Genomic DNA, 57,054 nt, shown 5'->3' with positions numbered 1-57,054 from the left:
CACTGGCCAGTGTGGCATCACGAGCGCTGAAGCGTCCTATCAAAGTGTCGCTGACCCGACCGCAGACCTTTACTGGTCTGGGCGGACGTCCCGCCACCTCGCAGCAGCTGGAACTGGGTGCCTCGCGTGACGGCAAAATCCAGGCGATTATCCAGCGCAGCTTCAGTGAAACCTCATTAATCGATGTATTTGCTGAGAACTGCAGCAAAGTCACCGCCCGCATGTATGCGGTGGGCAACGTCTCCGCCCAGCATCAGGTCAGGCCGATCAATACCGTGACGCCAGGCTGGATGCGTGCGCCAGGCGAAAATCCCAGCGCCTTTGGTCTTGAAGTGGCGATGGATGAGATGGCCTATGCCCTGAATATCGATCCCCTGGAACTGCGTCTGCGCAACTGGGCGGACAAAGATTATCAGCTCGATCTGCCGTGGAGTTCGCGTCGCCTGAAAGAAGCCTATCAGAAAGGGGCTGAGGCCTTTGGCTGGGATAAGCGCATTATGACGCCGCGGTCGATGCGCGAAGGGCGTGAATTGATTGGCTGGGGCATGGCCTCTGGCACCTATCCGGTCAACAAACTGCCTGCTGAGGCAAAAATCATCCTGACCCCACAGGGTAAATTTGTGGTGCAGTGCGCCGGTGCGGATATCGGCACCGGGACCTATACCATCCTGGCGCAGACCGCTGCCGACATTCTTGGCGTCGCCTCCACCACCATTGAGGTTCAGCTGGGTGATACTGAGCTGCCGCGTGCCGGTGTCGCAGGTGGATCGCAGCTTGCGGGCAACGTGACCGCGGCGGTGAACGATACCGCCAGACGAATGCGCGACCAGCTGCTGAAACTCGCCAGCGAGCTGCCACAGTCGCCACTGAATGGCACTCCGGCATCTCAGCTCACGCTGAAAGGCGACGGGGTTCAGCATAATCTGCGCAGCGGTCTGGCGGTCTCATTTGCCCGGCTGGCAAGCCTGGCACCGGCGGAGAGTCTGACGGTGAAAGGCGGCACTTTCCCGGACGATCTGTCACAGAGCGAGCGCGACAAGATGGTGCGCAACCTTAATGACATGAGCCGCCCTGAAAAATTCTCGGCCCACAGCTGGAGCGCGCAGTTTGTGGAAGTGCGGGTCGATGAAGATTTCGGCACTATCCGGGTCAAACGGATGGTGGCGGCGCTCGACAGCGGTCGTCTCTACAACCCTAAACTGGCGCGCAGCCAGTGGATTGGCGGCATGATCATGGGCGTCGGTCAGGCGCTGATGGAAGAGGGCATCGTCGATCCACGCAATGGTCGGGTGATCAACAACAACCTGGCGGACTATCTGGTGCCGGTTAACGGTGACATCCCGAGCATTACCACCATCAACGTTGGCGAGCCCGATTTTGAGGCGACCACCATGGGCGGTAAAGCCGTGGGTGAGCTGGGTATCGTGGGCGTGGCGGCAGCGATCAGTAATGCGGTGTTCCATGCCACCGGTAAGCGGGTGCGCGACTTACCTATTACTCTCGATAAGATTATCTGAGCCTGTTCCTGACCTGCTGCCAGCAGGTCGATGTGAGGATATGCGGGCGCGGGCTGAAACCTGCGCCCGTTTTTCACGCTTCGCGGAGAAAAAGTGTGAAGATAGCGTTGATTGTGCTGGCCGCCGGGCTGAGTCGCCGTTTTCGCCAGCAGACGGGTGAGCATAAGCTGCTGGCCGATCTGGATGGCAAACCGGTGCTGCAACGCACGCTGGAGCAGGCCGCTGCCAGTGGTCTTGACCTGTTTGTGATCACGCGCCCGGACGCCGCTGCGCTTAAGGCGCTCTGCTCGCAGGCTACCCTGGTGCTGTGTGACAGCGGCGGGCTGGGCGAATCAATCGCCGCAGGTGTCAAAGCCAGCCGTGACTATGACGGCTGGCTGATTGCGCTGGGCGATATGCCGTTTGTCACGCCTGAAAGTTACCGCGCCGTCAGCGCCGCGCTGGCGGACGCGCCGATCGTCAGGCCGTGGATTGACGGCAGGCCGGGCCATCCGGTGGGCTTTCAGCACCACTACTACCCGATGCTGAGCACGCTACAGGGCGATGCCGGGCCGCAGGCAGCGGTGAAGTCATTCGCCGTCCGGCTGCCGCTTCAGGATCGCGGCTGTTTGTGTGATATCGATCTCCCTGCTGATCTGCAGTTAATAAAGGAATTTTCATGATTACGCTGGATCAACGTGTGATTAATGCGGCACTGAGCAGCTGCCAGGCGGGTCAGCAGGTCTGGCTCTGCACGGTGCTGCGCACTTATGGATCTTCGCCGCGCGCGCCTGGCACCCTGATGACGGTCAACGAAACGGGTGCTTACTGCGGATCGCTGTCGGGCGGCTGCATTGAAGAGGATTTTCTGGCGCAACTGGCGGCAGGAGCCTATCGCGCCAGCAGTCAGCGGGTGCGGTACGGTGAAGGCGGAATGCGTCCTGACGTCAGCCTGCCGTGCGGCGGCAGCCTGGAGATCGTCATTGAGTTTCTGCCGCCCGATGATGCCACGCTGGCGCTGCTGACGGCCATGCAGCGCGCGCTGAGCGGACAGCAGCCGATGGTGAAAATGATACGACCCGGCGAACGTGCGCAGTGGGAAGTGCTCGCCCCTGACAGGGTGTTGCCTGCGCTGGATGCCAGTGAGCAGCAGATGTTACTGCCGGTTGGCGCGATACCGGAACTGCTGATCGCGGGCTACTCGACTGTGGCATATGAGTGCATCCGGCTCGGGCAGATGCTGGGTTTTCATGTGCGGGTCTGTGAGCACCGACCGGAGATGCTGACGGAGCTGGAGAGCCACTTCAGCGCTGCGGACAACGTGACGCTGGTGTCACAGCATCCGGCGCGCTGGCTGGAGCTGAACGGGGCGCATGCAGCGGTGGCGATTGTGGCACTGACCCACGATCCTCGCATTGACGACCTGACGATGATGGAGGCGATCGCAACACCCGCGTTCTATATCGGCATCATGGGCTCGGCGAAAAACAGCGAGAAAAGACGGGCGCGACTGCAACAGATCGCCGGAATGGATCGTGCCGAACTGGACCGCATCCATGCGCCCATCGGCCTGCCTATTGGCAGCAAAACCCCGGCGGAGATTGCGCTGTCGGTGATGGCCGATATCGTCCGGGTGAAAAATCGCGGGCTATCAGCCGCCTGATCCCGGCGTCGCCTCGGGCGCGAGCCGATAGAGGTAGCTGCCCGAATAGGGGATCGGCAGGAAATCACGGAACAGCTGCCGCAATGTCTGTTCAGGATCGACATCGCGGAACAGTTGCGGGTAGAGCGTGGTGGCGAAGAACTCTGTCGCTACCACGTGCCACGGACTGAGGTAAAAGTTGTGCCAGATTGCCCCGGCATGACCGTCCCGCAATGCCGTCAGCTGCTTCAGCGCATTCTGCTGACCGGTCAGCGCCAGCAGGCTCTGCCGGGTCTGCGCTGTTGTGACGGCGGGGCCGAGTTTTAAGGCTCCCGCTTCATCGGCGCTGCCGGTGCCGGTGGCGAAGTAATAGTCTGGCTGTGCAGCAATCACACTCTCCTCACTCAGCCGCCCGAATACGCCTTTGATCTGCTGACTGGCGATGTTGTCGCCCCCGGCAAAGCGCAGCAGCTCACCCAGGTTGCCATTCACCGATGTCACGCAGCATTCACTGCGCCGCCCGAGATGCAGCTGCAAAAGAACTTTAGGTTTAGCACCGTGATAGTCCGCCAGTCGGCTCTCAATGCGTTGCATGTGGCTGCGGTAAAAGCGATTGAAGTCAGCAGCCCGCTGCGGCTGATTCAGCACCTCGCCCAACAGCGTCATGCTGCGCTCGGTATTTTTCAACAGCTCAACCCGCAGATCGATCTTCACCACCGGGATATGCGCCGCGCTAAGCATCTTCTCCAGCACTGCTCCGCTTTCACTGCCGCGCGCCAGTTGCGGCAGGATCACCAGGTCCGGTTTCAGTGCGATCACTTGTTCGGGATTCATGTCATTGACGCCATCCAGACCCAGTACCGGAATGTCCTCCATCTGCGGAAACTTACTTGCAAAAATCTGCCACGTCTGGGGATCATACTTTTTCAGATCCTGTGGCCAGCCAGCGATATGCTGCAGCGGATTGCCGGGCATCAGCAGCGCGACGCTGTAGAGCATCCGGCTTTCACCCAGCACAATACGCTGCGGATGGTCGGGTATCTCTACTTCGCGGCCGGTGATATCGGTCAGCGTGCGGGCGTGTGCGCCAGGGCTGACCAGTATCACGCTCAGCATTAATAACGCACAGCGCAGCGATTTAAAATTCAACACGGGCCTGTACCATCAGGTTGCGGGTTTCACCTTCACGGACGCGCAGGTTGCCGCCGCTTGAACTGTAATAGTGCTGGTTAAACAGGTTATTGATGTTCAGACGCAGCTGCGTTTTTTCACCGAACAGGCGGTTGTTCCATGCCACGAAACTGTCTGCCACCACATAGTCGGGCAGGGTGAAACTGTTATCGGGATCGCCCGCACGGCTGCCGACATAGCGTGCACCGCCGCCGAGCCGGAACGAGCCGGGCAGGCTGCTGATTTGCATCTCATGACTGAGATAGAGCGCACCGGCATGACGCGGCGCATTCTGCAGACGATTACCATTGTTATCCGGATTAACCCGGTCATTTACGATCTCTGCCTGATCATAGCTGTAGTTCGCACTCAAATCCCAGCCGGGTGCAATTTCGCCGTTCAGCTCAAACTCAGCGCCGGTCGATCGGGCTTTATCAATGGCCCGCGTGCTGCCATTAATATTTAGCGACATCGCTTTTTCGTCTATCCGATAGAGCGCGACGGTGGCGAACAGTTTCGGCGAGAGTTGCCATTTACTGCCAACCTCCCAGCTGGTGCCCTGTTCCGGTTTGCCGACATTGCCATCATCATCCACGTCGGTTGACGGGGTGAACGACTTACTGACGCTGGTGTAGAAAGAGAGATCAGGTGTGAATTTGTAGATCACCCCCGCCTGCGGCAGAAACTTATTACCCTCATCATTCAGGGTTTCCACCTGCGGATTAAAGCCGCGCGAGGCGCGCTGTTCATAATGCTGATAACGACCGCCCAGCACCACAATCCAGTCGGGTGACACAGAAATACTGTCTTTGGCGTAGAGCGATCGGCTATGAATGCGGTTCAGGTTATTGGCTGCTGCGCTATTTTCCGTGCTGGCGTCCGTGACCGGTGACAGCAGGTCATATTCAGGCGTGTAATAGTTGAACTGGCGGTTGACCTTGCCCTGATACTGATGGGCGCGATAAGTCTGGTTCATCTCATAGTCGGTGCCCACCACCAGCGCGTGCTGCATACCCAGAATTTCGGGATTACCCAGCAGATCCCAGCTCAGATATTTGGTTTTGTGGTTAAACCCGCGATTGGCATCGGCGCGACGTGTGACCACGCCGCTGCTGGCGTTCACCGCCGTCACGCGCACTTCATTGTTGTCATAGCGCCGCTGGTTCCAGCCCAGGGTTAACCGGGTGCGCCACTCATCATTAAACTGCCAGTCATAATGAGCATTCAGGGTTTTGTTATGGCCCCAGGCGTGATTGGCTTTGTCATCCAGCCGATCTTTATAACCGATGTCGATCGGCTTGCCGTCGATAAAGGCCGTGCCGCGATCGTAGGGAATGTCATAGCGGTAGTCGGCATAGCTGATCAGAAAACTTGCCTGCTCGCCATACCATTGCAGAGAGGGTGCCAGCAGTGTGTGCTCTTCACTGCCAAAGTTGCGCCAGTAATCCTGATTCTGCTTTTCGGCGATCAGCCGGAAGGCGAAGCCGTTGCCCAGCGGGCCGGTGACATCCAGCGTGCCCGCACCGCCACCTTCACTGGCGTAACGTCCGCTGACGCTGGAGTGCCAGCTGTATTGCGGCTTTTTGCTGACCACATTGATAATGCCGCCCGGATTCTGAATGCCATACAGCAGCGAGGAGGAGCCTTTCAGCACCTCAACCCGCTCGGTCGTGGCATCGAAATTCAATCCCTGACTGCTGCGGATGCCATCCCGGTAGATGGAGCCATCGGCGTTGCTGCCAAATCCGCGTCGTACAAAGCCATCTTCGGTGCCAGCCAGCGTGTTCGCTTCGGTCACACCGCTGACGAAGCGCATCGCATCTGCCAGTGAGCTTGCCTGGTAATCGTCCAGTTGCTGCTGTGTCACCACGCTGACCGACTGCGCCTCATCGATCCGCGCGGTCGGCATTTTACTGGCAACGCTACTCTGGCTGGCGCTGTAATTTCCCTCTGAACTTGCATCCGCGGTCACGGTCATATCCGGGGCGCTGTCGGTTGCTGCATTGACCTGTGGCAGCATGATGCTGCTGCAGATCGCCACGACCAGAGCGGGGTGCCGGGCCGGATATCGTGAGTCTTTGTTTATCATTTTTCTTTTGGTGTCTGTAACTGGCAGTTTCTGAAGCAAATACGCCCTGCATGACGGTCTGTCACTCAGGGCTTCCCTGGAGGTGGTCTGCAATATGCAGCGCTTTAAGCAGAGGAGAATCGCATCAGGGGTCAGACATCATTTCGTCTCCCGGACGACAATACTTCTCATCTGTAATTGAGAATCATTCAAACATCCGATATTGTAGTAGTAAACATAATTTGAATAGAATTGACTACATTTTTTCCGTGTCGTTTATCGCTGCAAAAATGTTGGCTGGCAGTTTTATTTAATTGAAAATAATGAATATATTTTCATGGGGAGGTGAGGTTTTTGGTTAAATCCACATCTTCTTCAGGTGAAATATAAAACAGCATGACGTTTTTACTACATCTCCCGGCCCTGATACTATCTATTTAGCCAGACTAGCAATGAGTCTTTCACACATTTAACCCCAGTTGCAGGTGCAGCATGAAACAGAGCAGGCCCGTTAAAAACAGAGTGGATGTGGTGGCAGAACGTCTTCGCGCCCGTGAAAAGCAGCTTTCACCCCGCCTGCTGGCTGTGGCGCGCTATATCGATCAACAGCGGGAAACGGTGCTGGAGAGCACCGCGATGGAGATCGCTGTGGTGAATCACACCTCTGATGCCACTGTAATCCGCGCGATTCAGGCGCTGGGCTTTAGCGGGCTGCGCGACCTCAAACAGACACTAAAGGCCTGGTTTGGTCCTTCGCTGACCTCTGAAGATAAGATGATTACCACCGTCAGTGAGGTGACCAGTGATGTGAACAGCGCCATCGACTTTGTGCTGGAGGGCCACCGTCACGCCTGTGAGGTGCTGTCGCAGCCGCAGAATCGGGTGGCGGTAGCGGATAGCGTGGCGCTGCTGGGCGAAGCGCGGCAGGTCGCTATTTTCGGCATCAACGCCTCTGGTATTCTGGCGGACTACAGCGTGCGGCTGCTGAACCGTATCGGTCTGTCCGCCTTTTCCCTTAACCGTGCCGGAATTGCGCTGGCAGAGCAGATGCTGGCGCTACAGCGTGGCGACGTGTTGATCATGATGGCGCAACAGTCGGCGCACCGGGAAGGGACAACCGTGGTGCGTGAAGCGAAGCGGCTGGATATTCCGATTATTCTGCTGACCAACGCCACCGACTCCTTTTTCGCCCGCGAGGCGGATGTCGTAATCAATGTGCCGCGCGGCGGCGAGAAGGGACGCATTCCCCTGCACGGCACGATTATGGTCTGTCTGGAGATGCTGATCCTGTCGGTTGCCTCAACGCTGCCACAGCGCACTGTTAAGACGATGAAACGTTTACAGGATCTTAATCGCGGGCTGAAGCCCGCCAGCAAAAAGTAGCCCGTGTAACGACGCCGTGGTGGGTTCACGGTATTTCACCTGAACCAGCACGGCTGATCTTTAAGTCAAATTTCTCCGCTTTGCGAGCGCGATCCCGTATTTTCTGCCACCCCTTTCCTCAGCCGTCTACGCTTACAGCTTGCTGCGCCAGCCGGTGCGGTTCTTACTCATACTGACTTTCATTTGATTTGTGCGGAGCTGCTGATGAAACCCCTTCACGCGCAATACCTTTTCTGCTGTGCCACCCTGAGCCTGCTGTCGCCGCTCCCTGCGATGGCCTGGAGCGACCTCACCGTCTTTGGCGATAGCCTGAGTGATGGCGGGAACGTCGGGCGCTTTACCTATGATGGCGCGACCCATCCGCTCTATGACGAGATCGTAGCGCAGTCGCTGGGTGATAACCTGCGCCCTTCATCGCAGGGTGGAAGCAACTATGCCGAAGGTGGCGCAGTTGCGGTACCTGCGATTAATCCCCTGTTTAACACTCAGGATCAGCTTGATAGCTACCTTGCGGCGCGAGGCGGACGGGCTGATTCGGATGGTCTCTATATTCACTGGATTGGCGGCAATGATTTAGCGGCGGCGGCTCTTGCCCCCCTCGCTGCCCGGCAGATAGTGGATAACAGCGCCAGTGCAGCGGCCTCACAGGTCATCCGGTTGCTGGATGCCGGAGCCGGAACGGTGATTGTTCCGACGGTGCCTAATGTAGGTGCAACGCCCGCCCTGCTGCAGGCGATTCTGCAGGTGCCTGGTCCAGCGGCACAACCTGCCACGGCGGCGCTGTTTCAGTCGCTGAGCACCACCACTACGCCTGACCGTGCCGCAAGAGAGCAGGCGATTGAAACCGCGCTTGGCGAGGCGGCCGGACAAATCTCTTCAATTCCGCTGATTCGGGATGCCATTGCGCAGCAGCTGATTGCCGCCTGGCAGTTACTGAGTCAGGAGGCGGCGACACTCACCGACCGTTACAACCAGGCTGAAGAGCAGGGGCTGGTGACCGCACGCGGGAACATCGCGCGGGTGGATATCAATGGCCTGTTTAATGAGGTAATCGATAATCCGGGCTTGTATGGACTCACGAATACGGCCGGAATGGCCTGTCCACCCGGTGTCTCGGCGATGGACTGCACCTCATCGACGACAGGATTTTCGCAGTCACAGCAGTATCTGTTTGCAGACAGACTGCATCCCAGCCCGGCGGTCCATGCGCTGATCGCCGATTACATTCAGTCGGTGCTGAATGCGCCGCTGCAGATAGCTGCACTGAGTCAGGCACCGTCGATGCTGGTGGGCGATGCGCGCAATACGCTGGATGGACATCTGCAGCAGCAGCGTCAGCAGCCCGCTAACGCCGGGGAATTTACGGTCTTAGGCGGTTATGCCGGGCAGCAGCGTGATTTCCGCGGCGACAGCCTGCAGGATGGTGATGCCACCAGCGCCAGCGGCACCGTGGGTGTGGGCTATCAGCTGACCGATCACTGGCAGGCCGGTGCCATGCTCTCTACGACCTCGCAACGTCAGGATCCCTCGTCGCGCTTTGATTACCGTTTACGCGGCAATCTGGTGGCGCTCTGGAGTCAGTTGAATTATCTCGATCGGGGATGGATTAATGCGGACGCCCATTATGCGGATCTCGACTTTGATGATATTGAGCGTCAGGTCAGGCTGGGACCGGCGACCCGCACGGAAAAGGGCAACAGCAACGGTAAGGTGCTGGGGATGCGGCTGCAGACCGGCTGGGATTTGCCGCTGGGTAGCTATGTTTCTACCGGCCCGATGGCCAGCTATGCGCTCGACTACACCCAGGTCGATGGCTATAAAGAGGAGGGCAACAGCAGCACCTCAATGCGCTTTGGCGACCAGACGCTGCACTCTCAAATCGGCGCAGTGGGCTGGCGTATCGACAGCAAAGATTTACTGATCAATCCCTGGGCGCAGGTCAGTTACAACCATCAGTTTGGCGACAGCGATTCGGCTGTCACCGCCGGACTGAAATCGACCCGCACCGCCTTTACCCGCAGCAGCGATGCCAGTGATGATAACTGGATCGATTTGGCTGTGGGTGCGAGCGTGCCGCTTGGCACCTCGGTGAATGCCTTTGCGGGCGTCTCGGCGGTCACAGGCAACAGCGACATGCATCAGGTGACATGGAACGTCGGGCTTAACGCCCGCTTTTAACCGATCTGTTTTGCGTAGTGAAAAGCAAGGTGAACGTCGTCTGTCGCTATCTGTAAATGATAGCGGTGGGCGACATTGCAGCAGATCTGAGCGTTCATCGCGCCCCGGATGCAGTCGGGTATAACTCTCTTCTGCGGCGTACCTTTTTCACGCTTCGATCAAAGCCTGCGCCTCCAGCTCGCGGACCCGCGGTATCACTTCGCGGCCAAAGAATTCGACCTCTTCATGAAAGTGCAGAAATGCCAGCAGCAGCAGATCCACACCGGCCTGCTTCAGTTCGATAATCCGTTCAGCAATCTGCTGCGGTGTGCCAATCAGATTGGTTTTAAAGCCGTCGTTGTACTGCACCAGATCCTCAAACGACGATTTCGCCCAGTTTCCCTCTCCTTCGGGTGAGGCACTGCCTGCATTTTTAACCTCATGCTGAAAGCCTTTTACCGCATCCGGGTTGGCTTTGCTGATGATCTCATGAAGCACCGCCTGCGCCTGCTGTTCGCTCTCGCGGGCAATCACAAAACCGTTCAGCCCGATTCTGACCTGATGCTGATTACGCCCGGCTTTTTCACGGATATCTGCGACCTGCAGACGAACGCCGTCCGGGGTATTACCGTTGGTAAAATACCAGTCTGAAACCCTGGCGGCCATGTCGCGCGCCGCGCGTGAACTGCCACCCTGGAAAATTTCCGGGAGCGGTGACAACGGCTTGGGTTTCATCACGTAATCGCGGAAGCGATAAAAATCGCCGGCAAAGCTAAAGCTCTCTTCACGCCAGATGCCCCGCAGGCAGCGAATAAACTCTTCTGAACGCAGATAGCGCTCTTCATGATCGAGCCAGGGTTCACCAATTGCCTTGAACTCGCCCCGGAACCAGCCGCTGACAATATTAACGGCGATGCGTGGACCATAAAGATGGCTGATAGTGGCAATCTGCTTTGCCGCCAATACCGGATTCCACGGGCCGGGAAGCAGAGCGGCAATCACTTTTAATTTCGAGGTGTGGCTGAGTAAATCCTGCGAGAATGTGACCGATTCATGCTGATTATCTGCGCCATATCCGGCAGTAAAGCGAATCTGCGTCAGCGCATAATCAAAACCCGCCTGTTCAGCGATCTGCGCCAGTTTGCGGTTATATTCGGCATCCCAGCGGGTACGCTGCTCTATCTGACTGATCACCAGTCCGCCCGAGACATTCGGCACCCAGTAGGCGAACTGTAAAGGTTGGTTCAGTGACATGGTTTTCTCCTGGCATATAGCTGGATTAATGGAACAATTAATTTTCCCAAACTTTCAGATATAAAAGAAAAGACCAAGCAGTAACCGTGCCAGAGCGTAATAGATTGATGTTACTGGATTAAAAACCAATGTTGCATAAAGTGGATGTTGCAAATGCAGCAACACGGAAACAGCCCGGTTGCCAATGCAGCAGCGCTTCATGACCGCGCGTAACTGCGGCGAGGCCAGGGGCATCTGAACCCGGCGGTATTCGCAGATAGCCGCAAAGCGATGTGATAACGTAGCGGCTCTGTTCAGGAGCCGGAGGGTACTATGATTGTCAGACAGGCATCGCCCGAAGAGGCGCACCATTTATGGAACATCAGAAATCTGGCCATTCGTCATGGCTGCCAGCATGTCTATCCATCCGATGTCCTTGCCGCCTGGACGCCGGACCGGATACCCGCCAGTTTTCCCGCGATGATCCGCGTGAATCCCTTCTTCGTGATTGATGGCCCGGACGGCGTACCGGTTGCTATGGGATCGCTGGATCTCGCCGCCGCGAGCGTTGAAGCCATTTTTACCCTACCCGGCTTCACCGGACAGGGAATGGCGGGCCTGATCATCGACACCATCAAAGCGGAGGCATTGCAGCGTGGCTACCGCCGGTTGACGCTCGAGTCAACGCCGAACGCCGTGAGCTTTTATCAGCAGTATGGCTTCCGGCAGCTGGGAGAAAGTCTTTATCCGTCAAAGCTGGCGGGCTGCGCGTTGCGCTGTATGGCGATGGAAATTGACCTGTAATTGCGGACAATCATCGGGCTGGCAATTAGCGGCAAAAGTTTCCGGTGCAAAGACTTCGCAAGCCCCCGCCGGTAAGGTATAGTCCGCGTTTTTTGGAGGAATCATGCTGACTGACTCATCAACTCGTCTTAATAAATACATCAGCGAGAGCGGTATCTGCTCCCGTCGTGACGCCGATCGTTACATCGAGCAGGGCAACGTTTTCATTAACGGCAAACGCGCCACTGTAGGCGCGCAGGTATTTGCAGGCGATGTGGTGAAGGTCAATGGTCAGCTTATCGAGCCGCGCGATGAAGACGATCTGGTGCTGATTGCCCTGAATAAGCCGGTGGGGATTATCACCACTATGGAAGAGGGCGAGCGCGATAACATCAGCGATTTCGTCAATCACAGCAAGCGCGTCTTCCCGATTGGCCGACTCGACAAAGATTCTCAGGGCCTGATTTTCCTTACCAACCACGGTGATCTGGTCAACAAGATACTGCGGGCCGGTAACAACCACGAAAAAGAGTATGTCGTTACGGTTGACAAGCCGATCACCGATGAGTTTATTGCCGGAATGAGCGCAGGCGTGCCGATGCTGGGCACGGTGACCAAAAAGTGCAAAGTGAAGAAAGAAGCGCCGTTTGTCTTTCGCATCACGCTGGTTCAGGGGCTGAATCGCCAGATCCGCCGCATGTGTAAGCATTTTGGCTTTGAAGTGACCAAGCTTGAGCGCACTCGCATCATGAACGTCAATCTCAAGGGATTGCCGCTGGGGGAATGGCGCGATCTCACTGACGACGAACTCGTTGAGCTGTTTAAACTGCTGGAGAACTCCTCCTCAGAAGATAAACCTGCGAAGAAAGCTAAAGCCCCGGCGAAACCGGCCGCCGCCAAAAAACCGCAGAAGAGTGCGGCGAAACCCGCTGAAAAAGCGGATGCTAACAGTGCCTCACGCAAGCGCTTTGTCCAGCCGGGACGTAAGAAGAAAGGGCGCTAATGCTGACCCGATGCAGAGAGCGACTTTCCTGCTCTCTGCATCTGTAATCAGCGGATCATCACGGAATGATCCGGGCCGCCCGGAAGTGGGCAAACAGATCGCAGAACATCTTATCTGTTGCGCGATAACCGTGGAATCCCGCCCGTCGCAGCTTGCTGCCGTCGCCAAACATGTCGTAATCCCAGCCAAAAACAAAATCAGCGAAGGCACCATCACTGAGCGCCAGAATATCGGGCTGGATCAGCGCGTTTGCAGCGGCGATTTCCTGCCACAGCGCACGATAATCCTGAAATAGCTGCCGGAAAGACAGCGAAACCGGCGGCGCGATCTCCAGTTCAAACCACGCTGCAATGACCGGCCATAGCTCACTCCAGCGCCAGAGATCGCCATTATTGATATTAAAGGCCTGATTGCGTGCGTCTGGAGTGCGCGCGGCCCAGATCGTCGCGTCGGCCAGCAGAGTGGCATCGGTAAAATCGACCATACTGTGCCAGGTTTCCGGCGAACCGGGAAAGCGTAAGGGCAGCCGCGCCGCGCGACAGATTGAAGCGTACAGCGCCAGGCTCAGCGCCAGGTTCATGCTGTTGCCCGGCCTGTCACTGCCGACCACACCGGGCCGCAGCGCACTCCAGTGCCAGGCTTTATCCTGCTGCCGGGCGGCCAGCCAGTTCAGCTGCGCGGCGTTAAACTCAGCACCCGGTACACCAGGATCGCTTTCCCGCGCAGGAGTCTTAAAGCGTCCGAGATGGGCGCCATACACCTTGTATCCCTGCATCAGGCTGACATGCTCAAGTGGGGCGACACCCTCCATGGTCTGAACCAGATTTTGCAGCATGGCAAGATTCGGCCCGACCATTGTTCCCCAGTCAGAAGCATTCAGCCAGGCGCTGTAAAAGATATGCGTGACGTCGGTGAGTGATGCCAGCCGTTGCTGGCACTGCTGGCTATCGCGCAGATCAACCGCAATCACCTCTGTGCCGCTGACTGCATAGTCTGACCGATGCGTTAGTGCTTTGACCTGCCAGTGGTCTGCTACCAGCGCCTGACTCAGTTGCTGACCGACAATCCCGCTGGCACCCGCCACCAGCGCAACCTTCTTATCCTGCGTTGTTTTCATGATCATTGCCCTGTTAAGAAAGAAGCTGCATTCTCACCTGCGTTTATTTCTGATTAAATCCCCTGAAACGGATGTCACTTATCAGGAAAATCAATAAATGCAGAACAAACTGAATGCGATTCAGACCTTCATCCGGGTTGCGGAAGCGGGATCTTTTTCGGCGGCGGCCCGGCAAAACGGCATGAAGCAGTCGGCGGTAAGCCAGCAGATTGCCGCGCTTGAAGAGGCGCTGGGGGTCGTTTTGCTGCACCGCACCACACGCAAAATGGCGCTGACGGAGCAGGGTCAGCATTATCTGCAGCAGGTCAGGCAGCTGCTCAGCGCGATGGAAGAGCTGGAGCAGCAACTACGGCCTGAGTCGCAGCCTCTTCACGGCAAACTCTATATGCAACTACCGAGCGGCATCGGGCAGCGGCTTATGCCGCATCTGATTGCATTCCAGCAGGCGCATCCCGCACTGCGTCTGAATATTGCGCTGGATGATCGCCTGTCGGATCTCATTGGTGAAGGCGTTGATGTGGCAATCCGCCTCAGCGAATCGCCGCCCGCCACACTGGCTGCCCGTTCACTCACCACGGTTGAAACCGTGCTGGTGGCTTCCCCTGAGTGGATAGCGCGAAACGGCACGCCGCAAACTCCCAGTGACCTGCAGCACCATCCCCACATACGTTTTAGCGGCGTATCGCCCGATGCGCCGCTGCAGCTGGTGTCCGCGACTACGAGGGTGTCAGTGCCGGTGGAAAGTGCTTTTCGCTCTAACAACAGTGATGCATTGATGCAGGCCCTTGAAGCGGGGCTGGGGATCGGTGGGTTACAAACACTTATCGGCGCAGACGCGCTGGCATCCGGCCGACTGGTGCGGGTTTTACCGGACTGGCGGCTTCCCGATCGCTATCTTTATGCTGTTTTCCCCGATGCCCGCTTTATCCCGGATAAAGTGCGGAAGCTGGTCACGTTGTTAACTCAGGAGCTGGTGCGGTTGCAGGGAACAGGGCAGAAACTCATCTGATGTGGTGAAGAAAAAATCAGGTCTGATTGAAATGCACCTGACTCAGGGGTAAAGTATGCCCAGGTTGGGGATAGGGAAATACTCAGCACATGGACGCACTATTCATCGATAAAGATTAACGCGACGATTTGACCAGGCAACAGCGTGATGCCCTGGCGACCGCGCTGAATGTGATCAAAAAAGGGCTGAGACATGACTGAACGCGATATCTTCAGTGAACTGATGACGGGTATGCAGGAGCTAAAGGATCATCAGGAGGGCAAAATTACGCTTAAGAGTTATAAGGTCACTAAGCGCGCCCCTGTAACTATTGCGCCGCAGGAGTTACGCGACGTACGCGAAAAACTGAACCTCTCACAGGCCGTATTCGCCCATTATCTTCATACTGGTGAAACAACATATCAAAACTGGGAACAGGGCAGGGCCAGACCTAACGCCCAGGCTGTTTTACTGATCCGCATGGTGCAGCAGAACCCTGAAACGCTGAAGACGCTCGCGAAGCTCTGACAGGCCAGCCCGTAAGGCTGGCATCCTGTTTCATTATGTATGCCTCCGGTTTCCCCTCTCTGACGAATTTAAAACGCTAACCCCTCTCCCCAATCCGATAGTCCGTTCCACGCCACCCGCCAGATTTTAATAGGGGTCACATTCAGACCAACGACACTTTTCACCCTGATCAGGGCGTGGCAGGATAAGCGCAATCTATCAAGGAGTGTGCCTGATGTTACTGAAAGGTATGAACGATCCGCTGCTGAAAGCGTATCAGCATCCCAAATCACGGATGATGATCAGCCGTTTCAGGGGGCTGGCGGGGGATCGAAGACTCAGTGACTGGCAGGCGTTCTGTATTCTGGTCACCGGCTTTACCAATTACTGGTATGTGCATGCAGGTCACTACACCATTAATGTCACACTGACTAAAACCCGCCAGTTCGACTTCCTGCAGGACTTTCTGCATTTCACGGTTACGCTGGATGGGTTAATTGGTGATGAACATTTTCGTAGTCCGGACTTTGTGCTGCCCCATTACGATGTGCCCTACGAATTCTGCCGCTGGCGTAACAAGCGCGGCTATGATGCGTTAACCACTTATATCAGTAAGCAGGGGTTGAAATCCCATAAAGGGATATTTGTCGCCTCAGAAGGGGCTTCCCCGGAAGAGCAGGTGATGAAATGGGAAGGTGTGGTCAACGTCTATGATAAAACCTTTTTTAGCGTGACTAACTTCAGCACCACTCAGGAATTTCTGATCAAAGACATCAGTAAATCCATACAGGAAGGATTGCTGAAGCACCTGAGTTTTTACCGCGATCTGTTTCACTATATCTTCCCCACACCGGCGGAGGCGCGGTTGCAGGCGCGCGATGACAGGCGCTATCTGGCGAAAAGATAGCGCCCGTGCATCTTTCGATCAAGTCAATGGGTTCAGCCGGGTCTGCTTAAACGTTGCAAACCCGATAGTCAGCTGACCTCTCAGCGGGGTTTACCACTTCATCTCGCCGGTATTGACTTTGGCGCTGAGTTCCAGTGAAGCCGGTTCTGCCAGTTTCGGCCAGGCGGCTTTCATGGCGGTAATCACCTGCGCTGAGGTTTTATGTTGCGCCAGCGCCGCTTCAAAACTCTTCAGATAATCCAGGGTGAAATCCACCGCCTGTGAACCGGCCGGACGGGCACCGAGATAGTGACCCGGAATCACGTTCTTCGCGTTCAGGGTCTGCATTTCGGTCAGGATATGACGCCATTCAGCGCGGCTCTGAACGGTCTGAGTGTCAGCCGTCCAGACATGAATGCCCGAGGAGAGGGCGGTACCGCCCAGAATGGTGCTCGCAGACGGGATCCAGATATAAGCGGCGTATTGCTCCGGATGACGCAGCTCCAGCACCTCGCCGTCGACGCTAAAGCGGGTCTGATGGGTCACTTCAGGCACAAACACCTTATCCGGCGCGCCCTGCTTCATCTGTAGACCCCAGTATTTCAGCTTGGCGTCATGCGTCTGCTGGATATGCTTCACCACCGCCGGCGCGGCAACCACCTTCACGTCCGGCCAGGCTTTAACAATTGGCTCCAGACCAAAGTAGAAATCGGGATCGCCAGAGGTAATCACAATTTCCTTTAGCGTTTTTCCGCTCTTTTTAATCATCTCTGCCAGTTTTTCACCGTCCCGGGTGCTGAACTGGGCATCAAACAGAATCGCTTCGGTTGGCCCACTAACCAGCGTTGAGGAGACGGCAAAGATGCCCTTTTCCTGCGGATTATAGGTTTGCAGTTGCAGGGTGGCCGCGCTGGCGGAGGCCGAGGCCAGCACCAGCATCACAGGTAACAGCATAGTTTTCATTGAGGATCCTCAGAGATAAATGCCCGATTCAGGCAGGCGTAACGGGCAATGTTCAGTATCAGTGGCGCTATTCTACGCATCTGGCTATCTGTTAGAATTCCCGCAATCAGAGATGCTGAGTTTCATAATCCGAACAGGTGGAGTGGATGGACAGAGTCACGGCGGCAGCCGTTTTCAACCGGATATGTGAACTGGGGAGCCTGAGTGCCGCCTCACGATCGCTCGGGATATCCCGACCAATGGTCAGCCGTTATCTGGAGGAGATGGAAAAGTGGGCGGGAACGCGTCTGCAGCATCGCTCTTCGCGCCAGCTGACCCTTACGCCTGCCGGTGAGGCGATCCTGCAAAAAACCCGTCAGCTGGCCCTGCTCTCAGAGGCGATCCAGCAGGAAACCACCCAGGGCGTACCGGCCGGAACGCTTCGCATCGCCTGCGCCCACTTTACGGCTCTTCATCTTGTCGGGCCGGTGATCCCCGATTTTCTGGCGCGTTATCCGGCACTGCGTATCGAGCTGGAAATTAACAATCAGCCGGTAAGCCTGATTGGTGAGCGCATCGATCTCGCTATTCGCATCACCGACTCGCCAGAACCGGGAGCTATCGCACGCCGTCTTGGCGAATGTTGTTCTGTACTCTGCGCCTCACCTGAGTATCTGCAAACGCGGGGCAATCCGGAAACCCCGGACGATCTGGCTCAGCATAACTGCCTCTACTACAGTCGCTTTGCCGGACAGAGCTGGCATTTTACGGCGGCTGGCGGGGAGAAAATCGCGGTTGCCGTCAGAGGAAATTTCAGTGCGGGTATCTCCTCACTGTTGTGTGACGCGGCGATTGCGCATTGCGGGATAGCGATGGTGCCTGAGCAGGAGGCTAGCCACGCACTGGAAGCAGGGAAGCTGGTAAAATTATTGCCCGATTATGAGCCGCAACGCATAGGCATATGGGGGCTTTACCTGTCGCGTGAACACCAGTCTGCCGCATTGCGGCTGATGCTGGATGAGCTGCAAATCACAATCCAGAACCGGTGATCAGAGGGGCGAGTAACCGATCAACATGGAACCTTACTATGAGTGATAATCAAACCCTTTACTGGAACCCTATGGTGCCAGAACTGACCGTCACTGACTTTACCGCTTCGCTGCATTTTTACACCGTGGTGCTGGGTTTCAGTGTGAGAATTCAGCGCCAGCAGCCTGATTTTGCTTACCTCTGCTATGGAGAGGTGCAATTGATGATTGAGCAGTTCCATCCGCAGGGCTGGAACATAGCCGATCTGCGCTGGCCGCTGGGGCGGGGTATTAATTTCCAGATTGAAGTCGATGATGTTCAGGCTGTGCTGACGCGTTTGCAGCAGCATGGCGTTCCGCTCTTTCGGGCGCTACGGGATAACTATTACGACACCGGTGAGACCACCGCCTGTCAGCGGGAGTTTCTGGTGCAGGACCCCGATGGTTATCTGCTGCGTTTCAGCCAGTATCTGGAATAAGCTGAATGTTTTTGGCAATATTAATCAGCAGGAGAATGGCTTGAGTAAAATAGACATTCTCTTCGGATATTTTTATATTGACTGTTCAATCATGATCAATGGAAGCCTTTAATAGCAGCGTAGTGAAGTCATCTAAAGCGCGAAGAGTTACCTGCTGTTTACCACCGTCACATTAATCATGACCTTTTCCACTAACGGAAGGCGCTATGAATAGCGTGTTAACTATTGCAAAGCGTCATTAAGTCACAGGTAGCCGTGATTTGCTGCTACAAGGCCATAATAAAAAATGAATGTAAGAAAGAAAATTTATCCAGCGATGGTCTACACTCTCGTTAGCTGGCTGGATTAGGATTATTCTTAACAAAAGTTTTTTAAGGGATTTCATTGGGCTAAGCGTTCGTACATTTACATTTATTCGTTCACTCAGCACTTAATCTTTGGGAATGTGAGCCGATAACAGGTGATACATACTCAGGAGGACGCACAATGAAATCTTTTTTATCTGTCTGCATTAGCACGTTGCTGATTGCCCTGGCCGGACCGGTTATTGCGGATTCAAATTCAGGCATGCTCACCTTCAGCGGAGCCATTACTAATGGTTCATGTAATATGAATGTCGGAAAAAATCCTGTCGTGTTTGACTGTTATGATCCCGCCCGTGGTAAGGCTGTGGTCACTACTGCTGACCTGATGAATCCCGAATCGCTGACCAAATTACCTCTGGAAGTAAAAATGCACTGGTTTAATCCTGAAAAGAGCAAAGGGATACTTTACGTTACCTATCTTTAACGCTTCTCTTGAGGTTTTATTCTGAACGACAGTGCAATGCCTTAGCAGCAACGGTGACATGGAACCTAAAGATATAAACCCATAGCCAATACAGGGTTTATCATTAAGTCACTAAGAGTCAGTGAAGTATCTTTTTTGAAATTTTTAAGTCAGCATCGGGGAATTCATTTTACCGGATTGATCATCAGATAGTGTGCGCATCTTATTAAACCCCTGCATAATTAAGGGTTAACACGCGTTGCATCTGTTGATATGCAGAAAAACCCACCTTTGCTGTCAAAGGTGGGTTTAATTTATAAAAAGCTTGCGTGAAGATCAGTAAGAGTCAGAAGAGCGCTGAGTAAAATATTTCGTATTCTGACGCTTCTCCTTTTTACGACGCAGCACCAGGCTGGTGGTAATAATCAGCAGTGTCAAACCGCCGGTTGCCAGTAATTCAGCCTGATGTTTCGCATCAAACAACATGATTACCAGCACCGTGACGATAAACAGGATAGTGACCCACGTCAGGCCAGGAAATAACCACATCCGGTAACTCAGGACTTCACCCGCTTTCTCGCGCTTTTTACGCAGCACCAGGTGGGACGCAGCGATCACCAGATAGACCAGCAGTGCAATCGCTCCCGACGTGGCCAGTAAAAATTCAAACACCACGCTGGGCGCCAGATAATTGGCGATCACCGCCAGAAATGCAGCCGCGGTAGAGAGCAGCACAGCAATCCACGGCGTGCCGCTGCGATTGGTGCGTGAGGCAGCCGCCGGTGCATCTTTGCGGCGTGACAGGGAGTAGAGCATGCGCGATGAGGTATAAAGCGCAGAGTTAAGACAACTGCACACCGCCATCAGTACCACCAGATCGACAATCAGTCGGGCGTGCGGGATGTTCATCGCCTGTAACACCGTCTGCCATGAACCCTGTTCAACCAGTCCTGGCGCATTCCACGGCACCAGCGCCACTACAAAGAAAATCGACAGCAGATAGAACAGTGCAATACGCCAGATGACGGAGTTAGTTGCCTGAGTAATCTGCTTGCCGGGATTCTTCGACTCTGCGGCGGCAATCGTGACAATTTCTGTGCCCATAAAAGAGAACATGGTGGTCAGGATGGCAGCCACGACCGCGCCGATACCATTCGGCATAAATCCGTGAGTGTCATAGAGATGCGACAGGCCGCTGGTATTGCTGTCAGGCAGCAGACCAAACACTGCCGCACCTGCTACGCCCAGGAACAGGATGATGGCAACGACCTTGATCAATGCAAACCAGAACTCAAACTCACCATAATTTTTCACGCTGAGCAGATTAGTAATGGTCAGCAACAGGGTGATAGCAAACGTGAACTGCCAGATGGCGACATCGGGGAACCAGGCATGAAGAATGGTTCCCGCAGCGTTGGCTTCCAGCGGGATCACCAGCACCCAGAACCACCAGTAGAGCCAGCCGATGGTAAATCCGGCCCAGCGTCCCAGCGCTTTATCGGCGTAGGTTGAGAACGAACCTGAATCGGGTGAGGCGACGGCCATCTCGGCCAGCATCCGCATAATCAGGACCACCAGCGCACCGGCAGCGGCATAAGAGATCAACACCGCGGGGCCCGCTTCAGAAATAGCATGGCCGGAGCCAACAAATAGCCCGGCGCCAATCACGCCCGCAATTGAGAGCATACGCACGTGGCGCGGTTTCAGGTTTTGAGCCAGCGAATCTGCATTCGCACTCTGAGTCATCGTCATGTAAATGTCTCCTGTCGACGTCCGGCCTGGATGGCCGGACGAACGGGGATGAACTTGCGTTAACGCGTCAGCGAAATCAGGCCGGGACGACGGGATGTCCGGCGGGTGCGACACAGTGATCGATCACCGTGGAGAGAATGGTCAGCGCCTGGCTGAACTGCGCATCCGGAATGGTGAGCGGGTAGAGGAAGCGGATGACGTTGCCTTTGGCTCCGCAGGTCAGCAGCAGCAAGCCCTGTTCCATCGCCATCTTCTGAACCGCCTGCGCGGTGCTGGCCTGATAGAACTCCATCGCCACCATCGAACCCAGCGCACGCACTTCAGCAATGTCCGGATGTTTGCGTTGATGTTCCTGGAGTTCTGCTTCAAGCCGGGCACCGAGATCAACGGCGCGCTGGCAGAGCTGCTCCTCTTCTATTACATCCAGCACCGCATGGGCCGAGGCGATAGCCAGCGGGTTTCCGGCATAGGTTCCGCCCAGCCCACCTGGTGCAGGTGCATCCATCACCTCTGCACGACCGGCGACCGCGGAGAGCGGCATCCCGCCTGCCAGGCTTTTCGCCATGGTGATGATATCGGCCTTCACCGGGTAGTGTTCCATGGCAAACAGCTTGCCGGTACGGGCAAATCCACTCTGGACTTCATCCGCAATCAGCAGAATACCGTGACGGTCAGCCAGCTCCCGCAACTGCACCATAAACTCTGCAGGTGCCGCATGGAATCCACCTTCGCCCTGCACCGGCTCCAGCACGATCGCGGCGACATCATGGGGCGCAATGTCCTGCGTAAAAATTTCTTCAAGGCTGGTCAGTGCCGCCTCGATGCTGATCCCCTGAACCGCGCTGGGATAGCGTGCATGGAAGACTGACGGCGGCATCGGGCCGAAATCCCGCTTGTAAGGCGCCACTTTTCCGGTCATCGCCATGGTCATAAAGGTGCGGCCATGGAATGCGTTACCAAAGGTGATGATGCCGTGGCGGCGGGTATAGGCACGCGCCACTTTTACGGCATTTTCTACCGCTTCCGCCCCGGTGGTGAAGAAGGCCGTTTTCGCCGCACCGGCGATGGGAACCCGCTGATTAATACGCTCGGCCAGTGCGATGTAGCTTTCGTAAGGGGTGATCTGGAAAGCCGTATGGGTAAACTTTGTTAATTGATCGGCAATCGCCTGTTCAATGCGTGGATGGCGGTGGCCGGTGTTCAGTACCGCGATGCCGCCCGCGAAGTCAATCCAGCTATTACCCTCCTGATCCCATAAGGTGGCGTTCTCTGCCCGGGCAACGTACCAGTCGCACAGCGTACCGATACCTTTGGGGAGAGCCTGTGCTTTGCGCTGCTGCAACAGGTTATTTTTTTCGCTCATTTATTCCACCTCGTTAATATGCGTGTTTACAATTCCCGACAAACACGTTTATTTATGCCTGAGGCGTGGTGAGTTGCCAGAGCCAATTGTCAGAGGAAAGGTGGAGCCAATTGCGACTCTTATACGCAGATCATCTATTAGCGCGGTTACAGTTTTTAAGAACTGGCTCATTACATCAGCGGCTGCTGAACTGCATGCAGGCCGCGATCGCTGAAGAGGTGTTTCCGCGCGGAAGCCGTTTACCGCCAACCCGCGATCTGGCTCGCGAACTGGGCGTGTCGCGAAACACGGTTATGCATGTATATGAGAGCCTGATGGCGCAGGGCTATGTTACCGCGCGGACCGGCAGCGGCACCTGGATTGCAGAGACGCTGCCGGAAAACTCTCTGCAGAGCGATGCGATAGCCGACCTTCAGGCGGTGAAGGCGCAACGACCGGCAACGCTGTCGAAGCGTGGCGCCAGTCTGCTGGGGCACGCTACAGCATCGCCTTACCAGTGGGGCGCGTTTGTCCCCGGCGCGCCCGATGTGACCGAATTCCCCCACAAGCTGTTTAGTCAGATTCAGGCGCGTCTGAATCGCGAACCTGACGTTCACCGCCTGGTCTACAGCAGCGGCGGTGGCTGTCCCGATCTGCGCCATGCGCTGGTGGATTATCTGCGGGTGGCACGTTCAGTTCAGGCCGATGCTGACCAGATCCTGATCACCGAAGGGGTTCATCAGGCGGTTGATCTGGTGACGCGGGTGTTGTGCGATCCTGGCGATCGGGTCTGGATGGAGGAGCCTGGCTACTGGGGAACGCGCAATCTGCTGCGCATGAATGGCCTGAAGATTCGGGCGATGCCCGTGGATGAGCAGGGACTGGTGCCGGACAGCGGTCCGGCACCAAAGATGGTGTTTGTGACGCCCTCTCATCAATATCCGCTGGGTGTGCATCTGAGCCTGGCCCGTCGTCAGGCATTGCTCTCTCTGGCTCGACGCCATCAGAGCTGGATTGTGGAAGATGACTACGACAGCGAATTTCGTTTTTCCGGCCAGCCTCATCCCTCACTGCAGGGGCTGGAAGCGGATGCGCCGGTCATTTACATGGGAACGTTCAGCAAAACGCTCTATCCCGCGCTGCGCATTGGCTACATGGTGGTGCCGAAACCGCTGGCACAGCCGTTGCGCATCGCCGCGGCAGAGCTCTATCGCGGCGGACATCTGCTGATTCAGCGTGCGCTGGCGGAGTTTATCCGGCTGGGCCATTACATGGAGCATATCCGCCGGATGCGCCTGCTTTACCGCCAGCGGCGGCAGTTTCTCTGCAGGCTGATCGAGCGCTATCTGGGGCCAGCCTTTTTACCGGCATTCAATCATGAAGCGGGACTGCATCTGGTGATCCCGCTGCCAGCAGGCGCGGATGACGTGGCGATAGCCGCGGAGGCGCTAAAGCGCGGCGTCAAAGTACGGCCACTTTCGCAATATTATATGCACCCTCAGGAGGCGCGCGGATTGCTGCTGGGTTACGCCTGCGTCAATGAGCGGCAGTGTCAGGATGCGTTTGGCACACTTAAAGCCTGTCTTGCGTCCGCCGGAATGATATTCACTCCGCAGCGCTAGCGGGTTCAGGGGCGCTTGTTTTGAAGGAGGGCGGTTTTACTGCCGCCTCTGTGCTAACGCATTGACATTTAATCAGAGTCACCGAGAATACTCCTCTTTGCGCCCCGACCAGACAATACTGGAGTCTATCATCGCCTTTAAACCCTTTACTGCACCGGCCCGTGCGGCTATTAAGCGAGGCGCCGCGCTGGCTGCCGCGTTGTTGCTGGTCAGTTGCGCATCTGAGCCGCCGAAATCGCTGGTCACACCTTTTCCGCCCGTGACGAAACAGCCGCTACCGACGCCTGGCAAGCCAGCACATCCTCATGCGCAGGAACCGATGCGGGGCGTCTGGTTAGCCACGGTTTCACGTCTTGACTGGCCGCCGGTTGCCTCGGTGAATGGCACCAATCCGGCGCAGCGTATCCGCCAGCAGCAGCAATCGCTGATCGACAAGCTGGATAAGCTGAAAAGCCTGGGCATCAACACAGTGTTTTTCCAGGTTAAGCCTGATGCCACTGCGCTCTGGCCCTCAAAAATCCTCCCCTGGTCAGATATGCTGACAGGAAAAATTGGTGAAGATCCGGGCTATGATCCGCTGCAGTTTATGCTTGATGAGGCGCATAAGCGCGGTATCAAAGTCCATGCCTGGTTCAACCCTTACCGGGTGTCGGTAAACACTAAATCGTCTACCGTCAGCGAACTCAACCGCACGCTGTCACTGCATCCGGCCAGCGTTTTTGTGCTGCATCGCGACTGGATCCGCACTGCAGGCGATCGCTATGTGCTCGATCCGGGTATCCCTGAGGCGCGTGACTGGATCACCAGTATTGTGGCCGAGGTGGTGGCGCGTTATCCCATCGATGGTGTGCAGTTCGATGACTACTTCTATGCGGAATCTGCCGGTTCACTGCTCAACGATAATCAGACCTTCAGCCGCTACGGTCAGGGGTTTGCCAGCAAAGCGGACTGGCGGCGTCACAATACTCAGCAGCTGATTGAGCAGGTGTCACGTACCATCAAACAACTGAAGCCGAACGTGGAGTTTGGTGTCAGCCCGGCGGGCGTCTGGCGTAATCTGTCGCATGATCCTGCCGGTTCCGATACCCGCGGAGCGGCGGCGTATGATGAAGCTTTTGCCGATACCCGCCGCTGGGTGCAGCAGGGCTTGCTGGATTACATTGCACCTCAGCTCTACTGGCCTTTTTCCCGTCAGGCGGCCCGATACGATGTGCTGGCAAACTGGTGGGCAGAGGTCGTGAAACCGACCAAAACCCGGCTCTACATCGGCCTTGCTCTCTATAAAGTGGGCGAGCCGTCAAAAGTTGAGCCTGACTGGACACAGCAGGGCGGCGTACCGGAGCTGAAAAAGCAGCTCGACCTTAATGAATCGAACCCCAATATTGATGGCACGATTCTGTTCAGAGAGAACTATCTGAATCAGCCGCAGACTCAGCAGACGGTAAGCTATCTTAAAGGCCGCTGGGGAGGCTGAGAAACGCCGCGACAGCATGACCAGTGCGGTTAAGTTTTTCCCTGTGACTTGCTGCTATTCTTGCGCTTTATATGGGAGGAACCATGAGCGAACTGATTGATATTTTTACAAGTCACAAAAGTGAACGCAGTTTCACTGAGCAACCTGTCGATGAAGCTGTGCTGGATCGGATTATCAGTACCGCTTATCGCGCACCGACATCAGTAAACTCGCAGCAGGTTTCTGTGGTGATCACGCGTGATGCCGGACGTCGCGCACAGATCGCCGCCATTGCAGGCGGTCAGCCGTGGATTGCCAAAGCACCGGTGTTTATCACCTTTGTACTGGATATGCATAAATCAGCCGTGGGAATGGCCGCTGTCGATCAGCAGCAGATCGCCCATCAGAGCATTGAGAGTATCGTGTCGGGTTCTACTGATATCGGTATCGCGCTGGGATCGGTAATGGCGGCTGCGCGTGCCGAAGGTCTGGGGATTGTGCCCATTGGCGGTATCCGTCGCGACCCGCAGGCGATGATTTCACTGCTGGAGCTGCCGCCACTGACCTTCCCGGTAGCGGGTGTGGTAATCGGTCACGTAGACGAACCGGCTCATCAGAAACCACGTCTGCCTCTGGCGACGTTCCGCCATAACGAGACTTACCAGACGCAGGGTCTGGAGCAGCAGATTGCGGCCTACAACGATGAGATGGTTCAGCACTGGAAGACGATTGGTCGTAATGACGGTGAGAGCTGGAGCGAAAGCGTCAGCGGTTACTATAAAAACATCTACTTCCCGAATGTACTGCCAGCACTGCTGAAGCAGGGTTTTGGCACAGATAAATAGTTCGCTCTCGTTATTGAGTGAATAGAAAAAGGCCATCCGTAGCGTTTACGGGTGGCCTTTTTCATTTTGTTACTATAACGAAAGGTGACTTTCCACGGCGTAACACATAATTTCCCTTTTAACCGAAGCGCAACTGCCTCTAACACTTACCTTCCAGGGAAATAACATGTCTCAGCGTTCACTCTACGCGCTCTGTTTAATGAGCTTTTTTCTGGCCGATGTCCGCGACGGCCTGGGACCATTTCTGGGCATCTTTCTTACGGAGCGACACTGGCGACCCGACGAAATCGGTCTGGTAATGACCTGTGGCGGTATCGCCGGATTACTTGCCACGCTACCGGCAGGGATCGCCGCCGATGCGACCCGCCATAAAAAAATCATTGTGCTGCTGGGCTGTCTGGTGATTACCGTTGCCACGCTGCTGCTGTGGTACAGCAATCAGACCTGGACGGCGATGGTCTCGCAGGTTGTAGCCGGCCTGGCTGCGGCGTTTATCGGCCCGACGGTGGCGGGGATCACCTTAGGGCTCACGGGTCAGCGCGGCTTTAACCAGCAGATGGGACGCAATGAGGCGTTTAATCATGGCGGGAATACGATTGCTGCATTGCTGGCCGGTTTTTCAGCCTGGTACTGGGGCATGGGTGCCGTTTTCATTCTTATGACGGTAATGGCGGTTTTCGCTGCTTTCGCTACGCTGGCAATTCGCGGAAATGAGATCGATAACGATGTGGCGCGCGGTTATGAACCGCATGAAGAGCGTCAGCCAGCGCTGCACTTATCAATGTTGTTGCGAAACCCGGCGCTGATGATCGCCGGTTTGACGCTGCTGCTGTTTCATCTTGCCAATGCCGCGCTGCTGCCGATGCTGAGCATGCGCGTCGCCTCGGCAGGCGGCCAGGCGGCGATCAGTCCGGGCCTTTACGCGGCGGCAACGGTGGTGATTTCCCAACTGGTGATGATCCCGGTCGCGCTGTGGGTATCTAAACGCGTTGATACGCACGGCTATCGCCTGTTTATCATGATCGCCCTGATGATATTACCGCTGCGCGCGGTTCTCGCCGCCGGCTTTGCCGGGCCAATTTTTGTCATTCCGGTTCAGGTTCTGGATGGTATTGCGGCTGGGATTCTCGGTGTGGCAGTGCCAGGCTATATTGTCTCCCTGCTGCGGGGTACGGGGCATGTTAACGCCGGGCAAAGCGTTATTATGCTGATGCAGGGCGCAGGTGCCGCGCTGAGTCCCGCCATGACGGGCATGATCGCCGCACGTTATTCTTACAGCACCGCGTTTGCGGTACTCGGCGCAATTGCGCTGGCAGCGCTGATTCTATGGTGGCGCACCAGTAGCGCCCCAGCCGCCCGTCTGGCCTGATCGGACACAAAAAAGGCTGCCCATTGGGCAGCCTCTTCTGGCAAATCCGTTTGCGACCATCCGTTATTTATACAGTTCTGCGGTCATGTGAACACGGTTGTTGGTGTTCGCTTCCGTAATTTTATACTGCGCACCCTGTTCCTGAGCCTGAGCAGCAATTTTTGATTCTGCGCCATCCAGTGTGGATGAGGTGACAGAAACGCTCTCGGCAAAGCTGCCAAATGAGATCAGAGAAAGAGTTGCGAGTGCGGCGATTGAAAGTGCTTTTACGTTTTTCATGGTCATATTCCTGAGTTATGAATTGGGAGGATGTTTGCCTCCGATGGGAATAATAGTAACTCAGGTTATGATATCAATATTAACTATTAGTGCGGCAATGGTGATCGTGCTAATTGTTTATCTGGGGATCAGACAGCGACTGTGCCGTCTCTGTAATCAACGTCCTGAACCAGCGATGGGCAGGATCGTCGCGATAGCGTGCATGCCAGCCCATTTCAACCGGAAAGGTGCCCAGGTCAACCGGCGCGGGAATGATTCTGAGCCGCTGATCGCGTGAAAGGTGCTGACAGATCAAACGCGGCAGGGTCGCGCAGTAGTCCGTGACCGCAATCATTTCCGGCACGGCCAGAAAGTGGGTGACGGAGACTGCAACCTGACGACGCAGGCCGCGCTGCTCAAGCGCCTGATATAACCCAGCGCGCATACGGCCAGGTGGCAGAACGTTGACGTGCTTTAACTGCTCATATTGCTCTGCGCTGAGGTTTTCGCCCACCAGCGGATGATCGGCGCGTATCACGCAGGCCAGACCTTCATTCATCAGGTGCTGAACGACGAGATTATCGGGCGGCTCCACGATACGGCCCAGCACCATATCGGTATTACCTGAAATCACACCGGTTTCAGTGACGTCATTGCCAAAAGGAGTGAGGCGGAGTCGGATGCCGGGCGCACAGCTCCTCAGGCGGGCCACGATGGCAGGCATCATGATGAATTCGACATAGCTGTTAGGCGCAAGCGTGAAGAGCCGGGTGGCATGAAGCGGATCAAAGTCCTGCTGGCCAAGAATAACCTTGTCGATCGATGACAGCGCAGCACCGACCACCTGAGCCAGCTGTTCCGCTTTCGGCGTCGGCCGCATCCCGTAACGTTCGCGGATAAATAGCGGATCGTTGAGCGTTTCACGCAGCCGGTTTAATGCATTAGAAAGCGCCGGCTGGGTTATGCCAAGCCGTTCCGCTGCGCGGGTAACGTTGCGCTCCTCCATCATGACCAGCAAAACTGGCAGTAAATTCAGATCGTATTTCATTAAGCTATAATGCTATGTGAATAACTGAAATTGAAGAAATAAATTTCATAAATATTCGTAACCCCGCCATGATTAACGGGTCAACCCAGAAGATAGCGGCTCAGATGCTGGTTCTGACTATCCTTACACCTGAAACCGACTAACTGTTATATGGAGCGTAAATGAAAATTTTAATGGTTTTGACCTCGCATGATGAGTTGGGCACCACTGGCAAGAAGACCGGTTTCTGGCTGGAAGAGCTTGCGGCACCTTACTATGCATTTCTTGATGCGGGCGCAGAGATTACCCTGGCTTCACCGAAGGGCGGACAGCCTCCACTCGATCCAAAAAGTGATGAACCCGATTCTCAGACTGATGAGACCCGCCGCTTCCATGCCGATTCTGCTGCTCAGGCAGTACTGGCCTCGACCGTCAAGCTTGATACTGTTGATCAGGAAGCGTTTGATGCCGTTTTCTATCCAGGCGGCCATGGTCCTTTATGGGATCTGGCAAACGACAAACACTCCATTTCGCTGATTGAGCAAACCCTGCAGGCGGGCAAACCGGTTGCGCTGGTCTGTCATGCTCCAGGTGTCCTGCGTGATGTGAAAAATGCTGATGGCACGCCTCTGGTCAAAGGAAAGAAAGTTACTGGCTTCACGAACAGTGAAGAAGAGGGCGTTGGCCTGACTGAGGTGGTGCCGTTCCTGGTTGAAGATGTGCTAAAACAGAACGGGGGTCTCTACTCACGAGGCGATGACTGGCAGTCCTATACGGTTCAGGATGGCTTGCTGATTACCGGTCAGAACCCAGGTTCATCAGCCGAAACCGCGAAGGTTTTACTGGCAAGCCTGGCGAAATAAAGATCTTTACAGCATGCTGAGTTTTGAGGGCGCCTGCGGGCGCTTTTTTTATTACTACCGCTAAGTGCCAGGGCAGATAGTGACCTGCTTAATTATTCAGGTTGAATAGATTAGAGCTCAATTTTTCTTAACATTGATAATAAATTTACGGGCGTTTCAGAGCTAAATGATTGCCTGAAAAATTCACTGCAAATATAAACATGTTTTTAAAACCAGTGTTGACATCGTTTTTTATATCCGTAAAGTAGGATTCATCAGCGGCGTGCAGTTGCCCTGATAGACTGAAAACCAAAGGTGTTATGTGTTAAAGGTGCCGACAAGTGTTTGAGTTGATGTTGTCGGTGGTTCTGTTAAACATTGTTCTTTAAAACTGTTCGTTAGTTAAGATAACCCTGTTAAATGGAGTCGAAGTAAGTCTTTAAGAAGTATGTAGTATCGCGTCGCGATGATGTAAGGCCTCGTAGTTCTGAACGTTACGTTACGACAGGATACGATTGCGGTTTAAACGTCGTAATGAAAGTAAGGCAACGCATCAAAGAGTATATATCGCGATGGGGGTGTGCAGATTTATACGGGCCTGACCTGTCTTTGTCTCCTGAAAGACTATCAGGTGGTTGAAACCGCTAATAATAGTGACATTTCAGTATCGTGATCATTATTATCCGCAGGATCTGTTCATAAATAGCAGTACCGAAGTAGTACCTATCAATTAAGTCAGTTAATGGTAAACGTAAAATCTGTAGTACCTTAAAAGCCCTGGCTATTTCAGTCAGGGCTTTTATCATTTTACGTTGTCTGTCAGTTCTTTTCAGAACGTAAATATGAGTAATTAACATTATCAAAGCAGTTTTTATTGATAATATTTAAAGTGATTCACGCGCGATTTATTCTCCTGCTATTTTTTCCTCAGCTCAACACTCTTTTTCCTGAGTTCCCCAGCATCAATTTTTACCCCGCTATCGACATATTAAAGCGTGATTTTGCCTTTTTGGGCATCGGGCAGAATGCGATATAACGCCCCGTTATCCTGTCTGTTGCTTGAACAAAATCGCAAAACAGTGAGCCGCAGTCCGCTATCCCTGTTAATACACCACCGTTTCAGCCACAAACGCCAGTCGCTCACGCAGCCACTCATGCCCTTTGTGATGATGGGTTCGGTTATGCCAGGCCATGATTTTACTGAAGCCAGGGATGATCAGCGGTGCTGGCAACATGACCAGACCCGTAGTGTCGATCGCCAGTCGTTTCGGTACCACGCTTACCAAATCAGTGACGCGCAAAATTTCCGGGAGCACCTGAAAACTGCAAACTGAGAGCGTTACCCGGCGGGCCCGGCCAATCGCAGCCAAAGCCTGGTCGGTAACCCCATTAAAATTTCCGCCGGGCCACGAAACCAGCGCATGATCCTGCGCACAGAACTCATCCAGCGACAGCGTCGCACTGCCCGCCAGAGGATGATTTTCACTCAGCAGACAAACATATTCTTCATTGAACAGTTGCTGCATATGCAATGTCGTCGGCGTGGTCTCTGGCGTCAGCAACGCCACATCAACGTCCCCATGTTCAAATTGTCCTGACAGGGTCTTATCTGGCAAAGTAATGATGAAAACATAATCAACCCAAAAAAGAAAAATGCATATGTTATACTTTTCAACTTATTGAAAAATAAGATCTATGTCCAAAATATACTGAAGAAAGACTTACTCAGCATGGTGATAGATGACTGATAGATTTCTCACCTGACAACTATGCATCTATAAGTTTCCACTAGTAATTCATATGAAAGTATCTCTTTTCAGGATTCTATTGCCTTCAGGGAGCCGGGAAGGGTTTTTTAAGGAGTTTTTAATTTACCTGTCGCGAACCATTTCCGTTTTCAGATGGCAAAAAAATCAATCTGCGTCATAGTCAATATTCATCGAGTTATTGCGCTATAGCTTTCTTTTGAAATTCATCTGCGCCTGTTAAGTGCGCTATTCAAACAGAGGTTAAAATGTCTGCAGAATCTCCAGAGAATATCTCCAGCGATCTTTCACAGTTCGTCGGTACGCATTTTGTCTATACCTACGATAATGGCTGGAAATATGAGTGGTATGCGCGCAACGAAACCACCTGCGACTACCGCATTCATCAGGGACTGGTAGGTGGCCGCTGGGTGACCAACCAGAAAATGCACGCGATTCAGTTCGCCCCTGGCATCTACAAAGTAGACTGGCATGAACCCACCGGCACCTGCGTCAGCCTGCTTTTTGATCTGAATCGCACACTGGTTCACGGCACAATTTTCTTCCCGCAGTGGATTGCCGGTGAAGGTCAGCATCCGGAAAAAACTATCTGTTATCAGAATGACTTCATTGAAGATATGCACCGCTTCCGCGATGAAGGGCCGGCCTATCCGTATGTGATCATTCCAGAGTTTGCGAAAGTGACCTATATGAAGAATGAAGGTCCAGATAACGATGAAGTGATCAATCAGGCACCTGGACAGATGCCTGCTGACTACTTTGATGGTAAGTAATTAAGCCGGTCACCCGCCCCTACGGGCGGGTAGCTTCTGCCTGACGCGCCAGCGTGCGGGCGAGGATTGATGAGTAGAGTGGTTTCCCTCCCAGAAACTGCGCCAGTAGCGTAGCGCCCAGACAGGTAATAATCATCGGCAATATCAGCTGATAGTTATCGGTCATCTCCAGCACCAGTACGATACCGGTCAGCGGTGCCCTTACCGACGCCGCAAACAGTGCTCCCATCCCCGCGATAGCAAAGGTGCCCGCTTCCAGATGATAAAACGGGAACAGGTCCGACATGACCACCCCAAAGGCTGTACCGAGCAGCGTACCTAGCGCCAGCATCGGCGCAAAAATACCGCCCGGCGCACCTGAGCCAAAACAGAGCAGGGTGGTCACCAGCCTGACCAGAAAGATGATCAACAGCAGGGTGAACGGGAAGACGCCATGGACCGCCTGTGGGATCAGTTCTGAACCGCCGCCTGCGCCAGGTGCAAACAGCAGAGCCAGAATACCGCAACTGCCGCCCAGTAATGCACCGGCCAGCACCACGCGCGCCGTTTTACCGGCATAAAAGCGCGCAAAAAGGTCCTGCGTGATAAATATCAGGCGGTTAAACAGGACGCCGACCATACCGATAATCATCCCGAGCACCAGATAGAGCCACAGCGTCTGCACCGGCGCATCAGCCAGCTTGCCGACGGAGATCACCGCCTGTTCGCCGTTGAAACAGCGGAACACAATGCTGGCCATAATCACACCGGTAAACACGGCTTTAATTGAAATCAGGTTATAGCGGAATTGCGGACGCATCTCCTCGATGATAAACATGATGCCCGCCAGCGGCGCATTAAACGCTGCCGCCAGACCGGCCGCCGCGCCGGTTGCCAGCAGCGTATGACGTGCCTCATTGCTGCGCATCCCCAGAATATCAATGACCATGCGGCCAATGTTCCCGCCCAGCTGCACTGTCGGGCCTTCCCGGCCCAGCACCATACCGGCACCCAGCGTGCCCATGCCGCCAAAGAACTTCACCGGAATCACCCGCCACCAGCGCACAGGCCTCAGTTCTTCCAGCGCCCCTTCAATTTCAGGGATACCGGAGCCACCCGCTTCGGGAGCAAAGCGCCTGACGAGAAAATATCCCACCATCGCCAGCAGAGCCGAGATGGCAAAGGCGGCGGCGTAGAGCATCCAGCCCTGAAACTGCGATGGTATAAGCGTGTCAGCACGCCACTGCTGTATTGTTTCAACGGCCCGGGCAAACGCCACGCCCGCCAGGCCAACCAGCGTACCGACCAGCGCGGCACAGAACAGCATCGCCAGCGGCGTTTTATCACGATAGAGCAGGGCGCGAAACATCCGGCTGCGCGCCGCGATGGAGCGGGGAACATAAACCGGCTGCGGTGATTCTTCATTCATTGAGAGACATTCTTGTTCAACCAGACCAGCGCCCCAGTTTACTGAGTGATAAGGTGAAAACAAACGTCAGGATCAATTTCATCGGGGTAAAGGGTTAATTCGTCTGTGGTGGACAAACCACTTGCGCCATGCGTTCGCGGTAGGCTGGATCATCCTGATTTTTCAGCGCCTGAGCCGCCGCGGCCAGCGTGACCTGATTCTGCTTCTGGTTCTGCTTATCGTTAAGAAACGTCTGACGCAGTTTTTCATCGGAGATGGCTGGCGATAACTGGCACTTCTGGCGCAGATCGTCAGTTATCTGCTGCTGACGCAGCGCAAACTTCAGCGTGTCGTAGGGTGCGGCTGCCACAATCAGCGGGCTTAACAGCGGCAGAATAAACAGCGTGTTGCGGATCACGTTCATGATGGTCTCCTGACTGCTGAGGACAGGATCGGGTCTTCGGCAGTTTTCAGTTGATATTAATCGCATTGAGTGATTAGCCTGAGCACAATATCCCCGACCGACTGCGGCAACGTCGCCACGGTCGACGCAATAATCATAGCAATACTGGCGTGACAGGGAGCTGACATGCAGCCACATTCCACTGAAATTCTCACCGCTGACTGTTGTATCGTCGGCGGTGGCCCGGCCGGATTAATGCTGGGTTATCTGTTCGCCCGCGCAGGCCTGCGCGTGGTGGTGATCGAAAAGCACGCCGATTTTCTCCACGATTTTCGCGGTGACACCATCCATCCCTCGACGCTGGAAATTATGCACCAGCTCGGTCTGCTGGAATCTTTCCTGACGCTGCCGCATCAGCGTGCCGAAAAGCTGGAGGCGGAAATCGGCGGACAGAGTATTACGATGGCTGATTTCTCACGCCTGCCGGTTCAGTGCCGTTTTATCGCCTTTATGCCGCAGTGGGATTTCCTGAACTATATGGCTGAACAGAGCGCCCGGTATTCGGGCTTCAGCCTGCTGCAGTCGACCTCTTTTGAGTCGCTGAATGTTGAAAATGGCAAGGTCAGTGGTGTGATAGCTTCCCGCGGGAATCAGCAACTGCACATCCGCTGTAAACTGGTGGTCGGTGCAGATGGCCGCCATTCACGCGTACGCGAAGCGGCAGGACTGACCGGACAGGAATTCGGCGCAGCACGCGATGTCATCTGGTTCCGCTTAAGTAAACAGCCGCAGGATCCCGATCTGGGTATGGGGCATAAAGGGCCACGCCAGAACTTTATTGTTATCGACCGCGGCGACTACTGGCAGTGCGGACTGACTATTCCGAAAGGGGAGTTTGAAGCGAAACAGGCCGCCGGACTCGACGCATTTAAAGCGGAAGTTGCCGCACTGTCGCCGTTCAGGCCTGCGCGCATGGCGGAAATCGAGAGCTGGGAGGCGTTCAAACTGTTGACGATACGTATCGACCGCCTGGACAAGTGGGCGAAGCCCGGGGTTCTCTGCATTGGTGATGCGGCGCATGCCATGTCGCCGATTGGTGGGGTTGGCGTAAATCTGGCGATTCAGGATGCGGTAGCGACGGCGAATCTTTTGACCGATCCCCTGAAGCGGGGAGAACTGCAGCTGCGCGATCTGGAAAAAGTGCAGAAGCGCCGTCAGTTCCCTACCGTCGCCACACAGTTTTTGCAGATCAAAATGAGCCGCAGCAAAGCAAAAAGAAAACCTACGGGAAGCAGCAAGGTTCCCGCGATTATCCAGCGCCTGCCGTTTCTGCGTTTTGTACTGGGACGCCTGATCGGTCTGGGCTTCAGGACGGAGTCGCCGCAGGTTGCGCGCATGAAAGAAGAGCGTTAAATGATTTCGACAGCGATCAGATATCATGCGACACTGTTTCACTGTGAAAGTACTGTCAGATTGAGCCGCTATTTATCTGATAATTGGGCGCTAATTGAGCATTCCTGAGCTAAATTATTTTCGATTTTTGCGCCTGCATAGGAGAGGTTTCAGTGCATAACGAGCAAAATGGCAGCGACGTAAAACGTCTGAGTGCGATCAAGGCACTTTTGTCCCCGGATGAAGCCCGGGATAAGGTGCTGGAAAGATTCGTTAATCTCGCCAGCCAGGTGCTGGGTATTTCTGGCAGCTTCATTTCAATTATTGACGATCATAACCAATATATTAAAGCGTCCCGCAACTTCGATCTTAAGCAATCGACCCGTGATGAATCTCTTTGCCGCCACGTCATTGATGGTGAGGGACATCTGGTGGTGTATGACACCTTGCTGGATGAGCGCTTTGTCACGCACCCGTTTGTGAAAGGCGATCCGCATATTCGTTTCTACGCCGGTGTCTCGCTGCAGAACCTCGACGGCGCGGTGCTGGGCACGCTCTGCGTCACCGACACCCAGCCACATCCCTTTACGGATGAGAAACTCGCTACGCTGCGCTCACTGGCTACGCTGGTCACCTCATTTCTGGATGCCTGGAACAACGCAGGTTTTGCCGACGTCATTACGCACCTGCCGAATCGCCCACGCCTGATTCGTGATATTCAGCAACTGACTCTTGTCGCACCACAGAGCCGCTTTCGCCTGATTCTTATCGACTGCCTTGACATCATTCGCGCCTATGAGCTTTCCCGTGCGGTGGGCATTGCGCCGATGGAGAAACTGCTAAAGCAGATGGCGCAGGATGTCGCTCACCGGCTCAATCTTCCGGAGAATGAGACGCTCTATACTTTCGCCCCAGGCCGTTTTGCCATTGTTCAGCCTTACTCGGGTCGTTATACCGCACATAACATGATCGACCTGTTTAAGGGCATGAAGGCCGATCTGGCGGAAAATATCACGCTCGACCTGGATGTCTTTACCGGTGAAACAGAGTTTGTACCGGGCCAGATGGATGCCAATGAAACGGTGCGTCAGGCCGTGAGCGCGCTGCATGAGGCGGTTGATGAGAACATCAGTGCAATGTGTTTTGAAGAGAGTTACGACTCGCGGCGCACCGATGACTTTATGATCATGAACGATCTGGCTCAGGCGCTGAATAAAGACGAAGAGCTTTACCTGGCCTGGCAGCCTAAAGTGTGTCTCAAAAGCGGTAAAACGGTCGGGCTGGAGGCGCTTATCCGCTGGAATCATCCTGAGCGGGGCGAGCTTTTCCCTTCAGAATTCATTCCGTTAGCGGGTAAAACCAACCTGATTTCCGATCTGACCAACTGGGTTATCGATCACACTATTGAGCAGCTTGCGCGCTGGGATCGCGAATACGATCTGATTCCGGTTTCGATCAACGTCAGCGAACGCGACTTCGCAAAGCCCGATTTTGCCGATCGGCTGGTGGCAAAATTAGCGGCGGCTCAGTTACCCAATTCTATTCTGGGCATTGAGTGTCTGGAGAATGAACTGATCACCAAAACCAATGTGGCGATCAGCGGGCTGGAAGCGCTGAAATCACACGGCTTTGTGATCTCGCTGGATGATTTCGGCACCGGCTACAGCAACATCAGCTATCTGCAGGATATCCCGCTGGATGTGATCAAGATCGACCGATCCCTGATCTCGCGTATGAGTGAAGATGATGCATCAAAAATCATCGTCAGATGCATTATTCAGATGCTGAAAGAGCTGAACTACACCGTGCTGGCTGAGGGCGTTGAGACGGAAGCCACCCTGACGTTGCTGAAAACTTACGGTTGCGATCAAATCCAGGGCTACTTCTTTTCAAAACCGCTGCCAGCCAGCGATATTGAACACTGGCTTTATCAGAAGTGATGCCAGGAAAATGGCCCGCAGCGATCGTTGCGGGCTCTCTTATTACTCACTGCCGGTGGCGTAGCGCTCAACCGGCGTGATGCTTTTAATCAGCTTGTTATCAAACAGAAATTGCTCGTAAGCCTGATAGCGTGCGCGATCCAGTTTTGCCGGATCGGCGGCAAACAGCGGCAGGGTGGCACGCCATGCCTGATGATTCAGCGGTGTGTTCAGCTCCGGATGCGCGCGGGCAAAGGCCTGCCAGCTCTCCTCCGGGTGCGCCTGCAACTGCGCATTACCCTTCTTCAGTGCCCGCAAAAACTTTTTGATTTTCTCCGAGTGTGCCTCATCACGGTTGGCGACGATGATCAGTTCGTCATAGGCCGGAACACCATAATCCTCGACGTTGAAGACTACCGGTTTTTTACCGTGCTGTTTCATCTCCAGCGCTTCGATATTGCGATAGCCGCCGATAACCGCATCCACCTGCCCGGTCATCAGGGCGCTGGTGAGCTGGAAATTGACGTTAACCAGCTTAACCTGATCGGCTTTAACGCCATCATGGTTCAGCATGGTCGCCAGCGTCGCCTGTTCAATGCCGCTGACCGAATAGCCGATGCGTTTCCCTTTTAAATCGGCTGGTTTTTTTACCGTTTCGTCTAACGTCATCAGCGTATTCAGCGGACTGTTAATCAACGTCCCCACCCGCATCAAGGGCAATCCCTGATCGGCGAAGAAATGCAGCTGCGGCTGATAGGTTATCGCTAAGTCCGCCTGCTTTGCTGCCACCAGACGCGGCGGCAGCGCCGGATCGGAAGGCGGCACAATGTTAACCTCCAGCCCTTCTGCCGCAAACGCGCCGGTCTGCTGGGCCACCATAATTGGCGCATGATCGGGATTGATATACCAGTCGAGCACCAGAGTCAGTTTCTCCATCGCCTGAGCCTGTGTGGCTAAGGTGGCGCTGAACAGCAGGGTAAACAGAGGCATTTTTGTCATGGGTTTTCTCATTGGTTTAGTCATTAATGTGTCTCGGGTGCCTAGGTAATCAGGCGGCGCAGCAGGATGTCGAGGGTCAGCCACAGGGCCAGCGTCATCAGCACCAGAATAAACAAGGCGGCGAAACAGAGGTCGCTCTGCATCCGGGCGTTGGCATTCAGCATCACGTAGCCCAGTCCCTCGGCCGAGCCGACCCATTCACCGATGATTGCGCCTATTGGCGCGACGGCTGCCGCCATCCGCAATCCTGAGCCCAGGGCGGGCAGCGCGGCTAACAGCCGGACATGGCGCAGTTGCGCTGCAGGTGATGCGCCCAGCGTGCGAGCCAGATCGAGATAGCCGGGCGTGACGCGACGCAGGCCATCAAAAAAGGCGGAGGTCACCGGGAAGAAGATTACCAGGACGGCCATCGCGACTTTGGCGCCCATGCCGAAACCAAACCAGAGCACCAGCAGCGGCGCCAGGGCAAAAACCGGAATCGCCTGGCTGGTGATCACCAGCGGCATCATCCAGCGCTGCAGCCATGGCGAAAAGGTCATGCCCAGCGCCAGCACACTCCCCAGCAGCACGCCGAGGGCCATGCCGCTGACGATCTCGGTCAGGGTAATCAAAGTGTGATGGCCGAGATAACCTGCGTTTTGCCACAGTGCGATGGCGACCGCAGCGGGTGAGGGCAGCAGAAAGGCCGGAACCGAAGTCAGCGTGGCGAGCCACCACAGCGCAATCAGTCCGGCAAACAGCATCACTCCACGGTGAAGACCGGCAAAACCTTTGTGTAATCTCATCCCGCTATCCTGCTCAGCTGCTTCAGCAATGCGGCCTGACTCTGCAATACCTGTATGTCGTCTGCAGCCCGCGGTGGCTGGCCTGCCAGGGGCGGGCAGGTTTCAATTCCCGCAGAACCGATCACCAGCATGTGGTGACTGAGCCGACTGGCTTCAGCGGCGTCATGGGTAATCAGCAGCACGGTGTGTCCGACCAGCACTTCTGCGGCCAGCGTCTGGATCTGAGCGCGGGTGAGTGCATCCAGTGCGGAGAAGGGCTCATCCATCAGCACAACGGGCTGACGGGTGTAGAGGGTGCGGGCCAGCGCGGCGCGCTGACGCATCCCGCCGGAAAGTGTCGCGGGTCGCGCGTTCGCAGAGTGGCTCAGACCTACCCGCATCAGCAGATGCTGCGCCCAGTCGCGGTCGGCCCTTTCACCTCTCAGACGACTGGCGAGACAGACATTTTGTTCAACCGTGAGCCACGGATAGAGCAGATCCTGTTGCCCCATCCAGGCGATGCGTCCGGTCAGTGGCAGGCCGTCGCTGCCGCTGACCTGCCCGGCGGTGGGTGGCGTCAGACCAGCAATGACCCGCATCAGGCTGCTTTTTCCGACGCCGCTGGCACCCAGTAAAGCGGTAAAAGCACCGCCCGCGATCTCCAGATCAAGCTGGCTGAAGAGTGGCTGCTGGCCATAATTCAGGCTGAGCTGGCGAATTGAAATGCCTGGCGGCACCGGACTGCACGGCAGGTTCATGAGCTGATCCGCTGGGCGGCAGCATGGTTGAGACCCATCTGCCAGAAAGCGGCTTCCAGCCGGGTTGCAGTGGTGAAGATCGCCTCCAGCGGGTGAAACCGGTGTTCACCGGCGCGCTGCCGGGCCAGGGTTTCAAACAGTGAAAGTGAGGAGCGAACGCCAGCCAGATAGGCTTCGTCGCCGTAATTTTCTATCCATGCCGCGTAAGGGTTCCCCTCAAAGCGGGTTGCGGGATCATGCAGTAGTGTCAGGCCAATTTCAGCGTAACCGGCAACGCACGGCATCAGCGCGGTCAACAGCTCCAGCGCATCCCCGGCGTGACCCACGTCCAGCACGTAGCGGGTGTAGTTGAGCGTTTCCACTGCCTCGGGTTCACTCGCCATTGCCGCCTCGCTGATGCCCCATTGCTGGCAGTAAGCCTGGTGAAGTGGCAGTTCGCTGACGATGGCGTTAAGCGATGCCGTCGCGCTGCGTAAGGCTGCTGGCTCGGAAAGTTTGCTGATCAGCAGGCCCCAGGCACGAGCGAAGTGGAGCAGAAACAGAAAATCCTGGGTGAGATAGTGGCGGAAGGCGGCGGATGGCAGGGTGCCCTGACCGAGTTGCCGCACAAAATCGTGCCCGATATAGGCGTGCCATTGGCTGCCCGCCTGCAGGCGCAGACGACCATAAAAGCCGGTGTCGAAAAGCGGATGTGTCATAGGATCTCCAGTAACAGGGAGATCCGGGCATACGGTCTGGAACAGGGAATGTTGCAGGAGATGACGCAGAAAATCTGCCGACCCGTCCCTTCGCTGGCATGACCCAGATCAGGTTCAAAGGGTTCGGCTTACGCCATCTCAGCCCATTACAGGACACCCCTCGGAGACATTGGTTATACGATAATTACTGCCGGAGTACAACGGCAGAAATAAGCGTTCTGTTCCGGCGTTGCTGTCGCGCCAGTAACAGCATGACGATAGATTTTAAGTGACGTTGTCACTCAAGATCCGCACCATTACTGGCAATGACTTTTTTGTACCACCAGAAGGATTTCTTCCGCGTGCGCGCCAGCGTGCCGTTACCCAGGTCGTCGCGGTCAACATAGACAAATCCGTAGCGCTTGCTCATTTCACCCGTTGAGGCGGCAACCAGATCGATACAGCCCCAGCTGGTGTAACCCATCACTGGCACGCCATCCTCGATCGCGTCGCCCATGGCGCGGATATGTTCGCGCAGATAGCTGATGCGGTAATCATCGTTGATCTCGCCATTTGATTCGATCTCATCGCGCGCGCCCAGGCCATTCTCCACCAGAAACAGCGGCTTCTGATAGCGGTCATACATCATATTCATCGTGATGCGTAAGCCTAGCGGATCGATACCCCAGCCCCACTCACTGCGCGGTACATGGGGATTGGTCAGGGATTTCACCACATTGGCGGCGCTGCTGTTCTGCTCGTTCATTTCTGCCGAGGCGCAACGTGAGGCGTAGTAGCTGAACGAGACAAAATCGACGCTGTTTTTCAGAATGTCGGCATCGCCGTCAGCGATCTCAAGCGTCACCCCTTTTTCACGGAACACGCGCGCGGCGTAGGCCGGATAGGCTCCGCGCGCCTGCACGTCAATAAAGAACAGGTTTTCGCGATCCTTTTCCAGCGCAGCCCAGACATCTTCCGGCTTGCTCGACCAGGGATAGAAGTTGCCGCCTGCCAGCATGCAGCCGACCTGGTTCATCGGATTCACTTCATGCGCGATGCGCGTTACCAGCGCGCTGGCGACCAGTTCATGATGGGCCGCCTGATACTTTACCTGATCCTTGTTCTCACCGGGTTCGAACACCAGACCGGCGCCGGAAAACGGGCTGTGCAGCAGGATATTAATCTCATTGAAGGTCAGCCAGTATTTCACCAGGCCATCAAACGCCTCAAAGCAGCTGCGGGCATAGCGGGCAAAAAAGTCGACCATTTTGCGATTGCGCCACGAGCCATATTCAGTCACCAGATGCATCGGCACATCAAAGTGACAGAGCGTGACCAGCGGTTCGATATTATATTTCCGGCACTCCTCAAAGACCGCGCGGTAAAAGGCGATGCCTTGCGGATTGGGCGTCAGTTCATCGCCATTGGGATAGAGACGGCTCCACGCAATCGACGTGCGGAACACGCTGAACCCCATCTCCGCCATCAGCGCAATGTCTTCCGGATAGCGGTGATAAAAATCGATGGCTTCATGGCTGGGATAAAATTCATCGTCACGCAGGGTAAAACGCTTTTCCAGACCGAGTTTAACCGGCATACGGTGCGGGCCATGTGGAATCATGTCGACGGTGGTTAAGCCCTTTCCGCCTTCACGAAAGCCGCCTTCACTCTGGTTGGCGGCCAGTGCGCCGCCCCATAAAAATCCTTGCGGAAACCTTGAATCAGACATGCAATCCTCTTTTCCGGGTCAGCGTGACCCTTTCCTTTAGTGGCTATTAATCGCGTTAGCGCGTTCGGTAACGGGCGCAGGTTGCGTTGCGCTTTCGGGTGCGGTTTTGGTTTCGGGTTCGGTTTCAGGAATATCTTCAAAACCTAACAGCAGCGTCAGCACAAATGAGAGCACCACAGACAACACCATGACCGCACCGACCCAGACAATACTCATGGGATTGGTGGGATCGAAGAACTGTACGCTGGTAAACAGGCCAGGAGAGGCCATGGAGTGGCTGGCCAGCCCGCCAATGCCTGCTACCGCGCCGCAGATAAAACCACTGATCAGACAGGCGATCAGCGGTCGTTTTAAGCGGACCGCAACGCCATACAGCGCCGGTTCTGAAATGCCGGCAATAATCGCTGATGCCGCCGCTGCCAGCGCGGTCTGGCGCAGTTCACGGTTTTTGGTCCGGAACGCCACCGCCAGCGACGATCCCCCCAGCGAAAGGTTGGCACCAATCTCTGACGGCATCACCATGCCCTCTTTGCCGGTTTCGGCAATGGTCTGGATGATGGTGGGGGTGAACACCCGATGCATTCCGGTCATCACCAGTAGCGGCCAGATTGCGCCCATAATCGCGACGGAAAGCCAGCCAAGATAGCCATGCACGGTGTAGACCAGCGCGGAGATACCGCTGCCGATCCAGATGCCAATCGGACCGATCAGCACAATCGCGATGGGTGCCGCAATCAGCACAATCAGCATCGGTTTCAGGAAGTTTTTAGTGACGGCAGGGGTAATACGATCCACGCCGCGCTCGATGTGCGACAGGATCCAGGTCATCACCAGCGCCGGGATCACCGTATAGGTATATTTCACCGCGGTCACCGGGATGTAAGCAAATTCCACCGCCTGACCCTGTGCCGCTTTCGCCATCAGTTCAACAAAGTTGGGATGAACCAGTACACCGGCAATGGCGATCGCCAGCGACATGTTCGTTTTGAATTTCAGCGCCGCAGAGGCGGCCACCATGATCGGCAGGAAGAAGAATGCGCCATCGCCAATCACGTTGAGGATGACCAGCGTTGATGAGCCTTTCTCAAACACGCCCGCCATATCCAGGATCATCGCCAGCAGCTTAACCATTGACCCGCCAATAATGGCCGGAATCAGCGGCGACATGGTGCCCACCAGCGCATCAAGAATACCTGCACCGATGCCTCGCAGCGTGATTTTACGTTTTACGGGTGCAGTCGATGTCGCTGCGGGCGATCCCAGCTCCAGCACCGCCTGATAAGCCTGTGACACGTTGTTACCAATGATCACCTGGCATTGAGTGTCGTTGTGCACCACGCCCATAACGCCATTGATCGCCTTGAGCCGGGGATAGTCGACCTGGTTTTCATCTTTCAACACAAACCGCAGGCGGGTCATGCAGTGGGTTACGGCTTCGATATTGGTGAGGCCGCCTAGCGCATCGACGATGGCGCGTGACACCTCGGCATAATTTCTGGGCATGATCGCTCTTCTCTGTAGGGTAAATCGGTCAAAGTTTTTATGTTTTTGCGCCTGCGGGCAGGCAAATAGGAAACCGGTTTCACAAAATCATGAAGTGCTTTCACAGCGCCGACAAGCGCCAAAATCATCCAGATCTCTTTTTTGTGAACTCCATCACCTGATGCTGCCAGGTAACCTCATACTAAGGCGGGGTAAATATTTCCAAGATTGAGAGGCTTAGGTAGACTGCAGGACGACGCAGCAAAGGAGCATCAGCATGGCAACGATTCAGGAAGTGGCAAACAGGGCGGGCGTCTCAAAAGCGACAGTGTCACGTGTGCTCTCGGGCAATGGCTATGTCGGGAAGGAAAAGCGCGAAAAAGTACTGAAGGCGATTGCCGAAACCGGATACCGGCCCAATCTGCTGGCGCGCAACCTGGCGACAAAAACGTCTCAGACCATTGGACTGGTGATCACCAATACGCTCTACAGCGGCAGCTACTTCACTGAACTGATGGCACACTCCGCGCGCATACTGGAGCAGCAGGGCCGCCAGCTGATTCTGGCGGACGGCAAACACACCGCTGAGCAGGAAGAGGCGGCGATTCAGTTTCTGCTCGATCTGCGCTGTGACGGCATCATTATCTATCCGCGCTTCCTGACTATTGACGCGCTGGATGCGATTATCTCCCGGCACAAGCAGCCGATACTGGTGATCAACCGGCGGCTGCGCGTCAACCATAGCTACTGTATTTACAGCGATCAGCACGCCAGCAGCGCTGCGGCGGTGAGCCATCTGCTGAATCAGGGGCATCGCGAGATCGCATTTATCACCGGTTCGCTCGATTCGCCGACCGGCGTCGAGCGACTTTCCGGCTATCACGCTGCGCTGACCGCACAGGGCATTGAAGCCGATTCCCGGCGAATCGTGACCGGTAAATGGACGGCGCAGAGCGGTATGGCGGCCGTGGACATGCTGCTGGAACGCAGGGTGACATTCAGCGCGCTGGTGGCGAGTAATGATGAGATGGCGATTGGTGCCATCAAACGTCTGACTGAATGCAACATCGCGGTACCCGGGCAGGTTTCGGTGATTGGCTTCGATGATATTCCGCTGGCACCCTTCATCACACCGTCGTTATCCAGCATGAAACTGCCGGTCACCGAGATGATCGATGAGACGATTAACCGCCTGCTGACCATGCTGGATGGCGGAGACTGGCATACTCAGGCACCTTTCACGGCCAGCCTGATGCTGCGGGACTCCGTTACTAAAGGCCCCGGCCGTTCTGCTTAACCTGCGGCGATCTGTATCACCTCTATCGCCTGTTCCCTGAGCTGCGCTACCGTCGCCGCATCCAGCGTCTCATCGGTAATCACGTGCCCGACCTGATAACCGGATGAAAGCGGATAGGGGTGAATCTGACCAAACTTGGAGGCGTCGGTCAGGGCATAGCTCTCAGCGCCTTTCGCCAGCACGGCATCCACCACATCACAGCGCAGCATGTTGCGGCCAGTAAAACCAGTTTCGGGATGCCAGCCATCCACGCCAACAAATGCCCGGTGAAAATGAACCTGCTGGATGGAATACCGCGTCAGCGGGCCGACTACCGACTCACTGCTTTTCTGCAGCAGGCCACCGAGCACAATCACCTCACAGGCGGCTTCCCGAAGAAGCTGGGCAATATAGTGACTGACGGTAATCAGCGTAAGATCGGCGCGGTCAGCCAGCGCACGCGCCAGCAGCGCATTGGTACTGCCGCCTTCGATGAACACCGATTCACCCGCCTGAACCAGGCTGGCCGCATGTCGTGCCAGCGCCTGCTTGATGGGATAGCGGGTATTCATGCGGGTGCCGACGTTATCGCTGTCCAGCGCCAGCGCGGAACCGTGAACCCGCCTCAGCAACCGGTCGCGTTCCAGCAGCGTGAGATCCTGACGCACCGTCACTTCAGAAACCCCGGTAAGCTGCGCCAGTTCGCTGACCGTTACGCTGCCCCGGCTATTAACCAGTTGAATAATCTGATGATGTCGCGGGTTCATAATTGCGTTTCGCAGAAAAAAAGAAGCTCCAGTGTAACAGGGATATCCCGCGCTGGTGTACAACGCGGGATTGGGATCAGGACAAATCCAGCGACCGGCGTCCGTTAAGATTGAGATCCTGCAGCGTAAAACGCTGGTCCCACTCTGTTTCATAATCTTCTGGCGGAAAATCTCCCGGCGAACGTCCCTGCTCCAGCGCCTGTGCAACCCGCCGGGCATAGGCGCGGTTTTTGTCACACATAGGTGCAGCGGGGATATACATCACATTGCCCCAGCCCTGCTGATCTTCAACCGGTGCAACGGCGTGGATCACATCACAGTGCCACCATACCGAATCGCCCGCCTCTAAGGCCGGTATCGAACAGAGTCCTGCAATCAGGTGCGGATGCCACTGTTCATTAACGGGCAACACCCGGCCCGGCGCGACGCCGCACAGTTCATCTTCGGGTACGTCTGAAAGCAGCGGGCGCAGCAGAACATAGGCCATCGCCTGCGGCACCGGCACCACGTGCAGCAGGCCCTGACCGGGGATCATATCGGAGAGTGCGGTCCAGCCCTGAAAGGTCCGGAACACGGAACATTTGGTGGTACCCGGCAGATCATACTCATCCACTTCGGTGCGGTGAGCTGCATCCCAGGGGTCGTAAGCGGCAAAATCACCGTGAAACAGCTTACTGAAAACCTGCTGATACGCGGGGAGTAACCAGCGTTCCAGCGCGCCGGAATCGGTATGGGCGCCTAATCCCTTCGAGGTGGTGCCCGGCAAGCGGCGACGGATGCGATCGGGATAGATAACGCTGACATCCGGGTCAAACCACTGCTTTCCCTGTGATTCAGACTTCCATAACCGGTTCAGAAAAGATTGCGCGTCAGCCATTGCCGCGCTCTGCCGCGCCTGCATTTGCGCCTGTGACCAGTAAATCGGATAGATTTCGGGGCGGGAGGCGGCCAGCGATCCAAAAAAGTCATCGCCAGGGCCGCGATAGTGTTCGTCAAACCGGTTGTGATCCAGATAGTCGAGCATCGACTTATCCCATGCCAGCGCCTGCTCACGCGCGAAGTGGTGCTTAATTACCACACAGCCGCGACGTTTAATCAGCGCCCGGGTTTCATCCGAAACCTTTCCCGCTGCAATGTCCTGCATGGGCACTACCGGCCAGGCACTGCCCGTGCGCTTTTCATCTGCTTTTGCTTCTGCAATCGCAGCAGTGATGTTGTCGCAAACCTGACGGAAAAGGGCATCGACATCACCAATCTGTTGACGTAACTGCTGTTTCATCTCGCGAATAGCGGTTTTGACGTCGTCAGGTAAAGGGGTTGATCGGGAATCTTCACGCATCTCGTGCTCCTGAATATCTGGGGGTTGAGTTACGAATGTAATTAAAATAACCTTCATTCGTAATATTCGACTGAGGTTAACATCCTTTTAACGAAAAAAAACGTGCGTGATAACACAACTCCGGAACCGGAACGCTCTGAAAGCCGTTAGCAAAGTCACTATTTGCATTCTCATTAATCCACACAGCGAGTAAGCTTTATGAATCAAATCAATCAGCCGAAAGGACAGAACGGCGAACGTATAGGGGCAGGCGAGATGGCGGTTAAGATGATTGCGGTGGATATGGACGGCACCTTTCTGGACGACAATAAGCAGTACAACGTTCAGCGGTTTTCACGTCAGTATGCGCTGCTGAAGCAGAAGGGCATCCGTTTTGTGGTGGCCAGTGGTAATCAGTATTACCAGCTGCAGCGCTATTTTCCCGACATCAAAGATGAGATCGCTTTCGTGGCGGAAAATGGCGCATGGGTTTCTGACTGTAATGAAGAGATCTTCTGCGGAGAGTTAGCTCAGGAGAAAGTGCATAAGATCCTCGATATCCTGGCGCATGAACCTGACATCGCGGTCGTGGTCTGTGGACGCAACGGCGCCTATATGCATTCATCCACCTCTGATGAGGTGATGGCAATGCTTGCAAACCACTATCACCGGCTGGAAAAACGCGATGACCTCTATGCCATCGACGACACCATTTTCAAATTCTCGCTGAAGCTGGAGCACGAAGGGGTGGATGCACTGCTGCAAAGACTGCATTCCCGTCTGGGCGAGCTGGAAAACATCATGCATCCGGTATCCAGCGGTTTTGGCTTTATTGATCTCATTATTCCCGGCTGCCATAAGGCTCATGGCATTGCGTTGCTGCAGGAAAAATGGGGCATCAGCGATTGTGAAGTGCTGGCGATTGGTGACAGCGCTAATGATATTGAGATGCTGCGTCAGGCCTGCTTCAGTTTCTCAATGGCCAATGCCGCTGATTCGGTCGCTGCCGTGGCGCGCTATCAGACTCAGAGCAACAATGATGAAGGCGCGCTGAATGTCATTTCCCGCGTGCTGGCGCGCGAATTCCCGTTCGATTAAGCCTGCACTGCGTGAGAACTGGCGGCCTTCTATCCGCCACTCTCCTGATGGCTGCGCGCGTGATGTTCCATTTCATCCAGCGCAGCCTGATTCTCCAGTCCCCACTGATACATCTGCTCAATCGGCTGGGCGAAGGTATGCCCCAGCGACGTGAGGCTGTATTCCACTTTTGGTGGCACCACCTGCCACACCTGACGCGACACCAGTCCGCGCTGCTCCAGCTCACGCAGCGTCTGAATCAGCATCTTTTTCGAAATACCCTGCAGGCTGCGCTCCAGTTCACCCGTGCGTGCCCGGTTTTCCGGCCAGTGGTAGAGCGCATGCAGCACCATCGTGCTCCACTTCACCGAAAAGAGTTCCAGCAGGCGGCGCGGCGGTGAATCCGCATAAAAGCAAAGTCTTCCTTCAACCCAGACCGGCATAGTGACTTCCCAGATAGTATGGTAACCAAAAGGTAACTACTACCAAATGGGGTTCCGTATGTCTATAGTGGGCCGCTTTCTTTACGACCACCAGGTGAGAAGAGGCAACAGATGAAAATTAACGCGCTGATAGCGTCCCATGCAGACCAGCCGCTGCGGGCAGGCCAGGTAGAGTTACGCGAGCTGCAGGCTGACGATGTGAAAATCGAAATTCTTTACTGCGGTGTCTGTCACTCCGATCTGCATATGGCCCGTAATGAATGGGGAGTCAGCCGCTATCCGCTGGTTCCCGGTCACGAAATTGTCGGACGCGTAGTGGCAGTGGGCGGCAACGTCACTAAATTTGCCGCCGGGGATACGGTTGGCGTTGGCGTGATGGTCGACTCGTGCGGTGAATGCCATTTCTGTCAGCAGCAGGAAGAGCAATATTGTGAGGCGGGTTTCACGCCGACCTACAACGGCACGGATAAATACACCGGCAATACGACATTTGGTGGCTATGCGCAGCATGTCATCGCCGACCAGCATTTTGTGGTCACGGTGCCCGACAATCTGGCGCTGAATGCGGTGGCACCGCTGCTGTGCGCTGGCGTGACCGTCTGGTCACCGTTGCAGCATTTTAACGTCAAAGCAGGTGATCGTGTGGGTGTGGTCGGGCTCGGGGGACTGGGTCATATGGCGGTTAAACTGGCCAGCGCACTGGGCGCAGAAGTCACCCTGTTTACGACTTCTCCGGCAAAAGGGGAAGATGCACGCCGGCTCGGCGCTAAGAACGTGGTGATCTCACGAGACGCCGCACAAATGGCTGACTGCCAGGCGTCACTGGATATCATTCTGGACTGTGTCGCTGCACCACACGACCTCGATCCTTATCTCAGGGCGCTGAAAACCAATGGTCAGCTGGTGCTGGTGGGCATTCCCGATCAACCCCATCCGTCACCGAATGTGACACCGATGGTGTTTCGTCGCCTGAGCATCAGTGGCACCTCGATTGGCAGCATTCAGGAAACGCAGCAGATGCTCGACTTCTGTGGTGAGCACAACATCACGGCTGATGTTGAGATGATCACAGGTGAAGAGGTCGAAACTGCCTTTGAACGTATGCTGACCAGCGATGTGAAATATCGTTTTGTCATCGATATGCAGAAAACCCACTGGTGATGAATACGGCCCGCTGTGAAAGCGGGCCGTCTGACTTCTACACAGGCTGAACCGGAAAGATAAAGCCCTGCCTATAGTTACAACATACTTAAATGTTTTAATATCAACCCACCTCATTGAACTCCGTGCAGCAGAAGTCTTGCAGCAAGATCGTTCTGATTAGACAAAAAAATACCCGGCTCATTGACCGGGTATCTCTTTTGCCGCTTACCAGGCGCAGTTAATCCAGCTCTTTATCCGCGTCACTCCTTTCCGCTTCTTCTTTCTCCACAGCATGGGTAAAAGGCTTAAGCAGCTGAATATCCAGAATCACATACACCATGGTGCTGATAAACAAGGAGATGACACTGCCAAACACTCCGCTGGTGGTAAATGTCAGATAGTTATAAATCACCAGCCAGGTCAGGCAGATAAACAGCGCGAGCGAAATGGAAAGATTGGGTACGGAGTAGTTGCTGGTACCTCCGCCCTGGGTATGCGTCGCTTTAAACAGATTTCCGATGGAGTATTTCTCCAGCACCAGAATAGTCCTTTCCCAGTTACGCTGTTTACGCGCGCTGGCGCGGGTCAGGAACAGATAGAGAATAGAGATGAAGAAGCCGGAGAAGGCGATCAGCACCGGAATTGCTTCCAGCGCATATTCAATACTCTTATGAGGCGTGCCAGTGGTGCTGAGATCAAGTGTCAGCGAGGCACCCAGCGCAGCATATAAAAAGAGAAACAGAATCAAAAAAGTCAGGCTACGTTTCCAGTCGCCATCAGCCTCTGCACCTTTTTGCTGGATGGCCAGCTGAAGCGATTGCTGAATCTGTTGTGCCTGTGGTGAGTCTGTTTCAACGGTGTGGCATGGCGCAGCAAAGAAGTTGTGCATAAACAGCTCATCTTCTTTGTGAATGGTGATTTTCATCAGAAACCTGTATTCGGGAAATTTTCTTTATTCTAATCAGCACAGCATGAATTAACAGTAACTTTGGCTTTATACCTTCAGCCCCGCACTGACTCAGCGGGATATCAGGTTCATCAGGCTATCTGAAACTGAATCGGTTGCGAAACTCTGCTCAGCATTATCCTCTTCGTGACGCAATTGCTGATAGCGCAGCAGCGCGGCATCGGCGTTATCGGCATGCACCACGTCCCACACCATCTTATAGCCTTCAGCCATTAACGCGTCCTGCTGATCCTGCCGCTCAGTGTTCACGGCTCTGACTGTTTGCTCTTTCTGAAACAGACGATAGTCTGGCATGGCTATTTCTCCCCTGGATGGTCCAGCGCTTTAAACTGCTTAATGGCTTCATTGATATTGTTGGTATCGACGGTTGCAATACAGCGATCGCCGTTGAACACCTCATAGCGGGCGTTGTGCAGCTGAAACAGCAGATCCCTGCCACGGAAGTGTATACGTTTCTGTTTAACGCCAATCCCATGCCGCCGTAATAGTGCCTGTGACAGGCGATCGGTCTCTTTTATCATTCCTTCAGCTCCTCGGCAGTACGTGGTCACTGCCAGTAAACCTGATGAACATTAGTTTTATATTAAGAGATAACCCTATTTTTTACAGGGCTAAGCGCAGGTTTCAGAGAAATTACCGGGCTGCATGTGCTGACGGAATCAGCAGCTCACCGGATTAATGCCATTCCCTGCGTTAACGGACCGCAAATGCGGTACACTTGCCGGAATAACTCGCCACAGGACACGCCGCTATGAACGATAAAAAGATGATTTCCATTGATCAGTTCAACGCTGATGAACGACTGGCCGTCGAGCAAACCTATAAGGGCCTGGCCGAGAAGTACCGTCAACGAACCGGTAAAGAGCCTGATAGCAAAAAAGAGAAAGAATTCAATAGTGAAGCTCGTCAGATCATCATGACCAGCAAACTGGAGAAGGAGAGGGCGCAGGCTGAGAAGGAGAAGAAAAAACCGCTGCGTAAGAAAAAACCTTCTTCAATGACCGCCAGTGAAGTCAGCGATTTCAACTGGTCTGCCTCAGTGGTTAAAGGCCGCCGATAAAAAGCTTCCGCGCGTATTCATGGCGCGCGGTATCTTCTCACATTACTGCTAATGTCCCCTGACTGCCATCGTCCCCGGCACACAAGTCACAGCCTGACGAGATGCCTTTCGCGGCCCGCAATAAGAATATTCTGTAAATAGTTTACCTTAATTCATTAATTGCCGATAAACTGCCATAACCTGTTGCTGCTTCAGTCTGCATATGAATTACTACACTCCTGACGATATTCAGCTGAAGCGCCGATCGACGCGATTTGTGCGCCGCATGTTCATGATGCGCCAGCTCGGCACCTTTCTCTGTTTCCTGCCCATTCTGTCAGTATTGATGGAGCTGGGAAAAAGCCTGGAACTCTGCGCACTGCTATTTACTAATGCGTTTGTCTGGCCCTATGCCGCTTTCAGACTGGCATTGCGATCGCGCGATCCCACGGGTTTTGAACGTAAGAATCTGACGCTGGATGCCGCATTCGGCGGCTTCTGGGTGGCAACCATGGCGCTGAGTCCGCTTCCCTCGATTATTATCATGGCGGTACTGATCTCTGATCGTTACTCGGCGGGCGGTTGGGTTCAGCTGAAGTCTGCTCTGCAGGCCTTTCTGTTGACCTTTTTACTGGCCTGGTTAGCCGAAAAGGCGCCTTTGCAGCTGACCTTCTCTACCCGCACCGTCTGGCTGACTCTGCCGCTCGCCAGCGGCTATCTGCTGGCGCTCAGCGTGGTTTCACACAATCTGACCCTGAGTCTGCGAAAGAAGAATCAGGAGCTGGAACGCATTGCGCTGATGGATCCTGGTCTGAAAATACCTAACCGACGTCTGTTTGAGCGGCGGCTTGAAAGCGAGTTTTTACGTACCCAGCGAGGTGAGGGTAAAGCCTGGCTGATGCTGCTGGATGTCGATCACTTCAAACAGGTTAACGACACCTTCGGGCATGAATCCGGCGACTTCCTGCTGGCAGAAATCTCGGCACTGCTGCGTGACAGCGTCGGCCTGAAAGATATACCTGCCCGCTTTGGCGGCGATGAGCTGTGTGTGATTGTGCGGGATGCGGATGAAACCAGCATCATGTTGCTGGCAGAGCAGATCAGACAGGGGATTGCCCTGCTGCGGCTGCCGGCTTCATCTACCTTTCAGTGCTCGGTGAGTATCGGGATTGCACCGGCATGCGATGCGGCGACAATTCATGAATGGCTGAGATGCGCCGATGAGGCGCTGTATCAGGTCAAGCGCGCCGGACGTAACGATGTGCAGTTGTGGCATTCCGGCACGCTGGAAACGCTGAGTGAAGTCAGGGGCAGTTAACAATGCAGCCTGAGACCCTGTCTCAGGCTGAGAGATTAAATCGCCGGGTAGTCGCCGGTGCCTTCAGGCCAGGGTGTGAGCAGATCAAAACCCTCATCGGTGACAGCGACAGTATGTTCCCATTGTGCCGAGAGCGAGCGATCTTTGGTGACCACCGTCCAGCCATCTGACAGCACGCTGGTTCCGGCTTTACCGGCATTAATCATCGGTTCGATAGTGAAAATCATGCCTGCTTTCAGTGGCATCCCTTCGCCCGGCGTGCCGTAGTGCAGCACCTGTGGATCGGTGTGGTAAATTTCACCAACGCCGTGACCGCAATATTCACGCACCACCGAGAAGCCAGCCGATTCAGCGACACGCTGGATAGCTGCGCCCACATCGCCCAGCGTCGCGCCAGGACGTACGGTTTTGATACCGGCGACCATCGACTGATAGGTGATCTCCACCAGACGTTTGGCACGGACTGACGGTGTGCCGACAAAGTACATCCGGCTGGTATCGCCATACCAGCCATCTTTGATGATCGCTACATCGATATTAACGATATCGCCATCCTTGAGTTTTTTGCTGGCCGGGATGCCGTGGCAGACCACATGATTGACCGACGTGCAGGTGGTACGGGTATAACCGTGATAACCGATGTTTGCTGGCGTCACTTTAAGCTCATTCACAATAAAATCGTGACAGATATCATCCAGCTCTTCCGTGGTGATGCCGGGACGGACGTGAGGTGTAATCATCGCCAGCACCTGAGCCGCAGCCTGTCCGGCTGCCCGTGCCATTTCGATTTCCGCTGCGGTATGAATTTTAACGCTGTTCATGACACGTCTCCTTGTGTGGTGAGGCTCTCTTTAGGGAGCATATTGCGTATATCAGCGCTGCCTTCCAGTTCAAGCCGGATTAGCATCTGCGCCAGTTGATGTTGGGTCTGCTGTGGATAGAGTTCTGCCAGCATACCGAGTTTTAGCCAGTGTTCTGCCTGTGCATTAATTGAGCGGCTCATCGCCTGACTGGCGATGCGCAGATTCTCATGCATCAGGTCGGAGATTTTTACGATACCCATGCAAGCCTTATATGAAACGTATATGTTTCGTATAGCTTAACGTTATCGGCGTGGTTTGAAAAGAGGGGTGAGATTGTTGCGCGTCTGAAGCAGGGTACAGAATGATGACCAACGGCCACGCATTTCGATCGGAACAGAAAAATTTATAGGTAATAGGAAGGTGTGTATTGCCAGGTAACAGTAGTGCAGTCCCGCCGAAAAAGCGCCGAAACACTGTCTTTTTTTGAAAACGTAGCTGATGACTGAGCAGATGAAGTACTGGGTTGTTCTGGTGGCTGTGGATATTAAGTCAGTAGAATTAATGGTATAAAATATGGGTAAAGATCAGGGATGTAATCATGAAAAGAATAATTGCTTTGACTGCCGCATTGGCAGTTTCAGGATGCCATATGAGCACAAATCACATCCGACAAAAGGGAATTAAGACTCCCGACGCGTCAGAGATTAAAAGTCAGTGTGAATCTCAGACACCACAGCAAACTCAAGAGCGTGAAACTCAGCTTTGGCTCTGCCAGGCTGTTACAGCAATACAATATCGGTTTTTCGATGCAGATAATTATCGCGGTAAAACATGTGATGTAAGGATCAGGCAGCCGGAAGGCGAGCCTCCGGTAAGCATCAACGTTCAGGGCGGAGATCCAGCTCTGTGCGCTGCTGCAATTAAAGCAATCAAACAAGCTGCAGATGCCCACACTTTTCCAATGAGACCCGCCTTTATGAAGGATGAAATCCCGATACATTTTGCTCCGCAATAAGATTACATAGCTAAGGAAAGTGTTAAGCGTTGCACTTAAATGTCTAAACTCACAATCCCATAAGGCACCGTGCTGCTCTGAAGCTATGCCGTCAGATACCGGCTGCTAAAACTGTGCACCGCGATGCAGTTATCCGTTGTCAGCAACAGACAGCAAACTCTTACTCCAGTACAAGCTCCATTCAGCCCAGCAACTTTCAGGGTTGATATCGAAGTAACCGCGGCATTCAGCCATGGCGAGAGCAACATCACGCGGCACTTCGATAGTTGTGGCATTATCACGGATGCTACTGACTTCCTGCTCAGTAAGCGGGCTTCCTTTCTCATTCTCAATTCTCATCAGTAATGGGATGAGGGCAGGTATAAAAACTATGGTCATGAGTTATATCTCATATTATTAAAGGTTCGTGTCCCTACGAAGTCACTAAAATATGACCTCTCCGGGGTGCGGTAAGTGGCATTCTGTAAAATGTGTCTTCCTGAAAAATATCAATTCATCGTCGTTTCATCGCTACAAGGCTTGAAATCAATTAACACTGCCCAGGCATACAGGCAGGTTTGTATAGCCCGGCTGGCTTGCCATAGATAAGGGTGAACAAGTCGGCGCCATATTCTGGCTAACTGGCTGAGCCTGGGGCTGATTTTGATACTGGCTGTCATCGCTGTTCGTTGAGGATTTTCTTGCGGCCTGACGGCCCTTCTCACGCACGTAGGATGACGTGTAGTTATGGGCCTGGTATGCGCCGTAACCTGCTGCGCCCGCTGTAGCATATCTTGCCGTTCGCTTGGCGCTGGAATATCTCTTCTTGATTCTGGGTGTCGTTGTTTGTGATGAATAACCTGAACTAAAACTATGGCTGTAGCTTCTATGCCCACCCCCACCACGATGGCCGCGCGCATCAGCTGTAAACGAGGCCGCAATCAGTGATGCCATAGCCAGACTTAAAATAATTCCCTTCATTACGGCTCCAGTATTTTCATATTCATTAATCATGTTCTCGTCAAAAATCACGATATCTTCAGCCAGATAAACAATTTTTTTAGATTTATTTAACTCATTCAACGCTGCGCTATCCTTATGAGAGGAGGTGCCCATGTGTGGACGGTTTGCGCAGTACAGCAGCAGAGACGATTACTTTGAATCCCTGGGGCTGAAGCCCGATGAAATTATTTATGATCCGGAGCCGATAGGCCGCTTTAACGTAGCTCCAGGCACCAAAGTGCTCTTGCTCAATGAGCGGGATAATGAACTGCACTTTGATCCGGTTTACTGGGGTTACGGTCCGGAGTGGTGGGACAAACAACCGCTTATCAATGCGCGTGGTGAAACCGCTGCGACGGGACGCATGTTCAAACCGCTGTGGGAGCATGGTCGCGCCATTGTTCCTGCCAATGGCTGGTATGAATGGAAGCGAGAGGGCGACAAAAAACAGCCTTACTTTATCTACCACAAAGAGAAAGAACCGCTGTTCTTCGCCGCTATCGGCAACGCTCCTTATGGTAAGGATCATGGGCATGAGGGTTTTGTTATCGTAACGGCAGCGAGCAATAAAGGCATGGTTGATATCCATGACCGACGCCCGCTGGTTTTAAGTGCGGATGCTGTACGCGAATGGCTCAGTGCCGAAACCACGTCAGAACGTGCTCAGGAAATTGCACATGAAGCCGCATTGCCGGAAA

The 57,054-nt window shown here is 54.7% G+C and carries 56 protein-coding genes and 1 riboswitch (2 of these 57 only partly in view); of the genes, 28 read left to right on the top strand and 28 right to left on the bottom strand.

Features of this window, described 5'->3' with window-relative positions:
• The 3 genes from LC417_RS13285 to LC417_RS13275 all read left to right on the top strand — a co-directional run.
• Nucleotides 1-1,517, top strand: the 3' portion of a protein-coding gene (locus LC417_RS13285; protein ID WP_223565998.1) for a xanthine dehydrogenase family protein molybdopterin-binding subunit. The gene continues 868 nt to the left of window position 1, outside the view; the window shows 1,517 of its 2,385 coding nt (coding positions 869-2,385); the start codon falls outside the window, past its left edge; it ends in the stop codon at nt 1,515-1,517.
• A 95-nt stretch (nt 1,518-1,612) separates the two neighbouring features.
• On the top strand, nt 1,613-2,179 hold the full coding sequence (locus LC417_RS13280; protein WP_163641160.1) for an NTP transferase domain-containing protein: 567 nt from the start codon (nt 1,613-1,615) through the stop codon (nt 2,177-2,179).
• On the top strand, nt 2,176-3,159 hold the full coding sequence (locus LC417_RS13275) for an XdhC family protein (protein ID WP_033760766.1): 984 nt from the start codon (nt 2,176-2,178) through the stop codon (nt 3,157-3,159). Before LC417_RS13280 ends, LC417_RS13275 begins: the two co-directional genes overlap by 4 nt.
• Here the strand turns inward: LC417_RS13275 and LC417_RS13270 are convergent.
• Entirely contained in the window at nt 3,148-4,254 is a 1,107-nt protein-coding gene (locus tag LC417_RS13270) for an ABC transporter substrate-binding protein (protein WP_223566041.1), read from the bottom strand. The genes LC417_RS13275 and LC417_RS13270 overlap by 12 nt on opposite strands.
• 22 nt (nt 4,255-4,276) lie before the next feature.
• On the bottom strand, nt 4,277-6,397 hold the full coding sequence (locus LC417_RS13265) for a TonB-dependent siderophore receptor (protein ID WP_223565997.1): 2,121 nt from the start codon (nt 6,395-6,397) through the stop codon (nt 4,277-4,279).
• Nucleotides 6,398-6,868: 471 nt separating this feature from the next.
• Between LC417_RS13265 and LC417_RS13260 the strand changes: the two genes are divergently transcribed.
• Together LC417_RS13260 and LC417_RS13255 are read left to right on the top strand one after the other, a co-directional pair.
• Nucleotides 6,869-7,759, top strand: a complete 891-nt coding sequence (locus LC417_RS13260) for a MurR/RpiR family transcriptional regulator (RefSeq protein ID WP_223565996.1) — start codon at nt 6,869-6,871, stop codon at nt 7,757-7,759.
• 204 nt (nt 7,760-7,963) lie between these two features.
• Nucleotides 7,964-9,937 carry an autotransporter outer membrane beta-barrel domain-containing protein gene (locus LC417_RS13255; protein ID WP_223565995.1) on the top strand — a complete coding sequence of 658 codons (1,974 nt, stop codon included), beginning with the start codon at nt 7,964-7,966 and terminating at the stop codon, nt 9,935-9,937.
• Nucleotides 9,938-10,084: 147 nt separating this feature from the next.
• Here LC417_RS13255 and sfnG read toward each other — a convergent pair whose 3' ends face one another.
• A complete protein-coding gene (gene sfnG / locus LC417_RS13250) occupies nt 10,085-11,170 on the bottom strand; it encodes a dimethylsulfone monooxygenase SfnG (RefSeq protein WP_031594135.1) in 1,086 nt (361 codons plus the stop codon).
• 312 nt (nt 11,171-11,482) lie between these two features.
• On the opposite strand from sfnG, the gene LC417_RS13245 reads away from it, so the two are divergent.
• Complete coding sequence (locus LC417_RS13245) at nt 11,483-11,953, top strand: GNAT family N-acetyltransferase (protein WP_223565994.1); 471 nt, start codon at nt 11,483-11,485, stop codon at nt 11,951-11,953.
• A gap of 103 nt (nt 11,954-12,056) precedes the next feature.
• Nucleotides 12,057-12,935, top strand: a complete 879-nt coding sequence (gene rluF, locus LC417_RS13240; RefSeq protein WP_143789336.1) for a 23S rRNA pseudouridine(2604) synthase RluF — start codon at nt 12,057-12,059, stop codon at nt 12,933-12,935.
• A 58-nt stretch (nt 12,936-12,993) separates the two neighbouring features.
• Here rluF and LC417_RS13235 read toward each other — a convergent pair whose 3' ends face one another.
• Nucleotides 12,994-14,052, bottom strand: a complete 1,059-nt coding sequence (locus LC417_RS13235) for an SDR family oxidoreductase (RefSeq protein ID WP_223565993.1) — start codon at nt 14,050-14,052, stop codon at nt 12,994-12,996.
• Between the two features lie 97 nt (nt 14,053-14,149).
• Here LC417_RS13235 and LC417_RS13230 point away from each other — a divergent pair, with 97 nt between their 5' ends.
• The 3 genes from LC417_RS13230 (at nt 14,150) to LC417_RS13220 (ending at nt 16,454) form a co-directional block, all read left to right on the top strand.
• Nucleotides 14,150-15,061 (top strand): LysR family transcriptional regulator, encoded by a 912-nt coding sequence (locus LC417_RS13230; RefSeq protein ID WP_223565992.1) that lies wholly within the window; start codon nt 14,150-14,152, stop codon nt 15,059-15,061.
• Between the two features lie 192 nt (nt 15,062-15,253).
• Nucleotides 15,254-15,568, top strand: coding sequence for a DNA-binding transcriptional regulator (locus LC417_RS13225; protein WP_069026836.1), 315 nt, complete (start codon nt 15,254-15,256; stop codon nt 15,566-15,568).
• A 214-nt stretch (nt 15,569-15,782) separates the two neighbouring features.
• Nucleotides 15,783-16,454, top strand: coding sequence for a hypothetical protein (locus tag LC417_RS13220; RefSeq protein WP_223565991.1), 672 nt, complete (start codon nt 15,783-15,785; stop codon nt 16,452-16,454).
• A gap of 90 nt (nt 16,455-16,544) precedes the next feature.
• Here the strand turns inward: LC417_RS13220 and LC417_RS13215 are convergent, their stop codons facing one another.
• Complete coding sequence (locus LC417_RS13215) at nt 16,545-17,396, bottom strand: Vmh family MBL fold metallo-hydrolase (protein ID WP_223565990.1); 852 nt, start codon at nt 17,394-17,396, stop codon at nt 16,545-16,547.
• A gap of 146 nt (nt 17,397-17,542) precedes the next feature.
• Here LC417_RS13215 and LC417_RS13210 point away from each other — a divergent pair, with 146 nt between their 5' ends.
• From LC417_RS13210 to LC417_RS13200, 3 genes are all read left to right on the top strand, one after another.
• Nucleotides 17,543-18,424 carry a LysR family transcriptional regulator gene (locus LC417_RS13210; protein WP_223565989.1) on the top strand — a complete coding sequence of 294 codons (882 nt, stop codon included), beginning with the start codon at nt 17,543-17,545 and terminating at the stop codon, nt 18,422-18,424.
• A gap of 38 nt (nt 18,425-18,462) precedes the next feature.
• Complete coding sequence (locus LC417_RS13205; protein ID WP_223565988.1) at nt 18,463-18,882, top strand: VOC family protein; 420 nt, start codon at nt 18,463-18,465, stop codon at nt 18,880-18,882.
• A 486-nt stretch (nt 18,883-19,368) separates the two neighbouring features.
• Nucleotides 19,369-19,671, top strand: coding sequence for a hypothetical protein (locus tag LC417_RS13200; RefSeq protein ID WP_022624523.1), 303 nt, complete (start codon nt 19,369-19,371; stop codon nt 19,669-19,671).
• A gap of 315 nt (nt 19,672-19,986) precedes the next feature.
• Here LC417_RS13200 and gabP read toward each other — a convergent pair whose 3' ends face one another.
• Nucleotides 19,987-21,402 (bottom strand): GABA permease, encoded by a 1,416-nt coding sequence (gene gabP / locus LC417_RS13195; RefSeq protein ID WP_033760702.1) that lies wholly within the window; start codon nt 21,400-21,402, stop codon nt 19,987-19,989.
• A 76-nt stretch (nt 21,403-21,478) separates the two neighbouring features.
• A complete protein-coding gene (gabT, locus tag LC417_RS13190) occupies nt 21,479-22,765 on the bottom strand; it encodes a 4-aminobutyrate--2-oxoglutarate transaminase (RefSeq protein WP_033760699.1) in 1,287 nt (428 codons plus the stop codon).
• Nucleotides 22,766-22,875: 110 nt separating this feature from the next.
• Between gabT and LC417_RS13185 the strand changes: the two genes are divergently transcribed.
• From LC417_RS13185 to LC417_RS13170, 4 genes are all read left to right on the top strand, one after another.
• Nucleotides 22,876-24,366 carry a PLP-dependent aminotransferase family protein gene (locus LC417_RS13185; protein WP_223565987.1) on the top strand — a complete coding sequence of 497 codons (1,491 nt, stop codon included), beginning with the start codon at nt 22,876-22,878 and terminating at the stop codon, nt 24,364-24,366.
• A 97-nt stretch (nt 24,367-24,463) separates the two neighbouring features.
• Complete coding sequence (locus tag LC417_RS13180) at nt 24,464-25,840, top strand: glycoside hydrolase family 10 protein (protein WP_223565986.1); 1,377 nt, start codon at nt 24,464-24,466, stop codon at nt 25,838-25,840.
• Between the two features lie 83 nt (nt 25,841-25,923).
• On the top strand, nt 25,924-26,664 hold the full coding sequence (locus tag LC417_RS13175; RefSeq protein ID WP_223565985.1) for a nitroreductase family protein: 741 nt from the start codon (nt 25,924-25,926) through the stop codon (nt 26,662-26,664).
• A 166-nt stretch (nt 26,665-26,830) separates the two neighbouring features.
• A complete protein-coding gene (locus LC417_RS13170) occupies nt 26,831-28,033 on the top strand; it encodes an MFS transporter (RefSeq protein WP_223565984.1) in 1,203 nt (400 codons plus the stop codon).
• Nucleotides 28,034-28,096: 63 nt separating this feature from the next.
• Here LC417_RS13170 and LC417_RS13165 read toward each other — a convergent pair whose 3' ends face one another.
• Entirely contained in the window at nt 28,097-28,312 is a 216-nt protein-coding gene (locus LC417_RS13165; protein ID WP_010246960.1) for a YdgH/BhsA/McbA-like domain containing protein, read from the bottom strand.
• A gap of 109 nt (nt 28,313-28,421) precedes the next feature.
• Nucleotides 28,422-29,339 (bottom strand): LysR substrate-binding domain-containing protein, encoded by a 918-nt coding sequence (locus LC417_RS13160; RefSeq protein WP_060679309.1) that lies wholly within the window; start codon nt 29,337-29,339, stop codon nt 28,422-28,424.
• A gap of 161 nt (nt 29,340-29,500) precedes the next feature.
• Between LC417_RS13160 and LC417_RS13155 the strand changes: the two genes are divergently transcribed.
• Entirely contained in the window at nt 29,501-30,181 is a 681-nt protein-coding gene (locus LC417_RS13155) for a type 1 glutamine amidotransferase domain-containing protein (RefSeq protein WP_010246962.1), read from the top strand.
• A 1,082-nt stretch (nt 30,182-31,263) separates the two neighbouring features.
• Here the strand turns inward: LC417_RS13155 and LC417_RS13150 are convergent.
• The gene (locus LC417_RS13150) at nt 31,264-31,776 is read right to left on the bottom strand and encodes a LysR substrate-binding domain-containing protein (protein ID WP_223565983.1); all 513 of its coding nucleotides are present in this window, start codon (nt 31,774-31,776) and stop codon (nt 31,264-31,266) included.
• A 398-nt stretch (nt 31,777-32,174) separates the two neighbouring features.
• Here LC417_RS13150 and LC417_RS13145 point away from each other — a divergent pair, with 398 nt between their 5' ends.
• Nucleotides 32,175-32,699 carry a phenolic acid decarboxylase gene (locus tag LC417_RS13145; RefSeq protein WP_010246964.1) on the top strand — a complete coding sequence of 175 codons (525 nt, stop codon included), beginning with the start codon at nt 32,175-32,177 and terminating at the stop codon, nt 32,697-32,699.
• A gap of 19 nt (nt 32,700-32,718) precedes the next feature.
• Here the strand turns inward: LC417_RS13145 and clcA are convergent, their stop codons facing one another.
• Together clcA and LC417_RS13135 are read right to left on the bottom strand one after the other, a co-directional pair.
• Nucleotides 32,719-34,047, bottom strand: coding sequence for a H(+)/Cl(-) exchange transporter ClcA (gene clcA, locus LC417_RS13140; protein ID WP_223566040.1), 1,329 nt, complete (start codon nt 34,045-34,047; stop codon nt 32,719-32,721).
• 154 nt (nt 34,048-34,201) lie between these two features.
• On the bottom strand, nt 34,202-34,510 hold the full coding sequence (locus tag LC417_RS13135) for a YicS family protein (protein WP_010246966.1): 309 nt from the start codon (nt 34,508-34,510) through the stop codon (nt 34,202-34,204).
• A 165-nt stretch (nt 34,511-34,675) separates the two neighbouring features.
• On the opposite strand from LC417_RS13135, the gene LC417_RS13130 reads away from it, so the two are divergent.
• Both LC417_RS13130 and LC417_RS13125 read left to right on the top strand, forming a co-directional pair.
• Nucleotides 34,676-35,902: an FAD-dependent oxidoreductase gene (locus LC417_RS13130; protein WP_223565982.1), complete on the top strand. Its 1,227-nt coding sequence runs from the start codon at nt 34,676-34,678 to the stop codon at nt 35,900-35,902.
• Nucleotides 35,903-36,054: 152 nt separating this feature from the next.
• Entirely contained in the window at nt 36,055-37,821 is a 1,767-nt protein-coding gene (locus tag LC417_RS13125; protein WP_159226847.1) for an EAL domain-containing protein, read from the top strand.
• Between the two features lie 42 nt (nt 37,822-37,863).
• Here the strand turns inward: LC417_RS13125 and LC417_RS13120 are convergent, their stop codons facing one another.
• The 6 genes from LC417_RS13120 to ascF form a co-directional block, all read right to left on the bottom strand.
• Nucleotides 37,864-38,799: an ABC transporter substrate-binding protein gene (locus LC417_RS13120; protein WP_010670447.1), complete on the bottom strand. Its 936-nt coding sequence runs from the start codon at nt 38,797-38,799 to the stop codon at nt 37,864-37,866.
• Nucleotides 38,800-38,840: 41 nt separating this feature from the next.
• Complete coding sequence (locus tag LC417_RS13115; RefSeq protein WP_223565981.1) at nt 38,841-39,584, bottom strand: ABC transporter permease; 744 nt, start codon at nt 39,582-39,584, stop codon at nt 38,841-38,843.
• Complete coding sequence (locus LC417_RS13110; RefSeq protein ID WP_223565980.1) at nt 39,581-40,321, bottom strand: ABC transporter ATP-binding protein; 741 nt, start codon at nt 40,319-40,321, stop codon at nt 39,581-39,583. Before LC417_RS13110 ends, LC417_RS13115 begins: the two co-directional genes overlap by 4 nt.
• The gene (locus LC417_RS13105; protein WP_223565979.1) at nt 40,318-41,019 is read right to left on the bottom strand and encodes a TenA family protein; all 702 of its coding nucleotides are present in this window, start codon (nt 41,017-41,019) and stop codon (nt 40,318-40,320) included. The genes LC417_RS13110 and LC417_RS13105 overlap by 4 nt, the downstream gene beginning before the upstream one ends.
• 68 nt (nt 41,020-41,087) lie before the next feature.
• A riboswitch (TPP riboswitch) is annotated at nt 41,088-41,190 on the bottom strand.
• A gap of 106 nt (nt 41,191-41,296) precedes the next feature.
• Entirely contained in the window at nt 41,297-42,727 is a 1,431-nt protein-coding gene (locus tag LC417_RS13100) for a 6-phospho-beta-glucosidase (protein ID WP_039389761.1), read from the bottom strand.
• A 36-nt stretch (nt 42,728-42,763) separates the two neighbouring features.
• The gene (gene ascF / locus LC417_RS13095; RefSeq protein ID WP_010246981.1) at nt 42,764-44,230 is read right to left on the bottom strand and encodes a PTS cellobiose/arbutin/salicin transporter subunit IIBC; all 1,467 of its coding nucleotides are present in this window, start codon (nt 44,228-44,230) and stop codon (nt 42,764-42,766) included.
• A gap of 256 nt (nt 44,231-44,486) precedes the next feature.
• Between ascF and LC417_RS13090 the strand changes: the two genes are divergently transcribed.
• Nucleotides 44,487-45,506: a LacI family DNA-binding transcriptional regulator gene (locus LC417_RS13090; protein WP_223565978.1), complete on the top strand. Its 1,020-nt coding sequence runs from the start codon at nt 44,487-44,489 to the stop codon at nt 45,504-45,506.
• Here the strand turns inward: LC417_RS13090 and LC417_RS13085 are convergent.
• Both LC417_RS13085 and LC417_RS13080 read right to left on the bottom strand, forming a co-directional pair.
• Entirely contained in the window at nt 45,503-46,252 is a 750-nt protein-coding gene (locus LC417_RS13085) for a DNA-binding transcriptional regulator YciT (protein ID WP_031591628.1), read from the bottom strand. The two genes, LC417_RS13090 and LC417_RS13085, sit on opposite strands and share 4 nt — an antisense overlap.
• A gap of 76 nt (nt 46,253-46,328) precedes the next feature.
• Nucleotides 46,329-47,591 carry a DUF1479 domain-containing protein gene (locus LC417_RS13080; protein ID WP_223565977.1) on the bottom strand — a complete coding sequence of 421 codons (1,263 nt, stop codon included), beginning with the start codon at nt 47,589-47,591 and terminating at the stop codon, nt 46,329-46,331.
• A gap of 255 nt (nt 47,592-47,846) precedes the next feature.
• Between LC417_RS13080 and LC417_RS13075 the strand changes: the two genes are divergently transcribed.
• Nucleotides 47,847-48,668, top strand: a complete 822-nt coding sequence (locus LC417_RS13075; protein WP_139016403.1) for a Cof-type HAD-IIB family hydrolase — start codon at nt 47,847-47,849, stop codon at nt 48,666-48,668.
• Nucleotides 48,669-48,697: 29 nt separating this feature from the next.
• Here the strand turns inward: LC417_RS13075 and LC417_RS13070 are convergent, their stop codons facing one another.
• The gene (locus tag LC417_RS13070; protein ID WP_223565976.1) at nt 48,698-49,090 is read right to left on the bottom strand and encodes a helix-turn-helix domain-containing protein; all 393 of its coding nucleotides are present in this window, start codon (nt 49,088-49,090) and stop codon (nt 48,698-48,700) included.
• 111 nt (nt 49,091-49,201) lie between these two features.
• On the opposite strand from LC417_RS13070, the gene LC417_RS13065 reads away from it, so the two are divergent.
• On the top strand, nt 49,202-50,251 hold the full coding sequence (locus LC417_RS13065; RefSeq protein ID WP_223565975.1) for an NAD(P)-dependent alcohol dehydrogenase: 1,050 nt from the start codon (nt 49,202-49,204) through the stop codon (nt 50,249-50,251).
• 220 nt (nt 50,252-50,471) lie between these two features.
• On the opposite strand, the gene LC417_RS13060 is transcribed toward LC417_RS13065, so the two are convergent.
• From LC417_RS13060 to LC417_RS13050, 3 genes are all read right to left on the bottom strand, one after another.
• Nucleotides 50,472-51,158, bottom strand: coding sequence for a hypothetical protein (locus LC417_RS13060; protein WP_223565974.1), 687 nt, complete (start codon nt 51,156-51,158; stop codon nt 50,472-50,474).
• A 93-nt stretch (nt 51,159-51,251) separates the two neighbouring features.
• Nucleotides 51,252-51,494 (bottom strand): hypothetical protein, encoded by a 243-nt coding sequence (locus tag LC417_RS13055; RefSeq protein ID WP_223565973.1) that lies wholly within the window; start codon nt 51,492-51,494, stop codon nt 51,252-51,254.
• Between the two features lie 2 nt (nt 51,495-51,496).
• Nucleotides 51,497-51,721: a hypothetical protein gene (locus tag LC417_RS13050; protein WP_010246998.1), complete on the bottom strand. Its 225-nt coding sequence runs from the start codon at nt 51,719-51,721 to the stop codon at nt 51,497-51,499.
• 230 nt (nt 51,722-51,951) lie between these two features.
• Between LC417_RS13050 and LC417_RS13045 the strand changes: the two genes are divergently transcribed.
• The gene (locus LC417_RS13045; protein WP_010247001.1) at nt 51,952-52,260 is read left to right on the top strand and encodes a hypothetical protein; all 309 of its coding nucleotides are present in this window, start codon (nt 51,952-51,954) and stop codon (nt 52,258-52,260) included.
• A gap of 202 nt (nt 52,261-52,462) precedes the next feature.
• Nucleotides 52,463-53,557: a diguanylate cyclase gene (locus LC417_RS13040; RefSeq protein ID WP_187515646.1), complete on the top strand. Its 1,095-nt coding sequence runs from the start codon at nt 52,463-52,465 to the stop codon at nt 53,555-53,557.
• Nucleotides 53,558-53,592: 35 nt separating this feature from the next.
• Here the strand turns inward: LC417_RS13040 and map are convergent, their stop codons facing one another.
• Both map and LC417_RS13030 read right to left on the bottom strand, forming a co-directional pair.
• Nucleotides 53,593-54,378 (bottom strand): type I methionyl aminopeptidase, encoded by a 786-nt coding sequence (gene map, locus LC417_RS13035; RefSeq protein WP_010247003.1) that lies wholly within the window; start codon nt 54,376-54,378, stop codon nt 53,593-53,595.
• Complete coding sequence (locus LC417_RS13030; protein ID WP_010247005.1) at nt 54,375-54,620, bottom strand: ParD-like family protein; 246 nt, start codon at nt 54,618-54,620, stop codon at nt 54,375-54,377. Before LC417_RS13030 ends, map begins: the two co-directional genes overlap by 4 nt.
• Before the next feature lie 338 nt (nt 54,621-54,958).
• Between LC417_RS13030 and LC417_RS13025 the strand changes: the two genes are divergently transcribed.
• A complete protein-coding gene (locus LC417_RS13025; RefSeq protein ID WP_033743904.1) occupies nt 54,959-55,375 on the top strand; it encodes a cell envelope integrity TolA C-terminal domain-containing protein in 417 nt (138 codons plus the stop codon).
• Between the two features lie 129 nt (nt 55,376-55,504).
• Here the strand turns inward: LC417_RS13025 and LC417_RS13020 are convergent, their stop codons facing one another.
• Together LC417_RS13020 and LC417_RS13015 are read right to left on the bottom strand one after the other, a co-directional pair.
• On the bottom strand, nt 55,505-55,753 hold the full coding sequence (locus LC417_RS13020; RefSeq protein WP_223565972.1) for a hypothetical protein: 249 nt from the start codon (nt 55,751-55,753) through the stop codon (nt 55,505-55,507).
• Nucleotides 55,754-55,900: 147 nt separating this feature from the next.
• Nucleotides 55,901-56,437 carry a hypothetical protein gene (locus LC417_RS13015; RefSeq protein ID WP_223565971.1) on the bottom strand — a complete coding sequence of 179 codons (537 nt, stop codon included), beginning with the start codon at nt 56,435-56,437 and terminating at the stop codon, nt 55,901-55,903.
• Nucleotides 56,438-56,468: 31 nt separating this feature from the next.
• Between LC417_RS13015 and LC417_RS13010 the strand changes: the two genes are divergently transcribed.
• Nucleotides 56,469-57,054, top strand: the 5' portion of a protein-coding gene (locus LC417_RS13010; RefSeq protein WP_223565970.1) for an SOS response-associated peptidase family protein. 89 nt of this gene lie beyond the right edge of the window; the window shows 586 of its 675 coding nt (coding positions 1-586); the start codon lies at nt 56,469-56,471; its stop codon lies off the right edge, out of view.

Origin of the sequence: Pantoea sp. OVA07A (assembly GCF_019969975.1) — a bacterium.
Classification (GTDB): domain Bacteria; phylum Pseudomonadota; class Gammaproteobacteria; order Enterobacterales; family Enterobacteriaceae; genus Pantoea; species Pantoea agglomerans.
The sequence above is the reverse complement of the archived record's forward strand: the minus strand, read 5'-3'. Positions and strand labels throughout refer to the sequence as shown.

Coding starts and splice junctions, on each gene's coding strand:
- LC417_RS13275 (WP_033760766.1), top strand. CDS start 2,176: ATGATTACGCTGGATCAACGTGTGATTAATGCGGCACTGAGCAGCTGC.
- LC417_RS13270 (WP_223566041.1), bottom strand. CDS start 4,254: ATGCTGAGCGTGATACTGGTCAGCCCTGGCGCACACGCCCGCACGCTG.
- LC417_RS13265 (WP_223565997.1), bottom strand. CDS start 6,397: ATGATAAACAAAGACTCACGATATCCGGCCCGGCACCCCGCTCTGGTC.
- LC417_RS13260 (WP_223565996.1), top strand. CDS start 6,869: ATGAAACAGAGCAGGCCCGTTAAAAACAGAGTGGATGTGGTGGCAGAA.
- LC417_RS13255 (WP_223565995.1), top strand. CDS start 7,964: ATGAAACCCCTTCACGCGCAATACCTTTTCTGCTGTGCCACCCTGAGC.
- sfnG (WP_031594135.1), bottom strand. CDS start 11,170: ATGTCACTGAACCAACCTTTACAGTTCGCCTACTGGGTGCCGAATGTC.
- LC417_RS13245 (WP_223565994.1), top strand. CDS start 11,483: ATGATTGTCAGACAGGCATCGCCCGAAGAGGCGCACCATTTATGGAAC.
- rluF (WP_143789336.1), top strand. CDS start 12,057: ATGCTGACTGACTCATCAACTCGTCTTAATAAATACATCAGCGAGAGC.
- LC417_RS13235 (WP_223565993.1), bottom strand. CDS start 14,052: ATGAAAACAACGCAGGATAAGAAGGTTGCGCTGGTGGCGGGTGCCAGC.
- LC417_RS13230 (WP_223565992.1), top strand. CDS start 14,150: ATGCAGAACAAACTGAATGCGATTCAGACCTTCATCCGGGTTGCGGAA.
- LC417_RS13225 (WP_069026836.1), top strand. CDS start 15,254: ATGACTGAACGCGATATCTTCAGTGAACTGATGACGGGTATGCAGGAG.
- LC417_RS13220 (WP_223565991.1), top strand. CDS start 15,783: ATGTTACTGAAAGGTATGAACGATCCGCTGCTGAAAGCGTATCAGCAT.
- LC417_RS13215 (WP_223565990.1), bottom strand. CDS start 17,396: ATGAAAACTATGCTGTTACCTGTGATGCTGGTGCTGGCCTCGGCCTCC.
- LC417_RS13210 (WP_223565989.1), top strand. CDS start 17,543: ATGGACAGAGTCACGGCGGCAGCCGTTTTCAACCGGATATGTGAACTG.
- LC417_RS13205 (WP_223565988.1), top strand. CDS start 18,463: ATGAGTGATAATCAAACCCTTTACTGGAACCCTATGGTGCCAGAACTG.
- LC417_RS13200 (WP_022624523.1), top strand. CDS start 19,369: ATGAAATCTTTTTTATCTGTCTGCATTAGCACGTTGCTGATTGCCCTG.
- gabP (WP_033760702.1), bottom strand. CDS start 21,402: ATGACGATGACTCAGAGTGCGAATGCAGATTCGCTGGCTCAAAACCTG.
- gabT (WP_033760699.1), bottom strand. CDS start 22,765: ATGAGCGAAAAAAATAACCTGTTGCAGCAGCGCAAAGCACAGGCTCTC.
- LC417_RS13175 (WP_223565985.1), top strand. CDS start 25,924: ATGAGCGAACTGATTGATATTTTTACAAGTCACAAAAGTGAACGCAGT.
- LC417_RS13170 (WP_223565984.1), top strand. CDS start 26,831: ATGTCTCAGCGTTCACTCTACGCGCTCTGTTTAATGAGCTTTTTTCTG.
- LC417_RS13165 (WP_010246960.1), bottom strand. CDS start 28,312: ATGAAAAACGTAAAAGCACTTTCAATCGCCGCACTCGCAACTCTTTCT.
- LC417_RS13160 (WP_060679309.1), bottom strand. CDS start 29,339: ATGAAATACGATCTGAATTTACTGCCAGTTTTGCTGGTCATGATGGAG.
- LC417_RS13155 (WP_010246962.1), top strand. CDS start 29,501: ATGAAAATTTTAATGGTTTTGACCTCGCATGATGAGTTGGGCACCACT.
- LC417_RS13145 (WP_010246964.1), top strand. CDS start 32,175: ATGTCTGCAGAATCTCCAGAGAATATCTCCAGCGATCTTTCACAGTTC.
- clcA (WP_223566040.1), bottom strand. CDS start 34,047: ATGTTTCGCGCCCTGCTCTATCGTGATAAAACGCCGCTGGCGATGCTG.
- LC417_RS13135 (WP_010246966.1), bottom strand. CDS start 34,510: ATGAACGTGATCCGCAACACGCTGTTTATTCTGCCGCTGTTAAGCCCG.
- LC417_RS13130 (WP_223565982.1), top strand. CDS start 34,676: ATGCAGCCACATTCCACTGAAATTCTCACCGCTGACTGTTGTATCGTC.
- LC417_RS13120 (WP_010670447.1), bottom strand. CDS start 38,799: ATGACAAAAATGCCTCTGTTTACCCTGCTGTTCAGCGCCACCTTAGCC.
- LC417_RS13115 (WP_223565981.1), bottom strand. CDS start 39,584: ATGAGATTACACAAAGGTTTTGCCGGTCTTCACCGTGGAGTGATGCTG.
- LC417_RS13110 (WP_223565980.1), bottom strand. CDS start 40,321: ATGAACCTGCCGTGCAGTCCGGTGCCGCCAGGCATTTCAATTCGCCAG.
- LC417_RS13105 (WP_223565979.1), bottom strand. CDS start 41,019: ATGACACATCCGCTTTTCGACACCGGCTTTTATGGTCGTCTGCGCCTG.
- LC417_RS13100 (WP_039389761.1), bottom strand. CDS start 42,727: ATGTCTGATTCAAGGTTTCCGCAAGGATTTTTATGGGGCGGCGCACTG.
- ascF (WP_010246981.1), bottom strand. CDS start 44,230: ATGCCCAGAAATTATGCCGAGGTGTCACGCGCCATCGTCGATGCGCTA.
- LC417_RS13090 (WP_223565978.1), top strand. CDS start 44,487: ATGGCAACGATTCAGGAAGTGGCAAACAGGGCGGGCGTCTCAAAAGCG.
- LC417_RS13085 (WP_031591628.1), bottom strand. CDS start 46,252: ATGAACCCGCGACATCATCAGATTATTCAACTGGTTAATAGCCGGGGC.
- LC417_RS13080 (WP_223565977.1), bottom strand. CDS start 47,591: ATGCGTGAAGATTCCCGATCAACCCCTTTACCTGACGACGTCAAAACC.
- LC417_RS13075 (WP_139016403.1), top strand. CDS start 47,847: ATGGCGGTTAAGATGATTGCGGTGGATATGGACGGCACCTTTCTGGAC.
- LC417_RS13070 (WP_223565976.1), bottom strand. CDS start 49,090: ATGCCGGTCTGGGTTGAAGGAAGACTTTGCTTTTATGCGGATTCACCG.
- LC417_RS13065 (WP_223565975.1), top strand. CDS start 49,202: ATGAAAATTAACGCGCTGATAGCGTCCCATGCAGACCAGCCGCTGCGG.
- LC417_RS13060 (WP_223565974.1), bottom strand. CDS start 51,158: ATGAAAATCACCATTCACAAAGAAGATGAGCTGTTTATGCACAACTTC.
- LC417_RS13055 (WP_223565973.1), bottom strand. CDS start 51,494: ATGCCAGACTATCGTCTGTTTCAGAAAGAGCAAACAGTCAGAGCCGTG.
- LC417_RS13050 (WP_010246998.1), bottom strand. CDS start 51,721: ATGATAAAAGAGACCGATCGCCTGTCACAGGCACTATTACGGCGGCAT.
- LC417_RS13045 (WP_010247001.1), top strand. CDS start 51,952: ATGAACGATAAAAAGATGATTTCCATTGATCAGTTCAACGCTGATGAA.
- LC417_RS13040 (WP_187515646.1), top strand. CDS start 52,463: ATGAATTACTACACTCCTGACGATATTCAGCTGAAGCGCCGATCGACG.
- map (WP_010247003.1), bottom strand. CDS start 54,378: ATGAACAGCGTTAAAATTCATACCGCAGCGGAAATCGAAATGGCACGG.
- LC417_RS13030 (WP_010247005.1), bottom strand. CDS start 54,620: ATGGGTATCGTAAAAATCTCCGACCTGATGCATGAGAATCTGCGCATC.
- LC417_RS13025 (WP_033743904.1), top strand. CDS start 54,959: ATGAAAAGAATAATTGCTTTGACTGCCGCATTGGCAGTTTCAGGATGC.
- LC417_RS13020 (WP_223565972.1), bottom strand. CDS start 55,753: ATGACCATAGTTTTTATACCTGCCCTCATCCCATTACTGATGAGAATT.